Source organism: Bradyrhizobium sp. WSM4874, assembly GCF_055811835.1.
In genome coordinates this window covers 1-57,065 of record NZ_JBVVPR010000003.1, presented here as the reverse complement: position 1 = coordinate 57,065, position 57,065 = coordinate 1, and the positions used below count along the sequence as shown (strand labels likewise).

At 65.6% G+C, this 57,065-nt stretch carries 50 protein-coding genes and 2 riboswitches (1 of these 52 running past the window's edge); of the genes, 36 read left to right on the top strand and 14 right to left on the bottom strand.

Annotated features, from left to right (window positions below; genetic code table 11):
- The 5 genes in view from cobN to cobJ are tightly spaced (at most 2 nt apart) and all read left to right on the top strand, a layout consistent with a single transcriptional unit that may run on beyond the window.
- Positions 1-3,240: the 3' portion of a cobaltochelatase subunit CobN gene (gene cobN / locus AC0L3P_RS04150; RefSeq protein WP_473301062.1), read on the top strand. It extends 9 nt beyond the left edge of the window; the window shows 3,240 of its 3,249 coding nt (coding positions 10-3,249); the start codon falls outside the window, past its left edge; the stop codon is at positions 3,238-3,240.
- Complete coding sequence (gene cobG / locus AC0L3P_RS04145) at positions 3,237-4,400, top strand: precorrin-3B synthase (protein WP_354206558.1); 1,164 nt, start codon at positions 3,237-3,239, stop codon at positions 4,398-4,400. Before cobN ends, cobG begins: the two co-directional genes overlap by 4 nt.
- Entirely contained in the window at positions 4,400-5,029 is a 630-nt protein-coding gene (locus AC0L3P_RS04140) for a precorrin-8X methylmutase (protein WP_354206556.1), read from the top strand. Before cobG ends, AC0L3P_RS04140 begins: the two co-directional genes overlap by 1 nt.
- Positions 5,030-5,031: 2 nt before the next feature.
- A complete protein-coding gene (locus AC0L3P_RS04135) occupies positions 5,032-5,763 on the top strand; it encodes a precorrin-2 C(20)-methyltransferase (protein ID WP_354206554.1) in 732 nt (243 codons plus the stop codon).
- Positions 5,760-6,494, top strand: coding sequence for a precorrin-3B C(17)-methyltransferase (gene cobJ, locus AC0L3P_RS04130; protein ID WP_354206552.1), 735 nt, complete (start codon positions 5,760-5,762; stop codon positions 6,492-6,494). Before AC0L3P_RS04135 ends, cobJ begins: the two co-directional genes overlap by 4 nt.
- Here cobJ and AC0L3P_RS04125 read toward each other — a convergent pair.
- A complete protein-coding gene (locus AC0L3P_RS04125) occupies positions 6,470-7,216 on the bottom strand; it encodes a cobalt-precorrin-6A reductase (protein ID WP_354206550.1) in 747 nt (248 codons plus the stop codon). The two genes, cobJ and AC0L3P_RS04125, sit on opposite strands and share 25 nt — an antisense overlap.
- On the opposite strand from AC0L3P_RS04125, the gene cbiT reads away from it, so the two are divergent.
- From cbiT to cobT, 8 genes are all read left to right on the top strand, one after another.
- Positions 7,215-8,396, top strand: coding sequence for a precorrin-6Y C5,15-methyltransferase (decarboxylating) subunit CbiT (cbiT, locus tag AC0L3P_RS04120; protein ID WP_473301061.1), 1,182 nt, complete (start codon positions 7,215-7,217; stop codon positions 8,394-8,396). The genes AC0L3P_RS04125 and cbiT overlap by 2 nt on opposite strands.
- Positions 8,393-8,761 (top strand): cobalamin biosynthesis protein, encoded by a 369-nt coding sequence (locus tag AC0L3P_RS04115; RefSeq protein WP_354206546.1) that lies wholly within the window; start codon positions 8,393-8,395, stop codon positions 8,759-8,761. The genes cbiT and AC0L3P_RS04115 overlap by 4 nt, the downstream gene beginning before the upstream one ends.
- Positions 8,758-9,540: a precorrin-4 C(11)-methyltransferase gene (gene cobM / locus AC0L3P_RS04110; protein ID WP_354206544.1), complete on the top strand. Its 783-nt coding sequence runs from the start codon at positions 8,758-8,760 to the stop codon at positions 9,538-9,540. The genes AC0L3P_RS04115 and cobM overlap by 4 nt, the downstream gene beginning before the upstream one ends.
- The gene (locus AC0L3P_RS04105; protein WP_473301060.1) at positions 9,540-10,850 is read left to right on the top strand and encodes a cobyrinate a,c-diamide synthase; all 1,311 of its coding nucleotides are present in this window, start codon (positions 9,540-9,542) and stop codon (positions 10,848-10,850) included. Before cobM ends, AC0L3P_RS04105 begins: the two co-directional genes overlap by 1 nt.
- Entirely contained in the window at positions 10,847-11,578 is a 732-nt protein-coding gene (cobA, locus tag AC0L3P_RS04100) for a uroporphyrinogen-III C-methyltransferase (protein ID WP_473301059.1), read from the top strand. Before AC0L3P_RS04105 ends, cobA begins: the two co-directional genes overlap by 4 nt.
- 45 nt (positions 11,579-11,623) lie before the next feature.
- Positions 11,624-11,843: riboswitch (cobalamin riboswitch) on the top strand.
- A 37-nt stretch (positions 11,844-11,880) separates the two neighbouring features.
- A complete protein-coding gene (locus tag AC0L3P_RS04095) occupies positions 11,881-12,558 on the top strand; it encodes an energy-coupling factor ABC transporter permease (protein ID WP_473301058.1) in 678 nt (225 codons plus the stop codon).
- Between the two features lie 45 nt (positions 12,559-12,603).
- Positions 12,604-13,353 (top strand): precorrin-6A synthase (deacetylating), encoded by a 750-nt coding sequence (gene cobF / locus AC0L3P_RS04090; RefSeq protein WP_473301057.1) that lies wholly within the window; start codon positions 12,604-12,606, stop codon positions 13,351-13,353.
- Positions 13,354-13,368: 15 nt separating this feature from the next.
- Positions 13,369-14,421: a nicotinate-nucleotide--dimethylbenzimidazole phosphoribosyltransferase gene (cobT, locus tag AC0L3P_RS04085; protein WP_473301056.1), complete on the top strand. Its 1,053-nt coding sequence runs from the start codon at positions 13,369-13,371 to the stop codon at positions 14,419-14,421.
- Here cobT and AC0L3P_RS04080 read toward each other — a convergent pair whose 3' ends face one another.
- Positions 14,422-14,994 carry a histidine phosphatase family protein gene (locus tag AC0L3P_RS04080; RefSeq protein WP_473301055.1) on the bottom strand — a complete coding sequence of 191 codons (573 nt, stop codon included), beginning with the start codon at positions 14,992-14,994 and terminating at the stop codon, positions 14,422-14,424.
- A 72-nt stretch (positions 14,995-15,066) separates the two neighbouring features.
- A riboswitch (cobalamin riboswitch) is annotated at positions 15,067-15,268 on the top strand.
- 116 nt (positions 15,269-15,384) lie between these two features.
- Between AC0L3P_RS04080 and AC0L3P_RS04075 the strand changes: the two genes are divergently transcribed.
- From AC0L3P_RS04075 to AC0L3P_RS04045, 7 genes are all read left to right on the top strand, one after another.
- On the top strand, positions 15,385-17,742 hold the full coding sequence (locus AC0L3P_RS04075; RefSeq protein ID WP_473301054.1) for a TonB-dependent receptor: 2,358 nt from the start codon (positions 15,385-15,387) through the stop codon (positions 17,740-17,742).
- Between the two features lie 11 nt (positions 17,743-17,753).
- Complete coding sequence (locus tag AC0L3P_RS04070) at positions 17,754-19,187, top strand: PepSY domain-containing protein (RefSeq protein ID WP_473301053.1); 1,434 nt, start codon at positions 17,754-17,756, stop codon at positions 19,185-19,187.
- Between the two features lie 489 nt (positions 19,188-19,676).
- Positions 19,677-21,686 carry a hydantoinase/oxoprolinase family protein gene (locus tag AC0L3P_RS04065; RefSeq protein ID WP_473301052.1) on the top strand — a complete coding sequence of 670 codons (2,010 nt, stop codon included), beginning with the start codon at positions 19,677-19,679 and terminating at the stop codon, positions 21,684-21,686.
- Positions 21,683-23,263, top strand: coding sequence for a hydantoinase B/oxoprolinase family protein (locus tag AC0L3P_RS04060; RefSeq protein WP_473301051.1), 1,581 nt, complete (start codon positions 21,683-21,685; stop codon positions 23,261-23,263). The genes AC0L3P_RS04065 and AC0L3P_RS04060 overlap by 4 nt, the downstream gene beginning before the upstream one ends.
- A gap of 10 nt (positions 23,264-23,273) precedes the next feature.
- Positions 23,274-24,569, top strand: a complete 1,296-nt coding sequence (locus tag AC0L3P_RS04055; protein ID WP_473301050.1) for a class-III pyridoxal-phosphate-dependent aminotransferase — start codon at positions 23,274-23,276, stop codon at positions 24,567-24,569.
- A 124-nt stretch (positions 24,570-24,693) separates the two neighbouring features.
- Positions 24,694-25,626 (top strand): N-carbamoyl-D-amino-acid hydrolase, encoded by a 933-nt coding sequence (locus tag AC0L3P_RS04050; protein ID WP_473301048.1) that lies wholly within the window; start codon positions 24,694-24,696, stop codon positions 25,624-25,626.
- Between the two features lie 5 nt (positions 25,627-25,631).
- Positions 25,632-26,300, top strand: a complete 669-nt coding sequence (locus AC0L3P_RS04045) for a flavin reductase family protein (RefSeq protein ID WP_275167812.1) — start codon at positions 25,632-25,634, stop codon at positions 26,298-26,300.
- On the opposite strand, the gene AC0L3P_RS04040 is transcribed toward AC0L3P_RS04045, so the two are convergent.
- Positions 26,297-26,959, bottom strand: coding sequence for an aspartate/glutamate racemase family protein (locus tag AC0L3P_RS04040; RefSeq protein WP_275167588.1), 663 nt, complete (start codon positions 26,957-26,959; stop codon positions 26,297-26,299). The genes AC0L3P_RS04045 and AC0L3P_RS04040 overlap by 4 nt on opposite strands.
- 56 nt (positions 26,960-27,015) lie before the next feature.
- On the opposite strand from AC0L3P_RS04040, the gene hydA reads away from it, so the two are divergent.
- The 13 genes from hydA (at position 27,016) to AC0L3P_RS03975 (ending at position 42,582) form a co-directional block, all read left to right on the top strand.
- Positions 27,016-28,485: a dihydropyrimidinase gene (gene hydA / locus AC0L3P_RS04035; protein WP_473301046.1), complete on the top strand. Its 1,470-nt coding sequence runs from the start codon at positions 27,016-27,018 to the stop codon at positions 28,483-28,485.
- 16 nt (positions 28,486-28,501) lie between these two features.
- Positions 28,502-29,476, top strand: a complete 975-nt coding sequence (locus tag AC0L3P_RS04030) for an NAD-dependent epimerase/dehydratase family protein (protein ID WP_473301045.1) — start codon at positions 28,502-28,504, stop codon at positions 29,474-29,476.
- A 1-nt stretch (position 29,477) separates the two neighbouring features.
- Complete coding sequence (locus AC0L3P_RS04025; RefSeq protein WP_473301044.1) at positions 29,478-30,227, top strand: SDR family oxidoreductase; 750 nt, start codon at positions 29,478-29,480, stop codon at positions 30,225-30,227.
- Entirely contained in the window at positions 30,224-31,660 is a 1,437-nt protein-coding gene (locus AC0L3P_RS04020) for an NAD(P)-binding domain-containing protein (RefSeq protein ID WP_473301043.1), read from the top strand. The genes AC0L3P_RS04025 and AC0L3P_RS04020 overlap by 4 nt, the downstream gene beginning before the upstream one ends.
- 119 nt (positions 31,661-31,779) lie before the next feature.
- Positions 31,780-33,399, top strand: a complete 1,620-nt coding sequence (locus AC0L3P_RS04015) for an ABC transporter substrate-binding protein (RefSeq protein ID WP_473301042.1) — start codon at positions 31,780-31,782, stop codon at positions 33,397-33,399.
- A 26-nt stretch (positions 33,400-33,425) separates the two neighbouring features.
- Positions 33,426-34,460 carry an ABC transporter permease gene (locus tag AC0L3P_RS04010; RefSeq protein ID WP_473301041.1) on the top strand — a complete coding sequence of 345 codons (1,035 nt, stop codon included), beginning with the start codon at positions 33,426-33,428 and terminating at the stop codon, positions 34,458-34,460.
- Positions 34,457-35,305 carry an ABC transporter permease gene (locus AC0L3P_RS04005; protein WP_007608569.1) on the top strand — a complete coding sequence of 283 codons (849 nt, stop codon included), beginning with the start codon at positions 34,457-34,459 and terminating at the stop codon, positions 35,303-35,305. Before AC0L3P_RS04010 ends, AC0L3P_RS04005 begins: the two co-directional genes overlap by 4 nt.
- The gene (gene nikE / locus AC0L3P_RS04000; RefSeq protein WP_473301040.1) at positions 35,302-36,972 is read left to right on the top strand and encodes a nickel ABC transporter ATP-binding protein NikE; all 1,671 of its coding nucleotides are present in this window, start codon (positions 35,302-35,304) and stop codon (positions 36,970-36,972) included. The genes AC0L3P_RS04005 and nikE overlap by 4 nt, the downstream gene beginning before the upstream one ends.
- 131 nt (positions 36,973-37,103) lie before the next feature.
- Positions 37,104-38,705 (top strand): ABC transporter substrate-binding protein, encoded by a 1,602-nt coding sequence (locus AC0L3P_RS03995; RefSeq protein ID WP_473301039.1) that lies wholly within the window; start codon positions 37,104-37,106, stop codon positions 38,703-38,705.
- 17 nt (positions 38,706-38,722) lie between these two features.
- Positions 38,723-39,664, top strand: a complete 942-nt coding sequence (locus AC0L3P_RS03990) for an ABC transporter permease (protein ID WP_106942294.1) — start codon at positions 38,723-38,725, stop codon at positions 39,662-39,664.
- Positions 39,661-40,584, top strand: coding sequence for an ABC transporter permease (locus AC0L3P_RS03985; protein WP_354055885.1), 924 nt, complete (start codon positions 39,661-39,663; stop codon positions 40,582-40,584). The genes AC0L3P_RS03990 and AC0L3P_RS03985 overlap by 4 nt, the downstream gene beginning before the upstream one ends.
- Positions 40,585-40,603: 19 nt before the next feature.
- Positions 40,604-41,593 carry an ABC transporter ATP-binding protein gene (locus tag AC0L3P_RS03980; protein ID WP_473301038.1) on the top strand — a complete coding sequence of 330 codons (990 nt, stop codon included), beginning with the start codon at positions 40,604-40,606 and terminating at the stop codon, positions 41,591-41,593.
- Positions 41,590-42,582 (top strand): ABC transporter ATP-binding protein, encoded by a 993-nt coding sequence (locus AC0L3P_RS03975; protein ID WP_275167577.1) that lies wholly within the window; start codon positions 41,590-41,592, stop codon positions 42,580-42,582. The genes AC0L3P_RS03980 and AC0L3P_RS03975 overlap by 4 nt, the downstream gene beginning before the upstream one ends.
- A 177-nt stretch (positions 42,583-42,759) precedes the next feature.
- On the opposite strand, the gene AC0L3P_RS03970 is transcribed toward AC0L3P_RS03975, so the two are convergent.
- From AC0L3P_RS03970 to AC0L3P_RS03920, 11 genes are all read right to left on the bottom strand, one after another.
- Complete coding sequence (locus AC0L3P_RS03970; RefSeq protein ID WP_275167576.1) at positions 42,760-43,047, bottom strand: YciI family protein; 288 nt, start codon at positions 43,045-43,047, stop codon at positions 42,760-42,762.
- 80 nt (positions 43,048-43,127) lie between these two features.
- A complete protein-coding gene (locus AC0L3P_RS03965) occupies positions 43,128-44,102 on the bottom strand; it encodes a sugar ABC transporter substrate-binding protein (RefSeq protein WP_199198270.1) in 975 nt (324 codons plus the stop codon).
- A gap of 42 nt (positions 44,103-44,144) precedes the next feature.
- Positions 44,145-45,122 (bottom strand): ABC transporter permease, encoded by a 978-nt coding sequence (locus tag AC0L3P_RS03960; protein ID WP_473301037.1) that lies wholly within the window; start codon positions 45,120-45,122, stop codon positions 44,145-44,147.
- Positions 45,119-46,069 (bottom strand): ABC transporter permease, encoded by a 951-nt coding sequence (locus tag AC0L3P_RS03955; RefSeq protein ID WP_473301036.1) that lies wholly within the window; start codon positions 46,067-46,069, stop codon positions 45,119-45,121. The genes AC0L3P_RS03960 and AC0L3P_RS03955 overlap by 4 nt, the downstream gene beginning before the upstream one ends.
- Entirely contained in the window at positions 46,062-47,588 is a 1,527-nt protein-coding gene (locus AC0L3P_RS03950; RefSeq protein ID WP_473301035.1) for a sugar ABC transporter ATP-binding protein, read from the bottom strand. Before AC0L3P_RS03950 ends, AC0L3P_RS03955 begins: the two co-directional genes overlap by 8 nt.
- Positions 47,585-48,979 (bottom strand): FAD-linked oxidase C-terminal domain-containing protein, encoded by a 1,395-nt coding sequence (locus AC0L3P_RS03945; RefSeq protein ID WP_473301034.1) that lies wholly within the window; start codon positions 48,977-48,979, stop codon positions 47,585-47,587. The genes AC0L3P_RS03950 and AC0L3P_RS03945 overlap by 4 nt, the downstream gene beginning before the upstream one ends.
- 48 nt (positions 48,980-49,027) lie before the next feature.
- Positions 49,028-49,912 carry an intradiol ring-cleavage dioxygenase gene (locus tag AC0L3P_RS03940; protein ID WP_473301033.1) on the bottom strand — a complete coding sequence of 295 codons (885 nt, stop codon included), beginning with the start codon at positions 49,910-49,912 and terminating at the stop codon, positions 49,028-49,030.
- A 15-nt stretch (positions 49,913-49,927) separates the two neighbouring features.
- Positions 49,928-50,830: an NAD(P)-dependent oxidoreductase gene (locus AC0L3P_RS03935; protein ID WP_275167569.1), complete on the bottom strand. Its 903-nt coding sequence runs from the start codon at positions 50,828-50,830 to the stop codon at positions 49,928-49,930.
- Between the two features lie 20 nt (positions 50,831-50,850).
- Positions 50,851-52,221, bottom strand: a complete 1,371-nt coding sequence (locus AC0L3P_RS03930) for an amidohydrolase family protein (RefSeq protein WP_473301032.1) — start codon at positions 52,219-52,221, stop codon at positions 50,851-50,853.
- Positions 52,222-52,225: 4 nt separating this feature from the next.
- A complete protein-coding gene (locus AC0L3P_RS03925) occupies positions 52,226-53,305 on the bottom strand; it encodes a maleylacetate reductase (protein WP_473301031.1) in 1,080 nt (359 codons plus the stop codon).
- The gene (locus AC0L3P_RS03920; protein WP_473301030.1) at positions 53,302-53,625 is read right to left on the bottom strand and encodes a Dabb family protein; all 324 of its coding nucleotides are present in this window, start codon (positions 53,623-53,625) and stop codon (positions 53,302-53,304) included. The genes AC0L3P_RS03925 and AC0L3P_RS03920 overlap by 4 nt, the downstream gene beginning before the upstream one ends.
- 107 nt (positions 53,626-53,732) lie before the next feature.
- Here AC0L3P_RS03920 and AC0L3P_RS03915 point away from each other — a divergent pair, with 107 nt between their 5' ends.
- The 3 genes from AC0L3P_RS03915 to AC0L3P_RS03905 are packed head-to-tail and all read left to right on the top strand — an operon-like array spanning position 53,733 to position 56,920.
- Complete coding sequence (locus tag AC0L3P_RS03915; protein ID WP_354206491.1) at positions 53,733-54,656, top strand: LysR family transcriptional regulator; 924 nt, start codon at positions 53,733-53,735, stop codon at positions 54,654-54,656.
- Between the two features lie 43 nt (positions 54,657-54,699).
- Positions 54,700-55,167 carry a MarR family winged helix-turn-helix transcriptional regulator gene (locus AC0L3P_RS03910; RefSeq protein WP_473301029.1) on the top strand — a complete coding sequence of 156 codons (468 nt, stop codon included), beginning with the start codon at positions 54,700-54,702 and terminating at the stop codon, positions 55,165-55,167.
- Between the two features lie 43 nt (positions 55,168-55,210).
- A complete protein-coding gene (locus tag AC0L3P_RS03905; protein WP_473301028.1) occupies positions 55,211-56,920 on the top strand; it encodes an FAD-dependent oxidoreductase in 1,710 nt (569 codons plus the stop codon).
- The last annotated feature ends 145 nt before the right edge of the window (positions 56,921-57,065 follow it).

The window sequence follows — 57,065 nt, the reverse complement described above, 5'->3', positions numbered from 1 at the left end:
GTCTTCCGCGAGAGCCGCGGTCTCGAGGAGACCGCGATACCAAGGGACATCGGCCAGGATCCGGCCGATCTCGTGGTGCTCTCGTATTCGGATTCCGATCTTGCCGCATTCGCGGCCGGCTGGCGCCGTGGTCGCGACAGCCTGCCGTCACTACGGCTCGTCAATCTCGCAGAACTCCGCCATCCGCTCTCGGTCGACACCTATATCGAGCGCACTCTGGCGCAGGCGCGCGGCATCCTCGTGCGTCTGATCGGCGGCGAATCCTATTGGTCGTACGGGCTCGCGGCCCTGCAGCAACTGGCGAAGGAGCGCGGCATCGTGCTGGCCGTGCTGCCGGCGGACGGCCGCGACGACACGCGGCTGGATGCGTATTCGACCCTGCCGGTCTCGACATTGCGGCGGCTCAAGGTGCTCTGCGACACCGGCGGCCCCGTCGCAGCGCAAGCCGCGATCGCGCAGCTTGCGCTGGCCTCTGGCCTTTATGCCGGCCCGGTCATCGGCGAGATGACCGTCCCCGAGATGGGCTTTTATGATCCGGCGCGCGGCGTCATTGCCGCGCCGGCGTCGGGTGAGGGCAGGCCGCGAGCGCTCGTGACCTTCTATCGCTCCTACCTCACCGCCGCGGATACCGGCCCCGTCGATGCGCTGATCGCGACGCTGCGCGAGCGCGGCTTTGACGCGCATGGTGTGTTCGTCACCTCGCTGAAGGCCCCGGGCGTTGCGGATTGGTTGCGCGGGTATTTCGCGCAAAACCCGCCGGCCGCGATCGTCAATGCGACGGCGTTCTCGGCGATCGGCGACGACGGCACCACGCCGTTCGATGCCGCATCCTGCCCGGTGTTCCAGGTCGCGCTCTCCACGGCCCGGCGCGAGGATTGGGCGAGCTCGCTCCGCGGCCTGTCGCCCGGCGACCTTGCGATGCATGTGGTGCTGCCCGAGGTCGACGGCCGCCTGTTTGCGGGCGTGGTGAGCTTCAAATCGGCGGCGATGCGCGATCCCGATTTGCAATTTTCGCATCTGGCACACAGGCCCGATGAGGAGCGCGTGAAGGCCGTCGCCGCGCGCGTAGCGGCCTGGCGTCGCCTCGCCGAGAAGCCGGCCGCCGACAAGCGCATGGCAGTCGTGCTCTCCAACTATCCGGGCCGCCCGCATCAGATCGCGCATGCGGTGGGTCTCGATGCACTGGCCTCGGTCGAGGCCCTGGTGTCCGACCTCGCGAAAGCTGGCTTCGATGTCGATCCGGTCCATGCGCTTGGCGAGACGCTGCTCAAGCGGACCTTGAGCTGGAGCGTTGCCGATTACCGCGCTGCGCTCTCGCACCTTCCGCAAGTGTTGCAGGATGACCTCGCGCAAGCCTGGGGCACGCCGGAAACCGATCCGGGGTGTCGCGACGGCGCGTTCCATTTCGCAGCGATTCCATGTGGCCGGTCGATCATCGCGGTTCAGCCGGAGCGTGGCGATGCGACCACGCGCGATGCCGACTATCACGATCTCGCCCGCACGCCGCGCCATGCCTATGTCGCGTTCTATCTCTGGCTCCGCGAGCAGGGCTGTGATGCGGTCGTGCACATGGGCGCGCACGGCACGCTGGAATGGCTGCCCGGAAAATCCGTGGCGCTGTCGCAGGCGTGCTGGCCGGAAGCCCTGATCGGCGAATTGCCCGTCATCTATCCCTTCATTGTCAACGATCCCGGCGAGGCCGCGCAGGCCAAGCGGCGCGTGGGTGCCGTCACGATCGGCCATCTGCCGCCGCAGCTCGCAGCATCAGCGGTGCCGGACGGGCTGCGCAGGCTTGAACAGCTCCTCGACGAGTACTCGACGGCTGATGGCCTCGATCCCGCCCGTCGCCAGCGTCTGATCGCCGCGATCCGCGACGAGGCGCGCGCGGTTGGCCTCGAAGACGATCTCGGCCTCGATGCAGCGGCCGCGCCGGCCGAAGCGATCCCGCGGATCGACCGTTTCGTCTGCGATCTCAAGGAAAGCCAGTTCGGTGACGGCCTGCACGTGTTCGGCCGCGGCGCCTGCGGCGACGCTGAACGTGACGCGCTACGTGCCGCGCTTGCGGGACGCCGCGTCGCGCCGGGGCCGTCGGGCTCGCCCTATCGCGGCCGCCAGGACGTGCTGCCCACGGGACGTAATCTGTTCGCCGTCGATCCGCGCGCGGTGCCGACGCCGTCGGCGCATGCGCAAGGCATTAAGCTCGCGGAAGAGCTACTGCGTCGTCATCTGCAGGATCATGGTGACTGGCCAAAGGGCCTTGTCGTCGATCTCTGGGGCTCGGCGACGATGCGGACCGCGGGCGAAGAGTTTGCGATGGCGCTGCATCTGGCCGGCCTCGCGCCGCGCTGGGATCACGCATCCGGCCGTGTGACCGGCTACGACATCATCGCGCCTGCCGAGCTTGGCCGGCCCCGCATCGACGTCACGCTGCGTGTCTCGGGCCTGTTTCGCGACGTCTTCTCAGGCCTCGCGCAATTGTTCGAGGCGGCAGCCGAGGCGCTGTCCGCCCGCGAGGACGAGGGCGGCGAGAATCCTTATCGCCATCGTACATCGCGCGTGTTCGCGCCGCGTCCCGGACAATACGGCGTCGGCCTCTCGGCAATCCCGGACGCCTTCACGCCCGAGACGCGCCACGCCGCCGGCGAAGCGTGGCTCTCGGCATCGTCATGGGCGTTCTCGGCCGATGGCGAGATCACGCTCGATCGTGCCGGTATCGAGAAGCGGCTCGCATCCGCCGATGCTTTTGTTCACGTCCAGGATTTGCCGGAAACCGATCTTCTGCTCGCGGCCGACTATGCCGCGCATGAGGCCGGCATTGCGGCCGCCGCAGCCCATCTCGGCGCGGCAGGACCATCGCTCTATCATCTCGATGCGACGCGGCCCGAGCAGCCGCATGCGCGTACGCTGACCGAGGAAATCTCCCGTGTCGTCCGCGCGCGCGCGGCCAACCCGGCCTGGATCGCCGGCATGATGCGCCACGGTTTTCGCGGGGCGGCCGAGATCACCGCGACGCTCGAGCACATGGCCGCCTTCGCGCATCTGGCCGGCGCCGTGCCGCCGCATCTGTTCGACCTCTACTACGATGCCACGCTCGGCCATGACGACGTCCGCGCCTTCATGGCCCGTGAAAATCCGGCGGCGCTGGCCGCGATGGAGACGTGTTTCACGCGCCTGTATGAAGCTTCGCTCTGGCGAACGCGCCGCAATTCGATCGCGGCTGCGCTGCGGGAGGCGTCATGAGCGCTTCCGTGGTCAAGGGCTGGTGTCCCGGCGCGCTGCGCCCGATGCAATCGGGCGACGGGCTCGTGGTCCGCGTGCGTCCGTTCGGTGGACGGCTCGAAGCGGCACAAATCTCCGGATTGGCCCATCTCGCCGAACGCCATGGCAACGGCCTGATCGACGTGACCAGCCGGGCCAATCTCCAGATCAGGGGCGTCAACGAGACCAGCCACAGGCTGCTGCTCGACGGCCTTGCGCAACTGGCGCTGCTCGACCCCGACGCCGACACCGAATCCCGTCGCAACATCCTTGTGACGCCGTTCTGGCGTGCCGGAGACGCAACACAATCGCTCGCTGCCGAACTCGAGGAGGCGCTCGCCGATAGCACGCTCGAACTTCCAACCAAGTTCGGCTTCGCCATCGATGACGGCACTTCACGCGTGCTTGCGGGCGATTCCGCCGACGTGCGGATCGAACGCGATCGTTCCGGCGGACTGCTGGTGCGGGCTGATGGCGACAAACTCGGCCGCGCCGTCGCGCGTGGCGAGGCCGTGACCACCGCTCTCGCATTCGCCGATTGGTTCGTGATCTCAGGCGGCGCCAGGGGCGGGCGGGGGCGGATGGCGGCGCATCTTTCAGCCGGTGCAATCTTGCCGGCGGCCTTGCGCGGCGAGGCCGAGCCGGCGCCGATCATGGCCGCGGCGCGTCCCGGCCTCTATTCGCAAGGTGCGATGGTCGGGGTCGCCTTCGGACAGATGGCGCATGCGACGCTCGACCAGTTCGCCGGTTGCGGACATGCGCTACGCATGACGCCATGGCGGATGGTTTTGAGCGAAGGCAAGCGCGCGATGCCGAGCGCGCCCGGTCTTATCACCGAGGCCTACGACCCTGCGCTGCGCGTGATCGCGTGTAGCGGTGCGCCACGCTGTCGCGAGGCGCATGCCGATACCCGCGGCCTTGCCGCAGCCCTGGCGCCGAACATCGGCGCGGCCGCACGGCTCCACGTCTCCGGCTGTGCCAAGGGTTGCGCCCATTCCGGTCCCGCGGCCATCACTCTGGTCGCGACCGGCGCAGGCTTCGATCTCGTGCGCGGTGGGTCGACACGCGATGAGCCCATCCTGCGGGGACTGAACCGCGAAGACATCGTCAAGGATCCCTCCATCCTGATGGGAGGGCACTGATGCCGCACACGTACGAGACCGACGGCGCGGCGATCTACCGGCAGTCCTTTGCGACCATCCGGGCCGAAGCCGATCTTGCGCGCTTCACGCGGGATGAGGAGCAGGTGGTGGTGCGGATGATCCATGCCGCCGGCATGGTCGGCCTGGAGGCGCATATCCGCTTCACATCAGGCATGGCGGTGGCTGCGCGCGCGGCCTTGCAGAAGGGCGCGCCGATCCTGTGCGACGCGCGCATGGTCTCCGAAGGAATTACGCGCGCGCGGCTTCCCGTCGCCAACGCCGTCATCTGCACCTTGGGCGACGAGACCGTTCCCGCGCTCGCGCAGTCCATGCGCAACACCCGTTCGGCTGCGGCTTTGGAGCTATGGCGCCCGCATCTCGACGGCGCGATCGTGGCGATCGGCAATGCGCCGACTGCGTTGTTTCATCTCCTCAACATGCTGGAGGACCGAGACTGTCCGCGGCCCGCGGCGATCATCGGCTGTCCCGTCGGCTTTGTCGGCGCGGCCGAATCCAAGGCTGCGCTGATGGCCAATCCCCCGGTGCCGGCGCTGACGGTCGAGGGCCGCCTCGGCGGTTCCCCGATCACGGTCGCCGCCGTGAACGCACTGGCGAGCCGGAGCGAATAGCGATGGGACGCATCATCTGCTGCGGTCTCGGCCCTGGTGATCCCGATATGATGAGCGTGCGCGCCGATCGCATGGTGCGCGGGGCGAAGCATGTCGCCTATTTCCGCAAAAAGGGCCGGCCCGGACAGGCGCGCCGTATCGTCGAGGGCATGTTGGCTGCCGACGTCACCGAATATCCGATGGAATATCCGGTCACCACGGAAATCGCCTTCGACACGCCCGAATACATCCAGCTGCTGGCCGGCTTCCATGACGAATGGGCGGAACGTCTGGCGCGGCTGGCGCGCGCGGTCGATGTCGTCGTGCTCTGCGAGGGCGATCCATACTTCTACGGCTCGTTCATGCATCTGCACACGCGCCTGCAAGGCCGTGTCGAGATCGAGGTGATCGCCGGGATTCCCGGCATGGTCGGCTGCTGGAATGGCGTCGGACAGCCGATCGCGCTCGGTGATGACGTGACGACGGTGCTCATGGGCACGCTCGCCGAAGCAGAGCTCGAACGCCGCATGCGCGATTCCGATGCGCTCGTGGTCATGAAGACCGGGCGCAATCTCGCCAAGGTGCGCCGCGCGCTCGCGTCCGCCGGACGGCTGGACGACGCGTGGCTGGTCGAGCGCGGCACCATGCCCGGCGAGCGCGTGGTGCGGCTCGCGGAGATCGATGCCGCCGACTGCCCCTATTTCGCGATCGTACTCGTGCACGGCAAGGGCCGGCATCCGGACGCCGCCGAATGAGGGGCACGCTGACCATTGCGGGCCTCGGACCGGGCAGCGATGCGCTGGTGACGCCCGAAGTCTCCGCCGCGCTTGCCGCCGCGACCGACATTCTGGGCTACGCGCCCTATGTCGCGCGCGTGCCAGCGCGGGCAGGGCTCACTTTGCATCCGTCCGACAATCGCGAAGAATTACAGCGCGCCAGCGAGGCGCTGCGGCTCGCGGCCGAAGGCGGGCAAGTCGTCATCGTGTCCTCCGGCGACCCCGGCGTGTTCGCGATGGCGTCCGCCGTGTTCGAGGCGCTCGAACGGGCGCCGCGATGGCAGGAGCTGCCGATCCGTGTGCTGCCTGGCGTCACTGCGATGCTGGCGGCTGCCGCGCGCGCCGGCGCGCCGCTCGGCCATGATTTCTGTGCGATCAATCTCTCCGACAATCTCAAGCCGTGGGCGGTGATCGAGAAGCGCCTGCGGCTCGCCGCGGAAGCCGATTTTGCCATTGCGATGTATAATCCGCGTTCGGCGAGCCGGCCGGAAGGATTTGGCCGTGCGCTCGCAGTGCTGAACGAGGCCGGCTGCGGCGAGCGCCTCGTGATCTTCGCGCGCGCGATCAGCGCCGCTGATGAAAAGATCGAAACCGTCAGGCTGAACGAGGCGACGCCCGAGATGGCCGACATGCGCACGCTGGTGATCGTCGGCAACTCGCAGACACGCCGGGTCGGCCGCTGGGTCTATGCGCCGAGGCAGGCCCGATGACCCAGCCACTGCATGATCTCGGCCGCGCTCTCGACCCGCAATCGTTCCGGCAGTTGCGGTCGCGCGATCATGACCACAGGCAGGCCGAGCCTGCGGGCTGCGTCTATCTTGGCGCGGGCGCCGTCGCCGCCCGAATTGCGGGCGACGATCCGGGTGATGCCTCGCGCGCGCATCATCTCCAGTTCGCTCTCAAGCGTGAACGGCCCGCGCGACACGATCACGTCCGCGGCGAAGGGCAGCGTCGCTTCGGGCGGATCGACGAATCTCAGCGTGTAGGCGTGCTGCGGCTTGGTCGCGAACGGTGCGACGTGCTGGCGGCCGATGGCGAGGAACACATTGGCCGCCGCCTCAGGCAGTGCGGCGACCGCGGCGTTGACGTCTGGTATTTCGATCCAGTTATCGCCGGGCGCTTTAGTCCAGGGCGCACGCTCAAGAGCGATCAGTGGCGTGCCGGTTTCCGCGCATGCCGCGACCGCATTGCGGCTCATCTCGGCGGCAAAGGGATGCGTCGCATCGATCACATGGGTGATCTCTTCGCGGCGGATGTAATCGGCAAGGCCGCTGACGCCGCCAAAACCGCCGATCCGCGTCGGCAACGGCTGACCGGCGGGCGCGCGGGTGCGGCCGCCATAGGAATAGATTGCGTCAATGCCGGCACGCGCGATCTCCGCCGCAAGCAGGCTCGCGTCGGCCGTTCCGCCCAGAATGAGGGCGCGCGTCATGGCTGATCCCTGGCTGACCATCATTGGTATCGGCGAAGATGGCCTTGCCGGGCTGTCCGAGGCAAGCCGAAAGGCGCTCGATAATGCTGAAACTGTGTTTGGCGGTGAACGGCATCTTGCACTGGCCGGCGTCACCGGGCGCGGCCGTCCATGGCCGGTGCCGTTCGATGCAGAGGTCGTGCTGAGCCGCCGTGGCCGCCCAACGGCGGTGCTCGCCTCCGGAGATCCGTTCTGGTTTGGCGCCGGCGCGAGCCTCGCCGAGAAGCTGGACGCCGGCGAGTGGATTGCGCATTCCGCGCCGTCGACCTTCTCGCTCGCCGCCGCGCGACTAGGCTGGCGCCTCGAAGCGATTGCCTGTCTCGGCCTCCACGCTGCGCCATTCGAGCGTCTGGTGCCGCATCTGGCGCGAGGTGCACGCATCATTTGCCTTGTGCGCGATGGCAAGGCGGCAGGCGATCTTGCGAAATGGCTGACGCAACGCGGATGGGGTGCCTCGGCATTCTGTACGCTCACCGCGCTTGCCGGGCCGCGCGAAAGTATCGACGAGCATCGCGCCGACAGCTTCGCAGGCGATCTTGCCGGAAGTCTGGTCGCGGTGGCCGTGGAGGCGAGAGGAACGCAGGGTCTTCCCCGCAGCTCGGGACTATCGGACGAACTCTTCGTCCATGACGGCCAGATCACCAAGCGTCCAGTCCGTGCGCTCGCGCTCTCGGCGCTGGCGCCGCGTCCCGGCGAACGGCTGTGGGACATCGGCGCCGGCTCCGGTTCGATCTCGGTTGAGTGGGCGCTGTGCGGCGGGACGGCGATCGCCATCGAAGCGCGCGAGGATCGCGTTGCGAACATCCGCAACAATGCGGCGGCGTTCGGATTGGCGCATCGAATCACAGTCATCACGGGAAAGGCGCCTGAGGCGCTTGCTGCCCTGGACGGGCCTGACGCCGTCTTCATCGGCGGCGGTCTCGACATCGCGACGTTCGACGCAGTCTGGTCGCGGCTCGCATCCGGAACGCGACTCGTCGCGCATGCAGTGACGCTGGAGACGGAAGCGCTGTTGGGTGAGCTGCACCAGCGCGATGGCGGCGAACTGATGCGGGTTGAGATTGCGCATGCCGCTCCGCTCGGCCGCTACCGCTCCTGGCAGGCGGTGCGGCCGGTGGTGCAATGGAGTGCGGTCCGATGAAGGTGGCCGGGCTCGGATTCAAGCGGGACGTCACGCTGGCTTCGCTGCGTGAGGCGCTTCTGGCGGCCGGCGGTCCCGAAGGCCTCGCAGCGGTGGCAACGGTCAGCGACAAGGCGGACGCGGAAGTGCTGAAGCAGCTTGCGCGCGAATGCGGCGTGCCGATCAAGGCGGTCCCCGCCGAAATGTTGGCTGGCATCGACACGCCAACGCGGTCAAAACTCGTCGCCGAAAAATTCGGGACGGGATCGGTCGCCGAAGCGGCGGCCCTCGCGGCAGCTGGTCCGCGCGCGCGATTGATTGCGACGCGGGTGGTCTCGCAGGATCGCACCGCGACCGCGGCAATTGCGGAAGGGGACGGCGCATGACGGTGCACTTCATCGGTGCGGGGCCGGGTGCCCCTGACTTGCTGACGTTGCGCGGCCGCGACCTCATCGCCGCCTGTCCGGTCTGTCTCTATGCCGGCTCACTGGTGCCCGAAGGCGTGCTGGCGCATTGCCCGCCCGGTGCGCGGATCGTCAACACCGCGCCGCTGTCACTCGACGACATCATCGCGGAGATCGCCGCCGCGCATGCGGACGGCAAGGACGTAGCGCGGCTGCATTCGGGCGACCTCTCGATCTGGTCGGCGATGGGCGAGCAGCTCCGCCGCCTGCGCACGCTCGACATTCCCTACACGGTCACGCCCGGCGTTCCCTCCTTCTCGGCCGCCGCGGCTGCGCTGGAGGCCGAGCTGACGCTGCCCGGCCTTGCCCAGACGGTGGTGCTGACGCGCACGCCTGGCCGCGCCAGCGCGATGCCGGAAGGCGAGAAGCTCGCCGCGTTCGCCACCACCGGCGCGGTGCTCGCGATCCATCTGTCGATCCATCTGCTCGACAAGGTTGTCGCCGAGCTGACGCCGCACTATGGCGCGGATTGCCCGGTCGCGATCGTTTGGCGTGCGAGCTGGCCCGACCAGCGCATCGTCCGCGCCACGCTCGCAACACTCGACGCTGCTGTCGGAGCCGAGATGGAGCGTACCGCGCTTATCCTGGTCGGCAAGACTCTGGGCGCGGCGGATTTTTCCGAGAGCCGTCTCTATGCTGCCGACTATGATCGCCGCTATCGGCCGGTCGGCGCCGAGCCGCGCTTTCCGGAGGTGTCCTGATGGCGGCAGGGCTCGTCATCTCCGCGCCGGCCTCCGGCGTCGGCAAGACGACGCTGACGCTGGCGCTTGCCCGCGCCTGGCGCAACAGCGGATTGCGGGTGCAGTGCTTCAAGAGCGGCCCCGATTACATCGATCCCGCGTTTCATGCAGCCGCGACAGGACGCGCTTCGGTCAACCTCGACAGCTGGGCGATGGATCGCGGGACAATCTCGCATCTCGTCAGTCGCGGCATTGACGCCGATGTCGTGCTGGCCGAAGGCTCGATGGGCTTGTTCGACGGCGTGGCCGCGCGAGGCGTCTGCGGCACCGGGGCGACCGCCGACATTGCAGAGATGCTGGACTGGCCGGTGCTGCTGGTGATCGATCCCTCGGGACAGGCGCAAACGGCGGCGGCGATCGCCGCGGGCCTTCGCGACTATCGTCCCGGCGTGCGGCTCGCAGGCGTCGTGCTCAATCGCGTTGCGAGCCCCCGCCACGAAGCTCTCGTGCGGCATGCGCTGCTGGATGCCGGCATCGCCGTGTTCGGCGCGCTGCCGCGCCATGCCGAGATCAGCCTGCCGAAACGGCATCTCGGCCTGGTGCAGGCCGAGGAGCAGGCGGAGATCGGCAAGCTGATCGACGAGGCCGCACGCTTCGTCGCCGAGCATGTCGATCTCGACGCAGTGCTGCGTTCGGCTGCCACCTGGTTGCCACAACCCGTCGCGAGCGGCATCAACGTGACGCCGCCCGGCCAGCGCATTGCGTTGGCCCGTGACGCCGCGTTCTCCTTCGTCTATCCGCATATGCTGGAAGCGTGGCGCGCGGCGGGTGCGGAGATATCGACATTCTCGCCGCTTGCCGATGAAGGCCCTGATCCGAGTGCCGATGTGTGCTGGCTGCCCGGCGGCTATCCCGAGCTGCAGGCCGGCAAGATCGCGGCCAATGCGCGCTTCCGCAACGGATTGCGCGCCTTCGCCAAAACGCGTCCGGTGCACGGCGAATGCGGAGGCTATATGGTGCTGGGCACGGCGTTGACCGACGCCGACGGCATCCGCCACGAGATGACTGGCCTGCTCGGCCTGGAGACGAGCTTTGCCAAGCGCCGCATGCATCTGGGCTATCGTCTGGCCGAACTCGCCACGCCGATGCTGGGTCATCAAGCCGGTGCACGCCTGCGTGGCCACGAATTCCACTATTCGACGATCCTCGCGCAGCCCGACACGCCGCTGGCGGTCGTGCACGACGCGACAGGCGCGGTCATCGCCGAGACCGGCTCGCGGCGGGGACAAGCCACCGGCACGTTCTTCCATCTGATCGCGGAGGACCGGTGAGCGGCTTTGTGTCCTTTGTCTCCGCCGGCCCCGGCGATCCCGAGCTCCTTACGCTCAAGGGTGCCGCGCGCCTGCGCGAGGCCGACGTCGTGCTCTACGACGATCTTGCTTCGGGCGCGATCCTCGATCTGGCCCGGCCCGGCGCCAATCTCGTCGCGGTGGGCAAAAGGGCAGGGCGGGCCTCGACCAAGCAGCACCATGTCAACCGCCTGCTGGTCGACTATGCCGTAACAGGCGCGCGCGTGGTGCGATTGAAGTCGGGCGATGCCGGCATCTTTGGCCGGCTCGAGGAGGAGCTCGAGACGCTGCGTGAAGCGGGCATCGGCTACGAGATCATTCCGGGCGTAACTGCGGCCTGCGTCGCTGCGGCCCAGGCCGGCATTCCCCTGACCCGGCGCCATACCTCGCGCCGGGTGCAGTTCATCACCGGCGCGGACGTCACCGGCGAGCTGCCGCCAGACCTCAATTGGGTGGCGCTGGCCGATCCGGAGGCGACGACCGTAGTCTATATGGGCCGGCGGACCTTTCAGGCGCTGGTCGTCAAATTGATCGAGCACGGCCTCGCCCCGACCACTCCGGCGTTGCTTGCCGAATCGCTCGGACGCCCCGATGAGCGGCTGGTCCGCACCACCATTTCGGAACTTGCGGAGCAGCTTGCGCGGGGCGGGGCGGCCTCGACGGCGGCCGTCATCCTGTTCGGCGCGCTGGCGGGGGATTATCCGTCATGACGGCCACGGCCACCCTTCGCCCCTTGACGCCCGGCTGGCGAAAGGGGCACACAGGAGAGGCATGGTGCTCGACGCGGCGCAAAGCGCCGGAGCATAATCGGGAATGGGGATGGGCGGACCCAGTTGCGGCGCCCAAAACCCCAGCCGCCCCCGCGACTGTAAGCGGTGAGGGACTTCGATCAGCCACTGGGCCGCAAGGTTCGGGAAGGCCGGAGACTCCCAGTGAACCGCGAGCCAGGAGACCGGCCGTGCACGTTTTGAGGCCAAGGCCGTCGGGTGTGACGGCAAGAAGGATCTGAGCCATGCATATCGAACCCGGACTAGTCTCGGACGCCAAGCTCGTGCTGAGTTACGCAACCGGCATCGCCGTCGGCGGCGTTGCGTTGAAGCTCGCGGTCGAGACCGTGCGCGAGCAGGGCATCACGTCGTTCGCGGCGCGCACGCTCGCCACTACGGGACTTGTATTTATCTTCTTCGAGATCCTGCCGCACTTCCCGGTCGGCGTCTCCGAGGTGCACTTCATCCTCGGCTCGACCTTGTTCCTGCTGTTTGGCGCGGCGCCCGCGGCCTTCGGTCTCGCGTTCGGCCTGCTATTCCAAGGCATCTTCTTCGAGCCGCCCGACCTGCCGCAATATGGCATGAACGTCACCACGCTGCTGGTGCCGTTGTTCGGAATCCAGGCGATCGCCACGCGGATCATTTCGCGCAACACGGCCTATGTCGATCTGAAGTATCGCCAGGCGCTGGCGCTTTCGACGACCTATCAGGCGGGTGTCATCGCCTGGGTGGCGTTCTGGGCGCTTTATGGATCGGGCTTCGGTGCGACCAACCTCGCCAACATCGCGACCTTCGCGGCGTCCTATGCGCTGGTCATCGTGATCGAGCCGCTCGCCGATCTCGGCGTGCTGGCGCTGGCGAAGTCATTGCGCGGCGTCACCGCATCCAGCCTCGTCACGCCGCGTTTGCACAACGCGGCCTAGAGACAAGCGAACGGGCGGCCGTCATGGCCGCCCTTCGCGGGCACGATGCTCACGCTCTCCCTGATAGGCATCGGTTGCGGCGATCCCGAGCAGCTCACGCGCGCCGCGATCACTGCCATCAACGCGGCCGACCTCGTCCTGATCCCGCGCAAGGGGACGGCCAAGTCCGACCTCGCCGATCTCAGGCGGACGATCTGCGCAGATGTGCTCACTAGCGACAAGACGCGCGTTGCAGAGTTCGATCTGCCCGTGCGCGACGCCGCTGAAGCGGATTATCGCAAGGGCGTGGACGATTGGCACGATGCCGTCGCCGCGGCCTGGTCGCAGACGATCGCAGATCGTCTCGAAGGCGAGGGCAAGGTCGCGCTGCTGATCTGGGGCGATCCCTCGCTTTATGATTCCTCGCTGCGCATTGCGCGGCGGCTCAATCCCTTGCCGAAAATCGAGGTCGTGCCCGGCATCACCTCGATCCAGGCGCTGTGTGCGGCGCATGCGCTGCCGCTCAACGACATCGGCGAGCCCGTCCTGGTCACGACTGGCCGCCGCTTGCGCGATGGCGGTTGGCCCCAAGGTGTCGATACCGTCGTGGTGATGCTCGACGGGGGCACGGCGTTCCACTCGCTTGATCCGGCGGGCCTGCACATCTGGTGGGGGGCCTATCTCGGCATGCCCGATCAGATCGTCATGTCCGGCGCGCTGGCCGAGATCGGCCCGCGTATCATCGCCGTCCGGCAAGAGGCGCGCGAACGGCACGGCTGGATCATGGACAGTTACATCCTCAAGCGCAGGCTGTGAGGCAAGCGAGGCAGCATGCTCCCCGAATGGGTCACCCAACAATGCCCCGATATCTCCGCAGTCCATCGCGAGGCGGCGGTGGCGCGGCAGGCGCAACTGACGAAACCGACCGGCGCGCTCGGCCGGCTCGAGCAGCTCGCGATCGAGCTTGCCGGCCTGCAAGCAACCGAGCAGCCGCGCGCGGCGCGGGTGCCGATCATCATCTTTGCCGGCGATCACGGCATCGTCGCGCAGGGCGTCTCGGCCTATCCGCAAGAAGTGACCATCGCGATGCTGGCGAATTTCGCCTCCGGCGGCGCCGCGATCTCGGTGCTCGCGCGTGAGCTGGGGTCCAGCCTGGAGGTCGTCGATGCCGGCACACTGGCGCAGGAGGAGATGGCCGGAATCGTGACCGACAAGCCGCGCAGCGGCACGCGCGATTTCAGCATCGAAGCTGCGCTCACCCCCGCAGAGCTGGCATTCGCCTTCGAAGCCGGCAGACGTGCGGTGACGCGCGCACAGGCCGGGCAGCCCGATCTTCTGATCTTCGGCGAGATGGGCATCGGCAACACCACGACATCGGCGGCGATCGCGGCCGGCTTGCTCGGCGTGAGCGCCGCGGAGATCGCGGGCAGCGGCACCGGCATCGACGCGGCCGGCCGTGCGCACAAGGCGCGGGTGATCGATGCTGCAATCGCACGCCATGCCATTGCAGGCGCTTCGCCCGAAAAGATCCTGTGCGCCGTCGGCGGTCTCGAGATCGCGGTCATCTGCGGCGCCATCATTGCGGCCGCGCAAGCCCGCATCCCCGTGCTGATCGACGGCTTCATCGTGTCGGTGGCGGCGCTGGCGGCGGCGCGGCTCAACCCGTCGTGCCAGCCGTTCCTGCTGGCCTCGCACCAGTCCGCCGAGCAGGGGCATCGGCTGGTGCTTCGCGCGCTGAATGTGCAGCCGTTGATCAGCCTCGATCTCAGGCTCGGCGAAGGATCGGGCGCGGCCATCGCGCTGCCGCTGGTGCGGTCGGCGTGTGCGCTCCACAACGGCATGGCGACCTTTGCGCAGGCCAATGTGCCGGATCGTCCGGCCTGATCAAATCATCGGCTGATTGACGGAGCCGACGCGCCAACCGGTCGCGAGCCGGTCGATCCGGGTCAGCGACAGCGGATCGATCACAAAGCGCAGGGCCGCTTGTGGCGTCAGATCCAGCGCGATGCACAGCGCCGCGCGGATCGTGCCGGAATGCACGACGAGCGTTGCGGCCCCGGCGCCGATCTTTGACAGCCCCAGCCGGACGCGCGCGACCTGTTCCTCAAAGCTCTCGCCGCCCGGCGGCCGTCCGCGCGCCGCATCGCTCCAGAACCGTGCATAGGCCTCGCCACCGGTCGCGGCGAGTTCGTCATGCCGACGGCCGGTCCAGTCACCAAAATTTTGCTCGCGGAATTCGTCCAGCTGCAGCGGCTCGAGACCCAGCGCGCGGGCCGTCTCGACCGTGCGCCGCGACGGGCTCGCATAGCTCGCGGCGTCCCGCGGCAGGCGCTGGCGCAGCGCCTCCAGCTGCGCGCGAGCGCCGAGATCCGCTGGCGCGTCGGCTGCATGGATCGTCCCCGTGACGCCATCGACGGGCGCGTGCCGTATCAGCCAGAGGAAGGTCTCGCCTTCCATGCTTATCTCCAAGGAAACTGGTCGTTGTGGCAATAACGCCGCAACTGGCACATTGACTCTGTCTGGATCGTAATCCTAGATGCTTGCGACGGTTTCCCCGAGAGGGGATGAAAAGGGAATGCGGTGCGGGGACCTTGTCCCCAATGCCGTGGCTGCCCCCGCAACTGTAAGCGGCGAATCTTGCGTCACATGCCACTGGGTATCTCGGTCCCGGGAAGGCGACGCAAGGTACTGACCCGCGAGCCAGGAGACCTGCCGTCAGCCGTGGTCACACGCGAAGATGTCGGTCGGGGAGTACAGACATTCGGCTTCATCGGAAGGTTGGGAGCCGGAAGATGGGACCTTGGTTCGCTGTGACGTGCCACTGACGTCATACCGAGGTCCGAGACCGTGTCTCCTGTTCGCATTGTACGACCGCGCGCGTTCCTGCTTGCATCCGCCGCACTCACATCCTTTGCCGTTCTTGATCCCTCCGCCGCGCTGGCGCAGCAGGCTCGCGAACCTCTGCCGCCGGTCGAAGTAACGCCCGCCCAATCCCGCAAGCAGGCCAAGCCCGCCGCGCGGGAGGCGCAGGGCCCACGCCGCGCAGCAGCGCGCCCGCCAGAGGCCGCATCTGTACCGCCCAGGCCTGTCGTGCCGATCGCGGCAGCACAGACGCCGCTCAATACCAATGCCGTCGCCGAAAGCGCCTCGCGCCTCGGCCTGACCGTGCGCGAAACGCCCGCGACCGTGGAGGTGATCTCGGCCGCAACCATGCGCGAGCAGGGCTATCGCACCGTGTCCGACGTCGCGCAGGGCGCGGTGGGCGTCACATCCGGCGACAATCCGGCCGAGCCTTCGGCTTTCTCCATGCGCGGCTTCACCAACAGCCAGATCAACACGCTCTACAACGGCATCAAGATCGGTCCGCAGAACATGACCTCGCGGATCACCGACACGGCCAATCTGGAGGCTGTCGAATTCCTGAAGGGTCCGGCGTCACTGATGTCGGGCGAGGGCGCCGCCGGCGGCGCGATCAACTTCGTCACCAAGCAGCCGCACACCGGAGCGATCCGGAACGAGGCGGATTTCTCCTGGGATTCGCTGAACTCGTTCCGGGCGCATTACGGCTCGGGCGGCAGCACCAATGTGCAGGGGCTGGACTACCGCTTCGACGTCAGCCGTTCCTCGCTCAACGGCTTTGCCGACGACACCAACACCAAGACGCTCGACGTGTCGGGCCAGCTCAACTACCGCATCTCCGACAGCCTCAAGGTCTGGGGTGCGATCGAGTATCGGGAAGATCGCTCGAAAGCTTATTGGGGTGCGCCGCTGGTGCCGATCGCCTTCAGCGGCTCGCATGCGACGACGGGGATCGTGTCCGGCAATTACGTCTCGAACTACAACAAAACCAATCTCGGTGCGGTCACGATCGACGATCGCACCTTCAACACCAACTACAACGTCCTCGATAATCGCAACGTCGCACAGGAGGTCTGGCTGCGCGGCGGTTTCGAGCTGAAGCTGGCGCCCGACCTGACGCTGAAGAGTCAGGCCTATGGTTACGGCGCAGAGCGAACATGGTTCAACAACGAGATCGAGGCGTTCAATTCCGGTACCAACATGGTTGACCGTGAGCGCTTCTATGTCGCGCACAGCCAACGCCTGGTCGGCAACATCACCGACCTGATCTGGGATGCGAATATCGCCGGCTTTGACAATCGCCTGGTCACGACGTTGTCCTCAAGCTACCTTGATTTCGTGAGGCCGGGCGCCGCAAATTTCCCCGGCGATTCCGTTCCGCTGGTCGATCCGCCTCGCGGCTATTACGGCCTGCTCACCATACAGCAGCAGACCGCGCGCATCGACAACGAGGCGCTGTCGTTCGAGGATCGGCTGAAGCTCACGCGCAGCTTCGCGCTGGTTGGCGGCCTGCGTGTCGAGCATATCGGGCTCGACCGCAATTCGACCGACAAGTTCGGTCTGGAGAAGGCGAACTTCCCGTTCTCGCAATCCTGGGTCCCGACCACGGGCCGCATCGGCTACACGTGGGAAGCGGTTCCGGGCCTGACCTTCTTCAGCCAATATGCGACCGGCGCCGACATCGCGGCCAACAACATCTTCCTGCTCAATCCGACTGATCCGCTCAACCTGACCACCGCGCGCACCTATGAGACCGGCGTCAAGCACCTGTTCTGGGACAACCGGGCGGAGTGGTCGTTCTCGGCCTATGACATCCTGCGCAAGAACGTCTATGCCGCGGCCGGCGGCATGCAGCTCAACCTTGCCGGACGGCAGGAGTCGAAGGGCGCCGAGCTTGCCGCGTCCGTGCGTCCGATCGAGCCTCTGCGCCTCTGGGGCAACATCGCCTATGTCGATGCGCGCTACGCCGACTACGATTTTGTCGGCGGCTCGTTTTCCGGCAACACGCCGCCGAACGTGCCGCGCGTCGTCGCCAATGCCGGCGCGTCGTACCGTTTCTTCACGCCCTGGGCGGTCGAGCTCGGTATCACCGGCCGCCATGTCGGCGACCGCTACAACACTGATGCCAACACGGTGACGCTGAAGGCCTACACCGTGGCCGATGTCTACGCCTTCGTCGACATCCCCAAGACCGTGTTCAACGCTGTCGACCAGGCCCGCCTGTCTTTCCGGGTGCGCAACATCGCCGACAAGCGTTACGCGATCTGGGGCGATCCGTTCTACCCAGACCAGATCCTGCTGGGCGCACCGCGCACCTATGAGATCTCGGCCGCGTTCAAATGGTAGGACGCTGATCGATGATGCGCACGATCGTCCTGCTGCATCGATGGCTCGGGATCGCGTTCTGCCTGCTGTTCGCGATGTGGTTCGCGACGGGAATCGTGATGCACTTCGTTCCGTTCCCATCTCTGACGGAAACGGAACGTTTTGCCGGGCTCGTGCCGCTGGCTAGCGCTGAGACGAGGATTGCGGTCGCCGATGCCGTGGCCGCAAGCGGCATCGCGGATGCGACGCGCGTTCGCCTGATCCAGCGCAGCGACGGACCGCTCTATGTCGTCTCGGGGCCATCCCGCGCAAACGCAGTCCGCGCCTCCGATGGGGCCGACGCGTCGGTCAAATCATTCGACGTCGCGATCGCCATCGCGCGAGATCACGCGCGCAGCCGTGGGCTGGATGCCGCGCGGGCCGCGATCGTTGCGCGCTCGGACTATGATCAATGGAGTGTGCCGAACGGCTTCGACCGCCATCGGCCCTTGTTTCGGGCTGCCCTGGGCGACGCCGCCGCAACGGAGCTCTATGTTTCCTCGCTCACCGGCGAGATCGTCCTGGATACGACGCGCAGCGAGCGGACCTGGAATCTGGTCGGCAGCGTGCTGCACTGGATCTATCCAACGGTGCTGCGAAGCAATTGGTCGCTGTGGGATCGCGTGGTCTGGACCTTGTCGCTGCTGGCCCTGATCGCGGCTTTGCTCGGCACTGTGCTCGGGCTTGCGCGGATCAAAGCTCGAGGCGGTCTGATCGACTCGCCCTATCGTGGCTGGCATGCGCTGCATCATCTCATCGGCCTCGCGGCGATGGTCTTCGTGCTGACCTGGATTTTCAGCGGCTGGCTCTCCATGGATCACGGGCGACTATTCTCGCGTGGGCAATTGACCTCGGCCGAATCCAGCGTGATGAACGCCGCACCGAACTGGACGGCTGCCCCATCGATCGATCGGCAGCCTGGAGCGCCGTCGGCCCGTGAGACCGAATGGTTTGCATTCAACGGCACTCTCTATCGGCGGGATCGGACGGGCCTTGCCGCTCAGACCTTGATCAAGGCAGGGGATGCGCCCCGCGATCGACCAACGGGATCTCTGGATGTGCACGAGGTCGAGAGGCTGACAACGCGCCTCGCAGCCGGCTGCGCAGTACCGTCCGTGCTTGCCGACAACGACAACTATCCCGCGCAGTCCACCGTCCCGGGTGCCCCGGTCTACCGCTCCTGCTGCGGCGACCTCTGGTTCGACATCGACGGCGCGGACGGCAACTTGCTGCAAAGGCTGGATTCGTCGCGGCGGGTCTATCGCTGGTTCTACGGCGCACTGCACACGCTGGATTTTCCGGTCCTGGTCGCGCATCCGTTGCTGCGTGACGGCTTGGTCGTCGGGCTCTGCGCCCTCGGCTTTCTGTTCTCCATCACGGGCATTGTCATCGGCTGGCGCCGCCTGCGTCCCTCGTTTGCAGCCTGAGGCCTGGAGTGAGGTCGCGATGCGTTGAGCGGGCAAAACCACCGCTTACTGATCGTACAATAAAGAGAGGCTGAGCCGACTGGCATGCATAGCTCATGAGCACTCGCAGGGCCCTTAGCGCCGGTCTATCGCCTGCAAATTAGACAGTCCGTGCGCGGCGCGTGGATTGCACTGCAGCGGATGTGGCGTTTCGTCCGCGAAAATGCGTGGTGCGCCGCACTTTTCTCGCGTGGAACGATCCACACCGGCGTGCACTCCCTGCGGGCAGCGCTGCACTAAAATGTGCCTCCGCGCGTCCTGCCCGTCGCGGGCTGGTCCAATGCGTTGCGACAACTCTGGCCCTATCCCGAGCCCATCGCTCTGTCGCACGCTCGCAAGCGGTGGCATGACAGGGGATGATGATGAGCGCTCTCGGTTTGCGATTGAACCTGGCGATGGACGGGAAGGACCCGGCGTCCGGTTCGAACGTCGTTCGCAGCTGACCCACACATGAGCACTGACGAAAATCACTGGGAGGTCGGCACCGACATCGGCGGCACCTTCACCGACATCATCGCAATCCGGCACTCCCCCGCGGAGGCGCGGATCGCGAAAGTGCCGTCGCGACCTCAGGCTCCGGTTCAGGCGATGCTGGAGGCCATTGAGGCGGTCGGCCTGCGCAAGAGCGAGGTCAAGCGCTTCGTCCACGGCACCACGCGTGTGACCAACGCCATCGTCGAGGGACGGCTGCCGAAAGTGGCGCTGGTGGCGACCGAAGGCTTTGCCGACGTGCTGGAGATCGCGCGCTATCGCCGCCGCGATCTTTATCGTCTCGATGTCCCGCCGAAATCGCCGCCGCTGGTGCCGCCGGAACGATGTTTTGGCCTTGCCGAGCGCCTCGACCACGAGGGAACGGTGCTGAAGGCGCTGGATGAAGCGGAGATCGAGCGCCTGGTCGCCTGGCTGAAAGCAACCGGCGTTCAGAGCGTCGCGGTCGCACTGCTTCACGCCTATGCCAATCCCGTCCACGAGAAGATGCTCGGCGAGCGCCTCAAGGGCGTCGTTGCCCACGTTTCGCTGTCGCACGAGGTCAATCCCGAGGCGCGTGAATATGAGCGGACTTCGGCGACCGTGTTCAACGCCGCCGCCATGCCGATCGCGGTGGAATATCTGAGCGAGCTGGAGCAGCGGCTGCCGATCGGCCCCGGCCTGCAGGTGTTTCATTCGGCCGGTGCCATGGTCCCGATCTCGGCCGTGAAGCGGCGGCCGCTGGTGATGGCCATGTCGGGCCCCGCGGCCGGCGTCTCCGCATCGGTCAGCATCGCGCGTCAGCTCGGCACGTCGCGTATGCTGACGTTCGACATGGGCGGCACCACCACCGACGTGTGCCTGATCGTCGACGGCCAAGCCGAGATGACCGACGGTCGCATGCTCGGCGACAAGCCGCTGCGCCAGCCGATGCTCGCGGTTCATTCGATCGGGGCGGGCGGCGGATCGATCGTCCGTAATGGTCCCGGTGGCCTGACCGTCGGGCCGGAAAGCGCCGGCTCCGAGCCGGGACCGGCCTGCTACGGCCGCGGTGGTGCCGAGCCGACCATCACCGACGCCAACGCCGTGCTCGGTTATCTCAATCCCGAAACCAGGCTTGGCGACCGGATCGGAATCGATATCAAGGCAGCCAATGACGTCATCGCGCCGATCGCGCGCGCGTTGGGGCTGAGCCTGACCGAAACCGCGCTCGGCATCATCAAGGTCGCGAATGCGACAATGGCGCGTGCGCTCCGCCGCGTCACAGTCGAGCGCGGCATCGACGGACGCGACTGCACGCTTCTCGCTTTCGGCGGTGGTGGCCCGATGCACGCCGCGGGTCTTGCCGATCTCTACGGGATCGCCGAGGTCGTCGTTCCCAGCGCATCGAGTGCGTTTTCGGCGCTGGGCTGCCTCACTGCCGACTTCAGCTTCCTCCAGCAGCAAACCCTGCGCGCTGCGCTTGACGGCATCGACGTCGCCCGTGTGTTCGAGCGGATCGAGGTGCTGATCGACGATGCATCGGCGCCGCTGATTGCCAACGGCGTTGCCGCGACCGAGATTCAGATCGAGCTGGTGGCCTTGATGCGCTACGCGGCGCAGAACGACGCTATTCCGGTGCCGTTCGCGCGACCGCTCGATGTTATCAGGCTGAAGAAGGATTTTCTGGCCCGGCACCATGAGCTGTTCGGCTATGCGACGAGCGAGAGCTGCGTCATCGAATCCGTGCGGGTGCAGGCACGCCGTCCCTCGAGCACCGTCGTGAGCCGGCCGGCCACCGCGGTCAGGACGGTATCCACCGGCGAGCGCAGCTGCTCGTTCGATGGCTTTCACGACGTCGCGACAAGCATCATCGATCGCGCCTCGCTGACCGAAATCGTCAGCGGCCCGGCCATCATTGAAGACGCATGGTCGACCGTGGTAGTCCCGCCCGGCTGGCAGGCGAGGCCGGATGTTTCAGGCAATTTGTTCCTGACGCGAGGGGCCGTATGAAGCTCGATCCGTTCGTCGTCGAGGTCATCAGGCACGGGCTCTCGGCCGCGGCCGAGGAGATGAGTCTGGTGATGACGCGCTCGGCGCGCTCGCCGCTGCTGCGCGAGGCCGGCGACCTGTCGTCGGCGATCACGGACGGCCGCGGCGACCTGGTCGGGCAGGGGCGCGACATCCCGATTCATCTCGGCGCAATGGCCTATACGGTCCTCGAATTGCTGAAGGTGGTCCCGCGCGACAGCCTGAATGACGGCGACGCATTGATCTACAATGTCGGCCCACTCGGCGGCAATCATCTCAACGACGTCAAGGTCGTGCGCCCCGTCTTCGTCGACGGCGAGATCGTGGCGTTCGCAGTCAGCCTCGCGCACTGGCCCGATATCGGGGGAACATGGCCCGGCAGCTATTTTGCGAAAGCCATCGACACCTTCCAGGAGGCGATGCGCATTCCGCCGGTTCTGATCGCCACGGCAGCCGGCGTCAATACGCCGATCGTGCAGCTGCTCAAGGCCAATGTTCGCGATCCCGAATCCTGCGAGGGCGATCTTCTCGCCCAGATCGCCGCAACGAAAGCCGGCGAGAAGCGCATCGTCGAGCTCTGCCGCGAGCACGGCAAGGCGGTCTTCACGGCGGCGCAGGCGCGCCTGCACGATCTCTCCGAAATCGAGATGCGCGAGGCATTGCGCGATCTGCCTGACGGCGTCTACGAGGGCGAGGATTATCTGGACGACGGCGGCGTCAACAACGCGCCCGCGCGCATTCATGTCAAGATCACCATTGCGGGCGACGAAGCGACCTTCGACCTTTCGGGAAGCTGCGACCGCGTCTCGAATTTCTGCAACACGACACCGTTCATGGCGCGCTCTGCGGTGGCCTATGCCGCGCGCATCATGAGCGGGCGCGACATGAACCAGAACGCGGGCGCGCTGCGGCCGCTGACCATCATCACGCGCCCAGGCTCCATCCTGGAGCCGGGGTGGAGTGCCTCGGTTGCGGCCGGCAATCACGAGACCTCGATGCGCATCGTCGATGCGATTTTCCGCGCCATGCAGGATACCATCCCCGAACGTCTGTCGGCCGGCGGGGCGACCACCGCGGGCGTCCTCTTCTTCGCCGAGCCGCGACAGAACGGTTCATGGAAGATGCTCTACGAGGTCCACGGCGGTGGCGAGGGCGCACGGCACGATCGGGCCGGCATCTCGGCGACGCGGGTGCATCTGTCGAATACCTCGAACACGCCGGTCGAGGTGATCGAGGCGAATTACGCGATCCAAGTCGAGCAACAGGCCATTCGCTGGCAGTCCGGCGGCGCCGGCGCGCATCGCGGTGGGGACGGAGTCGTGCGCACCTATCGCATCCTGGCGCCGTCGATGCATCTGACCACCTGCATCGAGCGCATGGTGATGGCGCCGTTCGGCATGCAGGGCGGCGAGCCCGGCAAGGCCTGCCGCATCTCGCTGATCCGGCAGGGCGCGAGCGTCGCGATCGACGGCAAATCGAACCTGGTGCTGCAGCAAGGCGATCTCGTCACGATCGGGACGTGCGGCGGCGGTGGCTACGGCGCCGAGGCCGCGGAATGAAGGGATTGCAATGAGCAGATTGTTGCGAACCGGGCTCAACGCGGGCGACAGTGCGCCCATGGCCGTGGTCGGCGGCGAGGGCGTCTATTTTCATCTGTCGGATGGTCGCAAGCTCATCGACGGCAGCAACACCGGAGGCGGCCTCGGACATCGTCATCCCGCGATGGTGGAGGCGATCCGCCGCGCCGCGGATACGCCCGTCGTGAACGAGGGGTGGACCTGGGTCGGCCGCGAGCAGGCCGCTGACGATTTGATGGCCATCGCCTTCAAGGGCGAAGAGGATTGGGTCGGCGCGGTGCGGTTCTGCATCAGCGGCAGCGAGGCCAATGACATGGCGCTGTCGCTCTGTCAGGCCCTGACGCAGCGGTCCGCGCTGGCAACGCGCGAACGCGCCTATCACGGCATCACGGGGCTGTCGCGCAGCATGACGGTGCAGCCGCAATGGCATGGCGGCCTCGCGGTGCACTCAGGCGGCTCGAAGCTACCGGCGCCAATGGCCTCGGTGCGGATATTGCCGGCGCCGGATGGCGCGATCTACGGCGCGCCAGCCAACAACACCCCGCCCAGCGAATATCTGGCGGATGCCACGCGCCTGCTTTCGGACACGGCGGCAACCATCATCGACTACACGCAGGGCGGCATCTATTACGACGGCGCCTATCAGGACGAGGTGGCGCGGTGCGCGCGGCAGGCTGGCTCCTACTGGATCGCCGACGAAGTGGTGACTGGCGCAGGCCGCGCCGGGCGCTGGTTCGCGTTCCAGGGCGCCGAAAGCCGTCCTGACATCGTGACGCTGGGAAAATCGCTCGGTGGCGGCGCGGCGGCGGTTGCCGCGGTCGTGGTGTCGAAAGACATCGTCGAACGGCTCAAGGGCACGAGCTGGCAGAATTACGGCACGCTGCGCGGCCATCCGATCAGCATGGCCGCCGTCAGCGCTTACCTGAAGGTCGTCAGCGAAGAGGAAATTCTCGAGCACGTGAAGAGCCTTGAAAAGCTGTTCGCCCGCCGCCTGCTCGCCGTCGCGCAGAAACATCCAAGCGTGCAGCGCGTGGCGGGGCAGGGGCTGCACTGGACCGTGGAGCTGCACGGCCCGGACTGGCGCTCCTGGCATGCCGACACCACCGAGGTGCCGATCGCCTCGCGCGTCGCGGAGCGGGCGCTGGAGGCCGGTGCCGTGATCGGGACCAGCGGTGAGCAGACCTCGCTGTTCCTCGCACCGCCGCTCGTGATCTCCGAGCATGAGGCCGAACAGCTTTTGGATGCCCTCGACCATGGTCTCGATGTTGCGGATGAGGAGCAGAAATGAGCGTGCAGCGCACACCATCGGCAGGCGCCGGCTGGAAAGTCCGGACGATGCTGCGTTATGCTGCCGCGCGCCGGCACATTATTGAAATCGTAGCTTAGCCCAAGACATCACCAGGAAATCGCTAATGCGTATCGTCAATGTTGCCGCCGCCCAGATGGGCCCGATCCAGAAAGCGGACAGCCGCGAAGCCGTGGTCAAGCGCATGATCGCGCTGATGGACGAGGCCAAAAGCAAGGGCGCCGACCTGATCGTCTATCCGGAACTGGCGCTCACGACCTTCTTTCCGCGCTGGTATGTGGAGGACCGGGCCGAGTTCGATAATTGGTTCGAGCGCGAGATGCCGAACGCGGCGACCCGGCCGCTGTTCGAGCGCGCGGCGCAGCACCAGATGGCGATGAATTTCGGTTATGCTGAGCTGACGCCTGATGGTCATCATTTCAACACTGCAATCCTCAGCGACAAGGCGGGCAAGATCGTTGGCAAGTATCGCAAGATCCATTTGCCGGGCCATGTGGAATACGACACCAAGCGTTCGCACCAGCATCTGGAGAAGCGCTATTTCGAGCCGGGCGATCTCGGCTTCAACGTCTGGCGCGAGCTGGGCGGCATCATCGGCATGGCCATCTGCAATGACCGGCGCTGGCCCGAGACCTATCGCGTGATGGGCTTGCAGGGCGTCGAGATGGTGCTGATCGGCTACAACACGCCGTCCGTGAATGCGGAGAGGAGCGATGAGGGGGTCGAGAAACGCCTGTTCCACAACCGTCTCTCCGCGCAGGCCGGCGCCTATCAGAACGCGACCTGGGTGGTTGCAGTGGCGAAGGCCGGTAACGAGGACGGACACCCGCTGTTTGGCGGCAGCCTGATCGTCGATCCCAATGGCGAAATCGTCGCCGAAGCGAAGACGGACGAGGACGAGCTGCTGGTCCACCCCTGCGATCTCGATGCCACCACATTCGGCAAGACCACGATCTTTGATTTCGCGCAGCATCGCCGCATCGAGCATTACGGTCTGATCACGAGCCAGACCGGCGCGGTGCCGCCGCCGGAGAAGTGATGTCGATGGCGGACAAGGGCACATCAGGTATTCCCCTGCGCGAGCTCGATCCACGCGATCGCTACAAGCTGCTCTGCGGCGTGGTGGTGCCACGGCCGATTGCGCTGGTGACGACGCTGGATGCGAACGGGGCAGTCAACGCCGCGCCCTTCAGTTTCTTCAACGTGTTTTCGGAGAGCCCCGCGCTGATCGTGCTCGGCCTCCAGCACAAGCCGGATCACAGCCCGAAGGACACCACCCGCAACATCCATCGCGACGGCGAATTCGTCGTTCACATGGTGGACGAGGCGCTGTCGGTGGCGATGAACGACTGCGCGGTCGATTTTCCGTCCGGCGACAGCGAGGTCGCTGCGGCAGGACTCGCGACCCTTCCCTCAATCGACGTGAAGGTGCCGCGCCTCGCCGCAGCACCCTTCGCGCTCGAATGCCGGCGCCATGTCGCGCTGACCTTCTCGCCCGATCGGGAACTGCTGGTCGGCGAGGTGCTCCGGATTCACGCCCGCGAGGGACTCGTCGACGAGGCCAACATGTATGTCGACCTCGACGCCTACCGGCCGATCGGTCGCATGTTCGGCAATCTCTACACGACGCAGCGGGACACGTTCGCGCTTGTCCGCGAGAGCCACGCGCAATGGCTCGCGCGGCAGGACGCCAAAGAGCTGAAGGACGCCTAGTGATTCGAGAACTGCACCGTACCCAGCGCCATCGTGACAGCCGCCTGTGTCGGGTCGATCACGGGGATGCCGAGCGCGTCTTCCAGGGGACGGCGATGGCGCGCCATGCCGGCGCAGCCCATCACGATGGCGCGGGCGCCGTCCTCGTCGCGCAGCGCGCGGCCGACGTCGATCATCCTGGCCAGCGTGCCTTCGCCCGAGGCGGTTTCCGCGACGCTCATGTTGAGCGGCCGCTCGCCGGCAAGGCGGTCGGTCAGTCCCATCTGTCTGAGATAGCGCATGTGACGCGGGATCGAGCGCTGGGCGATCGCGATGACGCCAAAGGTCTCGGCGCGGGCCAGCGCGGTCAGCACGCCGCATTCGGCGATGCCGAACACGGGGCGGTCGGTGCCTTCGCGGCAGACCTGAAGCCCGGGATCGCTGTAACAGGCAATGACAAAGGCAGCCGAGCTGTTGTCGCCCTCGACCAGCCGGCGCAGCGGCATGGCGACGCCATCGACATCGGCCTGGCTTTCAATGCCGAACGGCCCCTCGGCCAGCGTCTGGCAGACCAGTTCGGGGCCGCCCTCGAAGCCGAGCGGCTTCAGCGCGTCCTCCAGCCCCTGCGTCACCGCAGGGTTGGAATTTGGATTGATGACGAGAATGCGCGGTCGGGACATGCTGGTCTTCCTGCAAAATTTCGATCACTTGGCTTGAGCCTATCATGGAGTGCCTCATGACTGAACCCGCTTACGACCTGATCATTCGCGGTGGGCGCGTCGCGACGACAACGGACGTCTTTGAAGCCGATGTCGCCATCTCCGGCGAGACCATCGCCGCTATCGGGCGCGGGCTTCCGTCCGCGAAGCGCGAAATCGACGCGCGCGGCAAGCTCGTTCTGCCCGGCGGCGTCGACAGCCACGCCCACATCGAGCAATTGTCCGCTGCCGGCATCATGAACGCCGACACGTTCGAGAGCGCGACCGTCTCGGCCGCTTTTGGCGGTACGACCACGGTGATCCCGTTTGCCGCCCAGCATGTCGGCATGAAGCTGCCGCAGGTGGTGGAGGATTATCACGCCCTCGCCAAGAAGGGCGCCGTGATCGACTACGCCTTTCACATGATCATCGCCGATGCGACCAAGGAAACGGTCGAGGAGCATATTCCGGCGCTGGTGAAGCAGGGCCACGCCTCCATCAAGATTTTCATGACCTATGACCGGCTCAAGGTCGACGACGAGCCGCTGCTGGACATCCTCCTCGCCGCGCGGCAGTCCGGCGCGATGTTGTGCGCCCATGCCGAAAACCACGGCATCATCGCCTGGATGGTGAAGCGCCTGCTCGCGCGCGGCTACACCATGCCGAAATATCACGCCGTCAGCCACGCCCGCGTGTCGGAGGCGGAAGCCTTCACCCGGCTGATCGGCATGGCGGCACTGATCGACCAGCCCATCATGATCTTCCATGTCTCGACCGCCGAGGGCGCCAAGGTCATCCGCGATTCCCGGGGGCAGGGGCTGAAGGTCTTTGCCGAGACCTGTCCGCAATACCTGTTCCTGACCGCTGCCGATCTCGACAAGCCCGGGGCGGAAGGCGCCAAGTGGATGTGCAGCCCGCCGCCCCGCACGCATTCGGATCAGGAGGCGTTGTGGCAGGCACTGTCGCTCGGCGATCTCCAGACCATCTCGTCGGATCACGCGCCGTATCGTTACGACGAGACTGGCAAGCTGCGCGCCGGGCCCAATCCCAATTTCAAGCAGGTCGCGAACGGCCTTCCGGGGCTGGAGTTGCGGCTGCCGCTACTGTTCGACGCAATGGTGTCGAAGGGGCGGTTGGGCCTGGAAAAGTTCGTCGAGCTGACTTCCACGGCGCCGGCCAAGATCTACAATCTGCATCCGCGCAAGGGCTCGATCGCAATCGGCGCCGATGCCGATATCGCGATCTGGGATCCCAATCGCGAGACCGTGATCGCCGACGAGATGATGCACGACCTCGCCGGCTATACGCCGTTTGCGGGACGCAAACTGAAGGGCTGGCCGGTGTCGGTGCTGTCGCGTGGCCGGGTGATCATCGACGGCAACAAGTGCCTCGCGAGCGCCGGCAGCGGACAGTTCCTGGCACGCAGCGGCGGCGAGGCGGCCAAGCCGACGGGGCGGCTCGTCGCCGACATGGACCCTGAACGTAATTTCGGAGCGAAGCTACTGTGATAGTGGATCGCGCGCGATGAGGATCGTCATCTTCGGCGGCACCGGCTTTGTCGGCCTCAACATTGCGGAGGTGCTGCTCGCGCGCGGGCATGACGTGACGCTGTATGACCGTGCAGAATTGCCGCCATCAGCGCGGCAGTCTCTTGCCAATTATGGCGCACGGCTCAAAGCCGTGCAGGGCGATATCACCGATACAGATGCCATCGATGCCCTCATCGCCGAAGGCGTTGACGCGATCGTGCTTGGAGCTGCGATCACCGCCGGTGACGAATTGGAGAGAGCATCGACCGCGCGCGTTCTCGAGATCAACGTGATGGCCCAGATCCCGATTCTGCTCGCCGCGATCCGTCATGGCGTGCGCCGGGTCGTCAATCTCTCGTCGGCATCGGCCTACGGCGCCGCGGGCGCGCGGGTCGAGAGTCTTGACGAGGAAACGCCCTGCGATCCAGTCTCGTTCTACGCCATCAGCAAGTTCACATCGGAGCGATCGGTTGCGCGTCATGCCGAGCTCTTCGGCGGCGATTTCCTGAGCGTACGGCTGAGCGCCCTGTTCGGACCGTGGGAGCGACCGAGTTCGGTGCGCGACACGCCAAGCCTCCAGTTCCAGATCTTGGCTGCGTTCGCCCGCGGGGAGGCGGCGATCATGCCCGAAGCGGGCATGAGGGACTGGATCTACGCGCCGGATGCGGCCGAGGCAGTGGCACTGCTGATTGAAGCCGATCGGCCCCGCCATCGGCTCTACAACATCTCCAGCAGTGGGCTATGGCCTGCGCTGCAATGGGGCGAGGCCTTTGCGGCGTTGCATCCCGGCCTGCAATGCCGGCTCGCGGCGCCTGGGGAGAAAACCGTCGTCAAGCTGCACGGACCGTATCGCGCGCCGCTGTCGGTGACGCGGATGGCGGATGAATTCGGCTGGCGGGCGCGGTTCGGCTGCGCCGAGTCGGCGGCCGCGATGAGCGCCTGGCTGACGCAGCACAAGGAGTGGATCTGACATGCGGCTGCAGGGGCGCACGGCCATCGTTACGGGAGCCGGCTCCGGCATCGGCCGTGCCAGCGCGAAGCTGTTCGCGGAGGAGGGCGCGCATCTCGCTCTGGTCGATCGCGATGCCGCAGGGCTTGAGGAGACGCTGATCCTGGTTGGCGAGGCCATGACGCATGTTGGCGACGTCGGCGATGCCGATTTCGCCGAGACCGTTGCAAACGATGTGGTGGCACGGCACGGCCGGCTCGATATCCTCATGACCGCCGCCGGCTTTTCCTGCGGCGGCACGGTGCTGACCACCGGTCCCGCCGATTGGGATGCTGTGTTCCGCACCAATGTCGGTGGCACCTGGCTGTGGGCGCGAGCGGCGGTACCGCAGATGCAGCGGCAGAACAGCGGCTCGATCATTACGCTGGCATCGCAGCTTGCGATTGCCGGCGGCAAGGGCAACAGCGCCTATATCGCCGCCAAGGGCGCGATCGTCAGCCTGACCCGAACGATGGCGGTGGACTTTGCGACCGACGGCATTCGCGTCAACGCGATTGCGCCCGGTGCGATCGACACGCCGATGCTTCGCCGCAGCTTTGCCCGTCATGCCAATGCGGACGAGGTGTGCGAAGGCTCCCGCAATCGCCACGCCATGAAGCGGTTCGGCCAGGCCGAGGAGATCGCGCAGACCGCACTTCACCTCGCAAGCGATGCGTCCTCGTTCACGACCGGCACCGTGATGGTGGTCGACGGAGGCTGGCTCGCGGCATGAGTGATGCGCTGACAGAGCTCGAAACGAAGGTTCGCGCCGATCTCGCGCGGATCGCGCATCCCGGTGCCGCCTGGCTCGAACCGAAGACAGGACCGGACGGCAAGCCTGCGCTGGATGTGCTCGTGGTCGGCGCCGGCCAATCCGGCATCGCCATCGGCTTCGGCCTGATGCGCTCCCGCGTCAGCAACACCCTGGTGCTGGACAAGGCAGAGGAGGGGATGGAAGGCCCGTGGCTCACCTATGCCCGCATGCCGACGCTGCGCAGCCCGAAAGACTATACAGGACCTGACCTCGACATCCCGAGCCTGACCTACCAGTCATGGCACGAGGCCCGCTTCGGCAGGGACGCCTGGCAGACACTGAACCTAATCCTGAGGGAGCATTGGGCTGAGTATCTGCTCTGGTTGCGGCGCACGATCGGCTTGCCCGTGCGCAACGGGAGCGAGCTTCTGGAAATCCGGCCGGCGGCAGATGGTTTACTGGCTGCACGCGTGAAACATGGCGATGGCGTCGAGACGCTCCATGCGCGCAAGGTCGTGCTGTCGACCGGGCAGGAGGGGATGGGGAACTGGATGATCCCCGAACCGCTGAGCCATCTGCCGGTGAGCTCGGTCGCAACCGTCGCCGACGACATTGATTTCGAAAATCTTCGCGGCAAGCGCGTCGCCGTGATCGGCGCCGGCGCATCTGCCTTCGATAATGCGGCAACTGCGCTGGAAGCGGGCGCGGCGGAAGTGCATCTGCTGTGTCGGAGGGCACAGATCCAGCTGATCCAGCCCTATCGCTGGCTGACCTTCCGCGGCTTTCTGCGCCATCTCAGCGATCTCGACGATGCCTGGCGCTGGCGCTTCATGCGCACCATTCTCGAGATGCGCGAAGGCTTTCCGCAGCCAACTTACGATCGTTGCGCAAATCACGCCAATTTCACATTGCACGAGGGCGCGCCGATCGAGGCCGCGCGCGAGACCGGCAAGGGCATCGAATTGCAGACGCCGCGCGGCGTCATCGCAACGGATTTCGTCATCTGCGGCACCGGCATCGACATGGATTTTGCCGGCCGTGGCGAGCTGCGCGCATTTGCCGGCAATATCGCAACCTGGGCGGACCGCTACCTGCCCCCGGAGAGCGAACGCAACGCGCGGCTCGGCCGCTTCCCCTATCTTGCCGACGATTACGCCTTCACCGAACGTGTCGCGGGCGAGACGCCGTGGATTTCAGACATCCATCTCTTCGCCATCGCCTCCACCATGAGTTTTGGTCCGTCGGGATCGTCGATCAACGCGATGACGACCGCGGTGCCGAAGCTGATCAATGGCCTGACTCGCGGCCTGTTTCGTGCCGATGTCGAACGGCACTGGGCCTCGCTCCGCGCCTATGACGTGCCACAGGCCGTGGTCACGCGGCCAGCGCGAAACATGGAGGAATCGCGATGATCGTGCATGCGCCGCCGCGACAAAGCGTCCACAAGAGCGCATCATAAGACTGGCGCGCAACTTGCTTGTTTCTTAACCTGCCTTGCTGGCGTTCTTGTCGAGATTTTTGGGGAAAACAAATGCGTTTTGTGTCTTTCAGGTCGGCATCCTCCGTGCTCGCCACCACCGCGTTGTTGCTCATCGCTACCGCGCCTTCGCAAGCGCAAACCAGGGCCGAGACGCTGCGCTATGTCACCGGCGCGTCTGTCAACACGCTCGATCCCAACATTCCGGGCTCGACGCGCGAATCCTTCGCGCTGAGCATGAGCACCTACGACCGCCTTGTGGCGTTCGGCCGCAAGCAGCTCAACGGCAAATGGGTGTTCGATCTCGACAAGATCACCGGCGAGCTCGCCGAATCCTACGACGTCAGCCCGGACGGACTGAAGCTGACGTTCCGTCTGCGCAAGGACGCCAAGTTCCAGGACGGCTCGCCCGTGACCGCCGAGGACGTGAAATGGTCGCTCGATCGCTGCGTCACCGCTCCGATCCTCGGCAAGGCGCAATTGCTGACGGGATCGCTGACGTCGGCCGACCAGTTCAAGGTAATCGATCCCCTCACGATCGAGGTGACGCTGCCGAAACCCGATAAGCTCGCGCTGCCGAATCTCGCTACGGTCTACCCGCTGATCATCAACTCCAAGGTTGCCAAGGAGCATGCGACCCCGGAAGATCCCTGGGCCACCGCCTGGCTGAAGGAGCACACTGCCGGCAGCGGTGCTTACGTGATCGAGAGCTTCAAGCCCGGCGAGCAGGTGATCATCAAGCGCAACGAGGCCTGGAACCGCGGCTCGCCCGACAAGCCGGCGTTTTTCAAGCGCGTCATCGTGCAGTCCGTGCCGGAGCCCGCGACCCGCGCCAATCTTGTCGAGCGCGGCGACGCCGATCTCGTCGTCGATCTCCAGGCCAGCGACGTGCAGTCGCTCGAGGCCAAGGGCAAGCTCAAGGTGGTCTCGACGCCGCAATACAATTCGATCACCTTCGTCTCGATGAACAACCAGATCCCGCCTTTCGACAACGTCAATGTCCGTCGAGCCATCGCCTTCGCGCTGCCCTATGAGGACATGTTCAAGGCGGCCCTGTTCGGCCGCGGAGCCCCGCTGTTCGGTGCGACTTGGCCGGATGGCAAGCCGCTGAACGGCATCTATCCGTTCCAGGCGCCGGTGAAGACCGATCTCGACAAGGCGAGGGAATATCTGAAAGCCGCAGGACTCCCGGAGGGGTTTTCGACCACCTTCAGCTTCAACGTCGGTCAGGCCTCGACCGCGGAGCCGATGGCGGCTCTCGTGAAGGAATCGCTTGCCAAGATTGGGATCAAGGTCGACATCCAGAAGCTGCCGGATGCGCAGATGTCGACGCAGATCAACGAGAAGAAGCTGCCTTTGTTCACTGAAGGCATCGTCGCCTGGCTGCCCTCGACCGATTACTTCTACCGCAACTTCTACACCGGCAATCAGCGCTGGAATTACAGCTCGATCAACAATCCCGAGCTGGCCGCCATCGCGCAGGAAGCGCGCTTCGAGCCCGACAAGGCCAAGTACGAGGAGGATGGCCGCAAGCTCAACGCGATCCATTTCAGCGAGATGCCGCAGATCCCGCTCTGGCAGCCGAACCAGGACGCCGTGATGGCCTCGTCGATCGAGGGCTATACCTACGAGTTCCATCGTCAGGTCGATTATCGCGACGTCAGCCGCAAGTGATGTCCGTAAGCCAGAGGCTCTGAAAGGTGATGACCGGTCTTGGTGCGACGGTGGTGCGGGCGGGGAGGCGGCTTATGTCGTCGCTGCCGGCGTTGTTCGGCGTGCTGGTCTTCACCTTTCTGCTGATGCGGGTCCTCCCCGGAGATCCCGCAGTGTTCTTCGCCTCGGGGCCCAATGCCGGCAAGGAGGAGATCGAGCAGATCCGCAAACAGATGGGGCTCGACAAGTCGGTGCCGGAGCAGCTCGTGTTCTATCTGTCCGACATCGGCCGCGGCAATCTGGGCCGCTCCATGATGACGGGGCAGCCGGTGCTCAAAGATTTGCGCGAGCGTTTGCCGGCGTCGCTCGAACTCACTTTCACGGCGCTCCTGATCGCGCTGATCGCGGCGGTGCCGCTCGGCGTGATCGCAGCCTTGAAGCCGGGATCGCTGGTCGATCACGGCGTGCGACTGTTCTGTGCGCTCGGCGTCTGCGTGCCGACCTTCGTCTCGGGCCTGCTGCTGATCTATGTGTTCTACTATCTGCTCGGTCTTGCGCCTGATCCGACCGGACGGATTGACGTCTTCACCTCGCTGCCGCCGCAGCGCACCGGGTTCCTGTCGATCGATTTCCTGCTCGCGGGCGACATCGAGGGCTGGTGGGCGGCCTGCAAGCAGTTGATCCTGCCGGCGGTGAGCATGGCCCTGTTCGTGATCGCGCCGTTGGCGCGAATCACGCGTGCTTCGATGCTGGTCTCGCTCGGCAGCGATTTCGTGCGCACCGCGCGCTCGGTCGGATTGTCCTGGCAGAAGGTCGTCGTCACCTATGCGCTGCGCAATGCGATCCTTCCCGTCATCACCATTGCGGGCATCGTGTTCTCGACCATGCTTGGCGCGAACGTCCTGGTGGAGAAGGTGTTCTCCTGGCCGGGCGTCGCCTCCTACGCGCTCGATGCGCTGCTGTCGTCCGACTATGCGCCGGTCCAGGGTTTCGTGTTGCTGATGGCTGGCATCTTCGTGCTGGTCAATCTCGTGGTCGACATCTGCTACGGCATCGCCGATCCCAGGGTGTCGATCGGATGACGAGCGCAACCCTCCGCCATTCGGTCTGGATTTTGCGCGGCAACCCGCTGACCGGTGTCGCCGCGGCGGGTGTCCTGCTGTTTGTCCTGGTCGCGATCTTCGGACCGTGGCTGGTGCCCTATGATCCCGTCGTCTCCAATGTCTCGGAGGCCCTGCAGCCGCCGAGCGCGGCGCATCTGGCCGGCACCGACCAGCTCGGGCGCGACGTGTTCAGCCGCCTCGTCGTTGCGGCCCGCCTCGACCTTGCCATCGCGGTCTCGGCGGTCGGAATCTCTTTCGTGATCGGCGCCGTCGTAGGCTCTTTCTGCGGCTATGCCGGCGGCAGGCTCGACCGCTCGGTCGGCCGCTTCGTCGACGTCATGATGGCCTTTCCGCTGTTCGTGCTGGCGATGGCGATGGTTGCGGCGCTCGGCAACCGGATCGAGAACATCGTGATCGCGACCGCGATCATCAATCTTCCCTTCTACATCCGCTTCGCGCGCGCCGAGGTCAACGTCCGGCGCAATGTCGGCTGGGTGGAGGCGGCGCGATCCTGCGGCGAGAGCCATTTCTCAGTGGTGCTGCGCTTCCTGCTGCCGAACATCCTGCCGGCAATGGCGGTACAGATCTCGCTCAATCTCGGCTGGGCGATCCTGAACGCCGCCGGCCTGTCCTTCATCGGCCTTGGCGTCAAGCCGCCGACGCCGGAATGGGGCATCATGGTCGCGGAGGGCGCCCGCTTCATCTCGACGGGGCGGTGGTGGCTGGTGGCCTTTCCGGGCCTCGCGCTGATGATGGCCGTGCTGTGCTTCAATCTCCTCGGTGACGGGATGCGGGACATTCTCGATCCGCGCATGCGCACATGAGCGAGACGCTCCTCGAGATTGACGATCTCCACGTCTCGTTCTCGACACGGCGTGGACTGGTCGAGGCCGTGCGCGGCGTCACGCTCGCGGTCGAGGCCGGCGAGATGCTGGGCCTCGTCGGCGAGAGCGGATCGGGCAAGTCGGTCACCGGGTTTGCCACAACGCGACTCCTGGATTCAGCCGGGCGCGTCACTCGCGGAAAAATCCTGTTTCGCGGCCAGGACGTCACAAAGCTCAGGGGCGACGATCTCCGTCAGCTCCAGGGCGCCGCGATGTCGATGATCTTCCAGAACCCGCGGGCGGCGCTCAATCCGATCCGCGCGATCGGTCTGCAGATCGCGGACGCGATCCTCACTCACAAGCGGATATCGAAGGACGCCGCCCGCGCCGAGGCGCTGGAGCTGTTGCGCGCCGTTCAGATCCGCGACCCCGAGACGCGGATGAACGCCTATCCGCACGAGCTCTCCGGCGGCATGTGCCAGCGCGTCATGATCGCGATCGCGATTTCCTGCAATCCCGCTCTGTTGATCGCCGATGAGCCGACGACCGGACTCGACGTCACCACGCAGAAAGTGGTGATGGACCTCTTGGCGGAGATTGCCGCCGCGCGCGGCATGGCGACGATCCTGATCACGCACGATCTCGGCCTCGCGGCGCGATATTGCCGCCGCATCGCCGTGATGGAGCGCGGCCGCATCGTCGAAGAGGCAAGCCCGAGGACGCTGTTCGGCGCGCCGCAGCACGCCTATACCAGGCGCCTGGTGGCGGCGTCGCCGACCGCGACCTCCGGGATCGCGGACCTCGTGACGGAAGAGGAGCGGGAGCGCCATGCGGCTGTCGTCAGCGGGCCCAGGCAGGAGCCCGTTCACGGAACTCCGCCGCTGCTGGAAGTGCGCAAGCTCGCGAAACGCTTCGACGAGGGCGCTGCGGCGGTGGCGGACTTCTCGATGACGATGGCCGGCGGCGAGAGCGTCGGCCTCGTCGGCGAATCCGGCTCCGGCAAGAGCACGACGTCGCGGATGATCTGCCGCCTGATCGACCCGAGCGAAGGCGAGATCGTGTTCGACGGGCAGTCGATCGGCCACGTGGCGTCGCGCGACTTTCACCGCTCGCGCTTGCGCAAAGACATCCAGATGGTGTTCCAGGATCCGAACGAGAGCCTCAATCCGCGCTTCACCGCCTTCGATTGCATCGCTCATCCCTTGATGCGGCTCGACGGCATGCGTGGGGGCGATGCGCTGCGCAAGCGGGTGGAAGACTGCGCCGAGCGTGTGGGGCTGCCGCTGGATCTGTTGCCGCGCTTTCCGCATCAGCTCTCCGGCGGCCAGAAGGCGCGCGTCGGAATCGCTCGCGCCATCGCCTGCCGGCCGCGGCTCCTGGTGCTGGACGAGCCGACCGCCGCGCTCGACGTCTCCGTGCAGGCGGTGGTGCTGCAACTGCTCGACCGCCTGCGGCGCGAGAACGACATCGCGCTGCTGTTCGTCAGCCACGACCTCAACGTGGTGCGCATGCTCTGCGACCGCACTATCGTGCTGCGCAATGGCGGCATCGTGGAGCAAGGCGAGAGCCGGGCGCTGTTCGACAATCCCAAGACCGATTACACGCGCAAGCTGGTCGAGGCGATCCCGCATATCGAGACCGGCCCGGTACTGGCGGCCGCGCTTTGAGGTCTAAATGGTGCGGATCTCCCGCTGGCGAAGGCCCGGTTAGTGGCATACCATTTGCACGCCAATGAGCTCTGGTTTCACCTGTTCTTGGCCAACGATGGCCGGCATCGCGGCACTATTGGGAGGATTTCATGGATCGCAGGACCGTATTGAAGGGACTGGCCGGCGCGGGCGGTCTGGCATTGAGCGGCCTTTCGGCCCCGGCGATCGCACAAGGCGCCTCCGCGCGCACCCTGCGCTTCGTGCCGCAAGCAAATCTCGCCAATTTCGACCCGATCTGGGGCACGCAATATGTCGTGCGCAATGCCGCCGCGCTGGTCTGGGATACGCTCTACGGCGTCGATTCCGCGCTCCAGCCGCAGCGGCAGATGGTCGAATCCGAGGAAGTGACCGACGATGGCACCACCTGGACGTTCAAATTGCGGCCGGGACTCAAATTCCATGATGGCGAGCCGGTGCGGAGCAAGGACGTCGTTGCGAGTCTCACCCGCTGGGCGGCGCGCGATCCGATGGGGCTGATGCTCAAGGCGCTGCAGCAGGAACTCACCGCTGTCGACGATCGCACCTTCAAATGGGTGCTGAAGCAGCCGTTCCCGAAAATGCTCTATGCGCTTGGCAAGAACAACTCGCCTTGCGCCTTCATCATGCCGGAGCGCATTGCGCAGACCGACCCGTTCAAGCAGATCGGCGATTATGTCGGCTCGGGGCCGATGAAGTTCGCCAAGGGCGAATGGGTCCCCGGCGCGAAAGCCGTTTTCGAAAAATTCGCCGACTATGTGCCGCGGCAGGAAAAGTCGTCATGGCTCGCCGGCGGCAAGCAGATGCTGATCGACCGCGTCGAATGGATCGTGATGCCGGATCCGGCGACCGCTGCGGCCGCGTTGCAGAACGGCGAGATCGACTGGTGGGAGAACCCGATCGCGGACCTCGTCCCGGTCCTGAAGAAGAACAAGAACATCAGCGTCGACATCGGCGACCCCCTCGGCAATGTCGGCTCGTTCCGCATGAACTTCCTGTATCCGCCCTTCAACGACGTGCGGGCGCGGCGCGCGGTGCTGATGGCGATGAGCCAGGAAGACTATATGCGTGCGCTCGTCGGCGACGATAATTCGCTGTGGAAGCCGCTCCCCGGCTTCTTCACGCCCGATACGCCGCTCTACACCGAGGCGGGCGGCGAGGTCCTCAAGGGCAAGCGCGATCTCGACGCTGCCAAGAAGCTGCTCGCCGAGAGCGGTTATTCCGGCCAGCCGGTGACGTGTCTGGTGGCGCAGGATCAGCCGATCACCAAGGCGTTCGGCGATGTGACCGCCGATCTCCTAAAGAAGCTCGGTATGAATGTCGACTTCGTCGCGACCGATTGGGGCACGGTCGGCTCCCGCCGCGCGCAGAAGACGCCGCCCGGACAGGGCGGCTGGAACATGTTCCACACTTGGCATGCGGGTTCGGACTGCATCAATCCGGCGCCCTATACCGCCATTCGCGCCAACGGCGACAAGGCCTGGTTCGGCTGGCCGAACAGCCCCGGCACCGAGAAGGAGGTCACGTCCTGGTTCGAGGCCAAGAACCTCGACGAGGAGAAGGCCGCGGTCGCCCGCCTCAACAAGGTCGCGCTCGAGGACGTCGTCTACGCGCCGACCGGCTTCTTCCTCAGCTACACGGCCTGGCGCAAGAACGTCTCCGGCATCACGAAAGGGCCGCTGCCGTTCTTCTGGGGCGTGTCGAAATCCGCATGACCCTGCGCTGAAGTCAGATGCTCTCCTACATCCTCCGGCGTATCGCCTCGACCTTGCCAGTGATGGCGATCGTCGCGCTGTTCGTGTTCAGCCTGCTCTACATCGCGCCGGGGGATCCCGCCGTGGTGATCGCGGGCGATCAGGCAAGTCCGGAGGATGTGGAGCGCATCCGTCAGAGCCTCGGCCTCGATCGACCCTTCCTGATCCAGTTCGGCAGCTGGGTCTGGCGCATTCTGCACGGCGATCTCGGCACCTCGATCTTCACCAATCTGCCGGTCTCGACCATGATCGGGCAGCGTCTCGGGCCGACGCTGTCGCTGATGATGGTCACGCTCCTGCTCACGATCGTGGTCGCGGTGCCGCTCGGCGTGCTGGCGGCGTGGAAGGCGGGAAGCCTGATCGACCGGGCCATCATGGCCTTTGCCGTGTTCGGCTTCTCGCTCCCGGTCTTCGTCGTCGGCTATGTCCTCGCTTACGTCTTCGCGCTGGAGCTCGAATGGCTTCCGGTGCAAGGCTATACGCCGCTCGCCCAGGGCTTCTGGCCCTGGCTTCAAAACCTGATCCTGCCGGCGATCGCGCTCGGCTGTGTCTACATCGCGCTGATCGCGCGTATCACGCGCGCCACCATGCTCGAAGTGCTGCAACAGGATTATATCCGCACCGCGCGCGCCAAGGGCCTCGGGCAGGGTGGCATCCTGTTCGTCCACGCGCTAAAGAACGCGGCGGTGCCGATCGTCACGGTGATCGGGATCGGCATCGCGCTCCTGATCGGTGGCGCGGTCGTCACCGAAAGCGTGTTCGCGATTCCCGGCCTCGGCCGGCTCACGATCGACGCGATCCTGCGCCGCGATTATCCCGTTATCCAGGGCATCGTGCTGCTGTTCAGCTTCGTCTACGTCCTCGTCAATCTGATGATCGACGTCACCTATACGCTCGTTGACCCGAGGATCCGCTATTGACCGACACGACCGTCAATCCGCAAGCGCTGCCGGCGGGCTTCGTCCTCGCGCCGCAACTGCCTGAGATCCTCCGGCCGGTCACGATTCGGCGCGGCTTCATCGGGCTGCTGCGCGGCCATCCCACCGTTGCCATCGGCGGCACGTTGCTGCTGATCCTCGTCCTGATCGCGATCTTTGCGCCTTATCTTGGAACGGTGGATCCGACCGCACTTGCGCCGGCCAAGCGCACCCGCGCACCGTCGGCGCTTTACTGGTTTGGCACCGACGTCCTCGGCCGCGACATCTATTCACGCGTGCTGTTCGGCGCGCGCGTCTCGCTCACGGTCGGGCTCTCGGTTGCGATATTCGCCTCCGCGGTCGGTCTCGCCATCGGCATCGTCTCCGGCTTCATCCGTTGGGCCGACGGCATCTTGATGCGCTTCATGGACGGGCTGATGTCGATCCCGCCGATCCTGCTGGCGATCGCGCTGATGGCGCTGACACGCGGCAGCGTCGGCAACGTCATCCTGGCGATCACCGTCGCCGAGATTCCGCGGGTTTCCCGTCTTGTCCGTAGTGTCGTGCTGTCGCTGCGCGAGCAGCCTTACGTGGATGCGGCGGTGGCCTGCGGCACGCGCACACCGATGATCATCCTGCGTCACATTCTGCCCAACACGGTGGCGCCGATGCTGGTCCAGGCGACCTACATTTGCGCCAGCGCGATGATCACGGAAGCGATCCTGTCCTTCATCGGCGCGGGAACGCCGCCGACCATTCCGTCCTGGGGCAACATCATGGCCGAGGGGCGGGCGCTGTGGCAGGTCAAGCCCTACATCGTGTTCTTTCCGGCGGCCTTCCTGTCCGTCACCGTGCTCGCCGTCAACCTGCTCGGCGACGGCCTTCGCGATGCGCTCGATCCGCGCATGGCCAAGAGCCTCTGATGGCGAGGGGCTGATCGCGATGGCACTGCTCGAAGTCGAGAATCTGCAAACCCACTTCCGCACACCCAGCGGCATCAACCGCGCGGTGGACGGTGTGTCGTTCCATGTCAACGAGGGCGAGACGCTCGCCATCGTCGGCGAGTCCGGCTGCGGCAAGTCGGTGACCTCAATGTCGCTGATGCGGCTGATCCCGGAACCACCGGGCAGAATCGCCGGCAGCATCCGCTTCGCGGGCAAGGACCTGCTGCAAATGTCGGATCGCGAGATGCGCGCCATCCGCGGCAACGACATCTCGATGATTTTTCAGGAGCCGATGACCAGCCTCAATCCTGTGCTGACCGTCGGGCGTCAAATCCGCGAGACGCTGATGATCCACCAGGGCCTGGACAAGGAAGCCGCAGAGGCGCACGCCATCGAGATGTTGGTGCTGGTCGGCATTCCCGAGCCGAAGCGCCGCGTGCGCGAATATCCGCATCAGCTTTCCGGCGGCATGCGCCAGCGCGTCATGATTGCCATTGCACTCGCCTGCAATCCAAAGCTTCTGATTGCCGACGAGCCGACCACCGCGCTCGACGTGACGATCCAGGCGCAGATTCTGAAATTGATGCTGGATCTCAAGCACCGGGTTGGCGCGGCCATCATCCTGATCACCCACGATCTCGGCGTGGTCGCCGAGATCGCCGAACGCGTCATGGTCATGTATGCCGGCCGCAAGGTCGAGGAGGCGCCGGTGGCGGACCTGTTCCGTTCGCCGCGTCATCCCTATACCCAAGGCCTGCTCGGCGCAGTGCCGCGGCTCGGCTCGTCACTGACCGGTACCGCGAGACGGCTTGCGGAGATCCCGGGGCAGGTGCCTGATCTGCGCAAGCCCATCGTCGGCTGCGTCTTCGCCGGACGTTGCGCGCTCGCGACCGATCTTTGCCGGCAGTACGCGCCGGGGCTCGAAGAGAAGGGGCCTCGTCACGTCGCGGCCTGCCACTATGCGGCCAAGGGAGCGGTCGCGGCATGAGTCCCCCGCTGCTCCAGGTCAACGACCTCAAGAAACACTTTCCGGTCAAAAAGGGCATGTTCAGCCGCAAGTCCGAATGGGTCTATGCGGTGGACGGCGTGTCGTTCGAAATCGCGCGCGGCGAGACGCTGTCGCTGGTCGGCGAGTCCGGCTGCGGTAAATCGACGGTCGGCCGTGCGATCCTGCGACTGTTCGACATCACGTCAGGGCAGGTCATCCTCGACGGCCAGCGCATCGACGACGCCCATCCGAGCACGATGCGCCAGATGCGCCGCCGCGTGCAGGTGGTGTTCCAGGACCCGTTCTCGAGCCTCAATCCGCGCATGCGCGTGCGCGACATCCTGGCGGAGCCGATCCGCAATTTCGGCCTCGCCAAATCCGCGATCGACCTCGAAACCCGCGTGACGGCGCTGATGGACACCGTGCGCCTGCCGCGCGAGGCGCTGAATCGCAGGCCGCACGAATTCTCCGGCGGCCAGCGCCAGCGCATCGGCATCGCACGCGCACTCGCGGCCGAGCCCGAGCTGATCGTCTGCGACGAGGCGGTCTCGGCGCTCGACGTCTCGGTCAAGGCACAGATCGTCAATCTGCTGCAGGATCTCCAGCGCGAGTTCGGCCTGGCGCTGCTGTTCATCAGCCACGACCTCGCGATCGTCGAGCACATGACCCATCGCGTCGCCGTGATGTATCTCGGCAAGATCGTCGAGGTGGCGCCGCGCTACGAGATCTTCGCCGCGCCAAAGCATCCCTACACCAAGGCGTTGCTTTCGGCGGTGCCACTGCCGGAGCCGGGTGCCCAGCGCAATCCGATCATCCTCAAGGGCGACGTGCCGAGCCCGATTAACCCGCCGAGCGGATGCCGCTTCCACACCCGTTGCCCGCTCGTGTTCGATCGCTGCCGGACCGAGGAGCCGACATTGCGCGCGGCTGGACCCGAGCAGTGGGTGGCCTGTCATCTCGAAGAAGCTGCGGCGGTGGCGAGCGGCTAGCCGTTGGGCGGGCGGCAAAGCTCTGGATTGAGGTGCAGGGGCGACACTCGGGCGAGGATGCCACTCTGCTCCTGTTTTGCCCGACGAGTCAAAAGCGTTTGCGACGAAAATTCATGTGTAAAAACAACCTCATTCTACTGTGCATGGGGTTGTTTTCGCGTTTTTTGTTAGCCGCCTTCAACCTTGGCGGCGCAGGAAGCCGGTGATCGTGACCTTGTCCCAGATGTCGGCCGCCGCAAACGGATCGGCTCGGTTGAAGGCTTCCACTTCAGCGCGGCTTTGGGCTTCGATCAGGAACAGGCTGCCGATCATCCTCTCGCCGTCGTCGGAGACCAACGGCCCCGACATCACGATCTTGACGCCGAAGCGCGAGGTGTCGCTCAGGAAAGCCTTGTGGGCGTCGTAATTGGCGAGCCGGGTCGGTAGCGCGCCGGCGCGGTCGAGGGCGTGAATGGCGAACAGCATGATGGTCTCCGTTTATGTCTCGTTTTCTTGGGACGGCCGCGGCTGCGGCCGTCCGGGCTTGTCGTGATGGATGCGCTTGGTTACTTGCCGCCAAGCTTGCTGGCTTCCTCGAAAGTCGGGCAGCTGCGTTGCTCCAGCGGCACGTCGAACGGCTGGTAATTGTCCTTGGTGATGACGGTTGGCTTCAGCACGATCTCGGCGATGACGGGCTGGTTGCGCAGGGAGCGGATCGCCATCATGGTGCCGAGGCATCCCTGAAAAAATCCGTTGTAGTCGCCGCTTGCGAGCAGCTTGCCGGACTTGATTGCGTCGATCGCTTCCTTGGTGCCGTTGATGCCGATCACCTGCGCCTTGCGGTTGGCACCGTCGAGTGCCTCGATCGCGCCGACCGCCATGGCGTCATTGGCCGCGAGCACGCCGTCGATCTGCGCGTTCGACTGCATCAGATTCTCCATTACCTGGAGCGCCTGGAGCCGCTGGTAATTGCCGGGCTGCGAGGCCAGCAGTTTTGCACCGGCATTTTCCTTCAGCGCGTCGTTGAAGCCGCGGACGCGGTCGACATTGGTCAGCGAGCCCTTGACGCCTTCGATGATGACGATGTTGCCCTTGCCGCCCAGCGTCTTGAGCAGGAAGCGCGCGGTCTCGAGCCCGAGGCTGTAATCGTCGGCGCCGACGAAGGACAGGAACTTGCCGCCGGCGGAGCGATCAGTGATGTTGACGACAGGGATCTTGGCGTCGTTGATCTTCTCGACACCCGGTACCATCGCCTTGTAGTCGACCGGCGTGAAGACGATGGCGCTCGGCTTCTTCACCACGACGTCCTCGATCTGGCTGAGCTGCTCGGGAATGCTGTCGGGCTTGGTCGGGATATACTGCAGCGTCTTTGCGTTCAGCGTCTTCGCCATGTTGTCGGCGCCGACCCGCACCGTCTGGAAGAACGGATTGGTCTGGTTCTTGGTAAAGACGGCGATAGTCTCGCCGTCGGCTCGCGCTTGCGTGGTGAGCGCGGCCGCCATCAGCAGCGGCAGCGCCAAATAACCCAGTTTCTGTTTCATGTTGCCTCCATCCCTCGTTTTGCTTGTTGGTCGTTCAAGAACTCATTGCGCGCGGCGCCGGGTCTTCATGTCGAGCCAGACCGCGAGAATGACGATGATGCCGGTGACCAGCGGCTGCCAGTTGGCGCTGACCGACAAGAGGTTCATGCCGTTCAGCACCAGTGTCAGGATCAGCGCGCCGATGAAGGTGCCGAAGACAGTACCGACGCCGCCGAACAGCGAGGTGCCGCCGATCAGCACGGCGGCGATCGCGGGCAGCGTCAGGCTTTCGCCGATGTCGGCCTCCGCCGAATTGAGCCGCGACAGGAAGATGATCGAGGCGAGCCCCGCCATGGTGCCGGAGACGGCGTAGACCAGCAGAAGGCGGCGCGCGACCGGAATGCCGGAGAGCCGTGCCGCGACCGGATTGGCGCCGATCGCATAGATTTCCTGGCCCCAGATCGTTCGCTGCGCAAACAACGTTCCAATCCCGAGGAACACCAGCAGCAGATAGACCGGGATCGGCAGGCCGAACAGATAGCCGCTGCCGATCTGGCGGAAGCCGGCCGGGAAGCCGTGAAGGGTTTCGCCCGCCATGTACCAATAGGTGAGGCCGTTCAGCACCCAGAGCATGCCATAGGTGGCGATGAAGGAGGGGATGCGGAGCGCGGTGACCATGATGCCATTGAGCAACCCGACGATGCCGCCGCAGGCAAGCCCGGTGAGGATGCCGAGCGCCGGCGAGCCGGTCTTGTGGATCACGGTCCCGGCGATGCAGGCCGACAGCGCGACATTGGCGCCGACGGAGAGATCGAGGCCCGCGGTCAACACCACCAGGGTCAGGCCGGAGGCGATGAAGAAGGTCAGGCTCGCCTGCCTGAGCACATTGAGGATGTTGCCGAGGCTCAGGAAGGAATCGCTGAGCACGGCGAGCACCGCACAGATCAGCAGCGCCGCAAGCAGCCGATAGAACACCTGGATCGCGTCCTGCGACAGGAACGAGCGGGGCGGCGCGACGGCCTCTTTGCTGATGTCGGTCATGCGCGGCTCCTGAGACCATCGAGGAACAGCGCGACGATGACGAGGACACCGACGCTTGCGACCTGCACCGAGGACGGCAGCGAGATCAGGTTCAGCCCGTTGCGCAGCACGCCCACGGATAGCACGCCGAGCACCGTGCCGAGCAACCAGCCATTGCCGCGCTCGAACGACGTGCCGCCGACGGCAACGGCGGCGATCGCATCGAACTCCAGACCAAGGCCCGCGGTTGGATGACCGGAATTCATCCGCGCCGTCATCAGCAGGCCGGCGATGCCGGCCATGGCGCCGCCGATCGCATAGACCGCGATCAGCAGCCGGTTCGGCGACAGGCCGGCATAGCGCAGCGCCTCCCTGTTGCCGCCGAGCGCGAAGATGTAGATGCCGAAGCGGGTGTGATAGAGCAGGCCATGGAAGGCCGCATAGGTGACGAGCGCCATCACGATCGGCACCGGCACGCCGAGCAGCGTCGCCGAATAGATGTCGCGCACGCTGTGGGGGATGCCGACCACGCTCTGGCCGTCGCTGACGATCAGCGAAAGGCCCTGCGCCATGCCGAGCGTGCCGAGCGTGGCGACAAAGGGCGGGATGCCCACGATGGCAACCAGCCAGCCGTTGGCGAAGCCGAAGGCCGTGCCGACGAGGAGCCCGGCACCGAGGCCGAGCAACATCGAGTGGGTGGCGAGCGAGACAATCGCGACGCAGAGCGAGGTCAGCGTCAGCACCGCGCCCATCGACAGGTCGAGCCCCTCGGTCATGATGATCAAGGTCATCGGCAGCGCGAGCATGGTCAGGATCGTCGACTGCACCAGCACGTTGGAGAGGTTGGCGACCGACAGGAAGCCGGGCGCGATCGTGCTGAACAGCGCGATCAGCAGCACCAGCACGATGGCAACGCCGGGAATGCGTTGCAGCGGATTCGGTTGTGAAACGACCGTGGCCTCACGCATGATGCATCCCCAGTCGCACGATGTTCTCCTCTGTCAGCTCGTTGCGCGCGAGGTGCCCGGCGATGCGCCCCTCGCGCATCACATAGGCGCGGTCGCAGACATGGCAGATCTCGACCTGTTCGGACGAGATCATCAGCGCCGCCGCGCCCTCCGCGACAAGGCGATCGATGAGGGCAAAGATTTCTGCCTTGGCGCCGATGTCGATGCCCCGGGTCGGTTCATCGAAGATGAAGAGTTTTGAGCCGGCGGCGAGCCACTTGCCGATCACGACCTTCTGCTGATTGCCGCCCGAAAGCAGGCCGACGGTCTGTCGCGCGCCCGGCGTCGCAATGCGCAACTGGCGGATCAGGCCGTCGGCAGTGCGCTGTGCCCGACGCTGGTCGAACAGACCACTCGGGAACAGCTTTCGCAGCGCCGACACCACCAGATTGTCACCCACCGACCGCAACAGCGCGAGACCCTCGCTCTTGCGGCTCTCCGGGATCAGCGCGATGCCACGGCGGGCGGCAAGATCAGGCTCGCCGAAGATAGTCTTGCCGTCGAAGACAATCTCGCCTGAGGTCACGGGATCGGCGCCGAAGATCGCACGCGCGACCTCGCTACGACCCGAGCCGACCAGGCCACACAGGCCGACGATCTCGCCGCGGCGCACCTCGATGTTGATGTCCGAGATTCCGGTGGTGGCGCTCAGGCCCTTGACCTCCAGCAGAACCTCGCCGGGCTTGTCGGCAAAATTGCGCGGATAGGTCATGTCGACGTTGCGGCCGACCATCATGCGGACGAGCTGGTCCGGCGTGACGTCAGCCGGGCGAACGCCGTCGATGCGGCGGCCGTCGCGCAGCACGGTGATGCGGTCGCCGAGCGCGAACACTTCCGCCATGCGGTGCGAGATGTAGACGATGGAGACGCCGTCGGCCTTCAGCCGCGCGATCAGCGCGAACAGCAGTTCAGTCTCGCGATCGGACAGCGCCGCGGTTGGCTCGTCCATCACCAGGATGCGGGCGTTCTGGCTGATCGCTTTGGCGATCTCGACCATCTGCTGCTGCGCCACTCCCAGCTTGTCGACGACGGTGGAGGGATCGATCTCGAACCCGATCATGCCAAGCACACGCCTGGCGTCGGCGAGAATCTTGCTGCGGTCGATCGTGCCAGGGATGCGGCCCTTCGGCTCGCGGCCGAGGAAAATGTTCTGGGCGATATCGAGATGGGGCACCAGCGAGAATTCCTGGAAGATCACGGCAATGCCGAGCTTCTGCGCGTCCGCGGCCGAGTTGATCGCGACCGGCTCGCCCTTGTAGTAGAATTCGCCTGCATCGGCGCGATAGGCGCCGCACAGCACCTTCATCAGGCTCGACTTGCCGGCGCCGTTCTCGCCCAGCAACATGTGGACTTCGCCGGGGAAGACGGCAAAGGACACATCGTCCAGCGCCTTTACACCGGGAAACTCCTTGCTGATGCCGCGCAGCTCCAGCAGCGGCGTGGAGACGGCGGGCTCGACGGCCAATGCGGCGGTGCTCATGCGCGCGCTCCGCTTGCAAAGATCTTCCCGGGATTCATCAGTCCGTCAGGGTCGAGCGCGGTCTTGATCGACCGCATCACATCGACGGCCTCGCCGAGCTCGTCGGTGAGATAGTCGATCTTGCCGAGCCCGATGCCGTGCTCGCCAGTGCAGGTGCCGTCCATGGCAATGGCGCGGGCGACCATCCGGGCCTGAAGCGCCTTGGCGCCTTCGACTTCCTCCGGCCTGGCGGGATCGATCAGGATCAGCATGTGGAAATTGCCGTCGCCGACATGGCCGACGATAGGCGCCGTAAAACCGTGCTCGTCGGCGTCACGCCGGGTCTCCGTGAGGCATTCCGCCAGCCGCGAGATCGGCACGCAGACATCGGTGATCACGGCACGCGCGCCGGGGCGGAGGCCCAGGCCCGCATAGAGCGTATTGTCGCGGGCGTGCCAGAGCCGGCTGCGATCCTCCGGTGCCTTGGCCCAGGCAAAGCCATGGCCGCCATGGTCGGCGGCGATTGCCTCTGCGGCCTCGGCCTGCTCGGCGACGGAGCTCTCGGAGCCGTGGAATTCGAAGAACAGGGTCGGGGCTTCGCGATAGCCGAGCTTCGCATAGGCGTTGATGCCGCGCATCATGACGTCGTCGAGCAGCTCGATGCGTGCGACGGGAATCGCCGACTGAATCACGGAGATCGCGGTGTCCACGGCGTCGTGCAAGGTGTCGAAGCTGCAAACCGCGGCCGAGATCGCCTGCGGCACGGGATGCACCTTCAGCGTGATCTCGGTGATGACACCGAGCGTGCCCTCGGCGCCGACGAACATGCGGGTCAGATCGTAACCGGCGGCTGACTTGCGCGCGCGCCGGGCGGTCCGAATCACGCGGCCGTCGGCCAGCACCACCTCCAGCGCCATGACGTTGTCCTTCATGGTGCCGTAGCGCACCGCCATGGTGCCGGAGGCGCGCGTGGATGTCATGCCGCCGATCGAGGCGTCGGCGCCGGGATCGATCGGAAAGAAAAGTCCGGTGCCTCGCAGCTCCGCATTGAGCTGCTTTCGCGTGATCCCGGGCTGCACGACGACATCCATATCGCTGTCGTGCACCGTCAGCACCTTGTTCATACGTGCGAAGTCGAAGCAGACGCCGCCCGCGACCGCGGCCGCATTGCCTTCGAGCGAGGTCCCGGCGCCGAACGGCACGATGGGCATATTCGCGCCCGCGCACAGCCTGACGATCTCCGCGACCTCCTGCGTGGTTTCAGGGAAGACGACGATGTCGGGCGGCAGGTTGCGATAATGCGACTCGCTCTGCCCATGCTGATCGAGCACGCTACGCGCGACGCTCGCGCGCGGGCCGATCATGCCTGTGAGGCGATCGGCCAATATGCTCGTGCTGACCCGCGGTCCCATCCTTGCTCCCTGTCTGCCTTGTCGTCGGACTCTCGTTTGTCGTTCAGCTTATGCGGCTCTTGCGTTGCTCGCGACCTGCTTCAGGCCGAAATCATAGTTGAGATGATAATATTCGCTGTCCACCATGCGACCATCGGGCGCACGGCCTGGCGGGCACCGCACAAATTCTCGAATCAAGCTGTCCTTGACGCCGAACACCACATCGCTGTCGAGATACTGGTCGCCGGCCACGAACACATGGGTCACGAGTTGCTCGAAGCCAGGCGCTGAAATCATGAAATGCACGTGCGCCGGGCGCCATGGATGGCGGCCCTGGACCGCCAGCATGTCGCCGACCGTGCCGTCATGCGGGATCGGATAGGCAGCCGGCTTGATCGACCAGAAATTGAAGCGGCCGTTCTGGTCGGTGTGGAAACGCGCGCGCATCGCAAGATCGCCGATCTTGTCGAGTTGCTGCACGTCGTAATAGCCATCATCGTCGGAATGCCAGACATCCACGACGGCGCCGGCGAGCGGCCGTCCGTCGACGGTCGACACCGATCCGGTGACGAGCATCGGATCGCCTTCCTTGGGACCGGAGATGTCAGCGCCGTTGTCTTTCTCGGGCGACGCCTGCACGAAGAACGGACCGAGCACTGTGGTCTCGGTCGCGCCTTCCGGCACCGGATGGTTGATCGCGTCGACCAGCATGGAGACGCCGAGCGCGTCCGACAGCAGGATAAACTCCTGGCGCTTGTCGTCGCACATGTGGCCGGTGCGGGTCAGGAAGTCGATGCCGTATTCCCATTCCTTCTGGGTCGGTCGCACCTCGCGGACGAAGGCATGAAGGTGGCGCACCAGCGCTTCGCTGACCTGCTTGATCCGCTGATCGGTTGCGCCCGCGATCCGCTGCAGCACGGCGTCGGTGATGGTGTTCTCGTTGAAGTTACGCATAGATGCCTCCGTGAATCAGAGTTTGGGCTCGCCGAGGCCGGACAGCCGCTCGATGTGCTTAACAGTCGCGATGAAATCGGCGTCGCCGTCGCCCTGCGCGACCAGCGAGCCATAGGTCTCCCGCACTTGGGCTGCGAGCTGAAGCGGCACGCCGACGGTGTGGCCGGCGCCGAGGATCAGATCGAGATCCTTGGCCATCTGCCTGCAGGAGAAGGTCGATTCGAAATCGCGGTTGCGCAGCGGCGCGGTCTTGTATTTCACCATCGGTGAGGCGACCGCGCTATCGTCGAGAACTTTCAGAATATCCTGCCAGCCGATGCCGCCCTTGCGCGCCAGCGCCAGGCTCTCCGCCATCATGGCGGCCGATACCGCGATCATCAGATTGACCGCAAGCTTCGCATATCGCGCTTCCTCGCCAGGTCCGAGGTAGGTCTGGGCGCGGGTGAAGGCGGCGAACAGCGGCTTTGCGTTTTCGTAGGCGTCCTTCGGGCCCGAGACGAAGCAGCTCAGGGCGCCGGTGTGGACGATGCTGGCATTGCCCGAGACCGGCGCACGCAGGTAGAGGACACCGCGCGCCTGGGCGGCGGCGTCGACCTCTGCGGAAGCCTCGATGCTCACGGTGCTGGTCTCGATCAGGACAGATCCAGCAGCCATCGCGGCTATGAGGCCGGTGGGGCCGAGCAATGCGCCGCGCAAGGCCGCGTCATCGGGCAAGGACGTGACGATCGTGGCCTTGCCGTCGACGGCCTGGGCCGGTGAAGCGGCAATCGAAATGCCCTGCGCGCGCGCCTCGTCGAGCCGTGCGGCGCTCCGGTCGAACGCGGTCACAGCATAACCGGCCTTGGCGACGAGCACCGACATCGGCAGGCCCATCTTGCCGATCCCGATGAAAGCGATGTTCTTCGAAAAAGCTGTCATTGTTGTTGTCCTTGACGCCCTCAGGCGGCGTGTCCCTGTCGTTCGATGTCCTGCACCAGCCGCCGGCCGGATTGCACGAGCAGTTGCTTTTTTGCCTCCAGACCGTCGGCCAGCAGCCAACCATTCCGCTTCTTCCAGACGCCGCCGATCATCACAGCCTCGATATTGGCAAGGCTCGTCTGCATCACCACGGTGGAAACGGGATCGTGCACCGGGACGAGGTTGAGATCGGAGCAATCGATGATGACGAGGTCGGCGAGCTTGCCCGGCGTCAGCGAGCCGATCTGGCCCTCGCGACCGAGCATGCGGGCGCCTTCCGCCGTGATCCAGCGCAGCGCCTCGCGGACGGGGATCGTGGTCGTCGGCGGAATGGCGCCGCTGGCCTTGCGCGACTCCGTGTTGTCGAGTGCCCGCTGCATCGAGAGCGCAACGCGCGCGGCGGAGAAGAGGTCGCCGCCCAGCACGGATTCCAGATCGACGCCGATGGTCGGCCGCACGCCCCGCTTGAGCAGCCGTCCGGTGATGGGAAAGCCGTGGCCCTGGATCATTTCGTTCTCCGGCGTCACCGAGAAGGAGACGCCGAGATCGACCATCCGATCGAGGAGATCATCAGGCAGGTCATTGCCGTGGACGATGTTGACGCCGGAGCCGACGAGGCCGGCCCCGATCAGCTTCTCCCAGCCGTCAGGCGTCTTGGCGGGACCACCGCCCTGATGCATCGAGGCGATCAGCTTGAACTCGCGCGCCATGCGGAAATCGTGCATGGCGACGTCGAGCGTCGAATAGTGCGGGCCAAGGATCGCGAGCCCAAGCGTGACGAGGCCGTCGCGGTCGGCGAGGGGCCCCGCCAGCAGTCGCTCGACCTCACGGCGTGGATGTGGGATCTCCGAGAAGTGCGGTTCGCCCGGTTTCGGCTCGGGCTTGGGCGAGCCGTGGAAGAAGGCCGCGCGGATACCGCTCTCGATCAGGCCGCGCACGGCGGCGTCGGTATGATCGGGCGTCGGATTGTTGTGGCACCAGTCGACCAGCGTGGTGGTGCCGTGGTTGATCTGATTCAGCGCGCCCACCAAGGTCGCGATATAGATGTCCTCGGGCCTGAAGACCGTCGCGAGCCCGGCATGCATGTGGCGGAAATATTCCAGCAACGTCCAGTTGGCAGCATAGCCGCGCAAGCCCGTTTGCCAGGTGTGCATATGGGCGTTGATCAGGCCGGGGATGACGATGCGGCCGGTGCCGTCGACGATCTCCGTTTCGGCCGCGCTGCCGACGTCGATCGATGGGCGCACGTCAACGATGCGGCTCCCCTCGATCAGCACGTCGCCGTCAGGCAGATCGCCGATCGCATCATCCATGCTGATGACGGCCGCGGATTTGATCAGCGTGCGCCGCATCGAATCAAACCGCCGCTTTGCTGGGGACAGGCGGCTCACCGGCCCAGGCGCGCGCGATCAGATCGCGGATGGCGTTGCGTTCGAGCGGGCGCGGGTTCCAGTAGGCGTTGGTGACCGCGAGATCCGCGGCCTTGTCGATACCGCTTTCGGGCATGCCGATGTCGCGCAATGCGACCTTCGCACCCAGCCGCTTCGCGAGCTCAAAAAGTCCCTGCGATGCGTCGGCGACGCCGATCGCGCGTGATATCCGCGCCATCGCGTCAGGCACAGCGGGCGCGTTGTAGGCCAGCGCATGCGGCAGCACGATGGTGTGGGTCTCGGCATGCGGCAGGTCGAAGGTGCCGCCGAGCGTGTGGCAGAGCTTGTGATGCAGCGCCATGCCGACGGAGCCGAGGCAGACGCCGCACAGCCAGGCGCCATAGAGCGCTTCGGTGCGAGCCTCGCCGACGTCGCCCGAGGCGGCGATCGCGGGCAGGGCACGTGCCAACGCGCGAATGCCTTCTTCCGCCATCAGTGACGTGACAGGATTGGTGTCGCGCGCGTAGAGCGCTTCGGCCGCATGCGCGATCGCGTTGATGCCCGATGTCGCGGCCAGGCTCGCCGGCAGACTCAAAGTGAGATCGACATCGTAGATCACGGTCTCCGGCAGGATGGCGGCGTCGCGTACCGTGGTCTTCAGGCCGTTCTCGGTCTGGCCGACGATCGGCGTCATCTCCGAGCCGGCATAAGTGGTGGGAATGCAGAGCTGGTTGATTCCGGTGCGCAGGGCCAGCGCCTTGCCAAGTCCGGTCGTGGATCCGCCACCGAGGGAAATGACGCAGTCGGCCTCGCAGGCCTTCATCGCCGCGAGCGCCCGCTCCGTGACCTCGACCGGCGTGTGCATGGTCGCGCCCGGAAAGATGCCGGCGTAAAGCGGACCGAGCGCCGCGCCCAAGCTTTTGCCCTGCGCCTCCTGATGCGGCGTCGTCAGCACCAGCGCGCGCTTGCCGCCGAGACGCTCGACCTCGGCCTTGGCCGAGGCAAGCGTTCCGCTGCCGAACACGACGCGGCAGGGCAGGTTTTCAAAGGTGAACGTACCGATCATGCGCCGGTCTCTTTGATGGGATAATCGACCTGGAAGCGTCCGATCCGCAAGTCGCCCAGCGCCTCGCGCACGCGCAAATGTTCCGGGTGGGTGGCATAGGCCGCGAGCGCAGCGTGGTCGGTGAATTCGGAGAACAGAACGACGTCGCAGGCGTAGTCGACATCGCTGACATCGAGACCGACTTCGATATGGGTGAGGCCATCGATCCGGCCGCGCAGCCCCTCGAACAGGGTCTTGACCTTGACCCGGGCTGCGGAACGCTCCGTTGGCGTCTCCCCGCGCAGCCGCCACATCACGATGTGCCTGATCGGGCCCGACATTTCCTGTTTCCTCGCCTGCTATCTTGGTTGTGTTTGGGCTATTTTGACTTGCGGGATGCGGAAATAAAGATCAATAATCGTAAGTCTCTTTTCCTATTTGCGAAAAAATGGACCGCCTGCTCCAGTTGGAAGTGTTCGCCAAGACGGCCGAGCTCGGCAGCCTGTCCAAAGCTGCCGAAGCTCTGCGCATGTCGAATGCTGCCGCCAGCCGCCATCTCAGCGCGCTCGAGGAGCGCCTTGCTGTCCGGCTGATCGAGCGCAACACCCGTCGGCTGTGGTTGACGGAGGCGGGGCAGGAGCTGCTGGAGCGCTCGAGCCGGGTTTTGAGCGAACTGGCGGAAGCAGAGGACATCGTCAGCGATCGCGCGCTGTCGCCGCAGGGCACGCTGCGGGTCACGAGTTCACTGTCCTTTGCGGTGATCTATCTGGCGCCGATGCTGCCGGCCTTCCGCGCGCGCTATCCGAAGCTCAACATGCAGATCACCACCGCTAACCGGTACTCCGATTTCATCGAGGCCGGCATCGACGTGGCGATCAGGACGCGCGAGCAGGAGCCGGATTCGAACATCATCGTCCGCCGCATTGGCCAGATGCGGCGTGTGCTCGCTGCTGCGCCGTCATATCTCGCAAGCTGCGGCGAGCCGGAACAGCCCGTCGATCTCGCGCGCCATAACATGCTGGTCTACAATCTCGCCAACGATCCCTATTCGCTGCGCCTGCGCAAGGGCAATGGCGCGCAGACTGTTCGCATCACGCCGACGCTCGATAGCAATGACGGCCAGGTCATCCGCGGTGCCGCACTGGCGGGGCTCGGCATTCTCATCCAGCCTCTGTACATCGTGCAAAGCGATATCGCGGCGGGCCGTCTCGTCCCGGTCCTGTTGGAGTGGGAGCTGCCGCTGCTCACGATGAACATCGCCTACCAGAACCGTGCCGGATTGCCCGCCAAGATCAGGGTGTTTTCCGACTTCCTTGTCAGCCACATCCGCGAGCATTCGCAGCCGGGGATCTGGATCGACGCGGCGAAGTGAGCGACATTTTCGAATTCAGGCGGCTTTGTAGAAGGCACATCCATTGAAAGCCAGGACATCCGGCACCGCATGGCGGCATGCCAACATCGGTCGGCTGCTCAACAACGCGGTGCGGCGCTTCGAAAGTCGTGTGCTCGAACTGATGAGCGAGAAGGGGCACGGCGAAACGCGGATCGCGCATGTCGGTCTCACACGCAATCTCGACGTGGAGGGGACCAGACTGACGGAGCTCGCCCGCCGTGCTTCCATGAGCAAGCAGGCGATGGGCGAGCTGGTCGATCAATGCGCCGAACTCGGCCTGGTCGATCGCATCGCCGATCCGACCGATCGGCGTGCGCGCATCGTCATGTTTACGCCAGCCGGGCGCAAATGGCTCGATGCGTTCCGCGATGCGGTCGACGTCGCAGAACAGGAGATGCGCGCCGAGCTCGGCAAGGCCACGATGGATGCGATCCTGAAGGGACTGGCGATCTATGGCGCGACGTTCGACACGCTCGACGACGTGGGTTAGTCAGGCTGCTTGACGATATCGTCAGGCTACCTTACCATGCAGAATGCTGGTAGGGAGAAGCGTCTTGGAAACATGTCTGACGGCCTCGGTGCTCATCGTGGGCGGGGGGCCCTGCGGCCTGATGCTCGCCAACGAGCTCGGCCGGCGCGGCGTGTCCGCGATCCTGGTCGATGAAAAGCCGGGCACGGCATTCAATCCGCAAGCCAATGCGACGCAGGCGCGCTCGATGGAGCACTATCGGCGGCTGGGTTTTGCCGACGAAATCCGACGCGAAGGTCTGCCAGCGGATTATCCGACCGACGTTGCGTACTTCACGCGCTACACCGGTTACGAGCTGGCCCGATTTCAGTTGCCGTCATCGTCACGCGCGGGCGAGCTCGTCAAGGGCATGTCGGGCTCCTGGAGCGCGGCCGAACTGCCGCATCGGGTCTCGCAAAAATATGTCGAAGCGGTGCTGCGCCGCCATGCCGAGAGAATCCCCGGAGTGAAGCTCAACTACAGCCACAGGCTGATCGGCTACGTAGAGAGCGGCGACGGCATCGTTGCCGACGTCGAATGTCTCGATGATGGCAGCCGATTTCAGATCCGGGCCGACTTCCTGGTCGGAGCGGACGGGCCCCGCTCGATGGTCCGGCAATCGCTCGGGATTGCCTACGGCGGCGAAACCGGAATGCAGCGTGATTTCATGGGCGGCCGCATGTTGGCGGTCTATCTCCGTTCGCCCGGCTTCTACGCGAGCATCCCGCACGCTAGGGCGTGGATGTATAATTGCTTCAACGGCGACCGCCGCGCCTTCATGGCATCCGTGAACGGTCGCGACGAGTTTGCGTTTCATACGCAGCTTCGGTCCGATGAGGACGAAACTGCGATCACCATCGACGAAGCCAAAGCCGCGTTCCAGCGCGCCTGCGGCGCACCGATCGATTGCGAGGTGCTCTCGTTCCTGACCTGGACCGCCGGTCACGCGCTGGTCGCGAATGGAATGCAGCGGGGCAGGGTGTTCCTTGGCGGCGACGCGGCCCATCTGTTCACGCCGACCGGCGGGCTTGGCTACAACACCGCGATCGAGGATGCGGTCAATCTCGGCTGGAAGCTCGCAAGCGTCGTCAAGGGCGTGAGCCCGGCGGGGCTGCTCGACAGCTATGAGGTCGAGCGGCGTCCGGTGGCGCTGCGCAACACCGATTATGCGCGTCGCTTTGCCGACTCGCTCGGTCTGTTCGCTCCCGCGCCTGACATCGAGGATGCCACCGACGCCGGAGACGAGGCGCGGCGGACGGCGGGCGTCTATCTCGAGCAGCACGCCCGCGCCGAATTCAACATCCCCGGCGTCACCTTCGGGGGGCGTTACGACGGCTCGCCGATCATCGTTTCCGATGGCAGCCAGCCGCCGCCGGACGCCGCGAACGTCTACGTTCCGAGCGCCTGTCCCGGCGGCCGCGCCCCGCATGCGTGGTTGGACGACGGCGTCTCCCTGTACGACCTGTTCGGGTTCGAGTGGACGCTGCTCCAGTTCGGCGAGGTCATGTCCGCGCACGCGTCAGTTGCCGAGACCATCCGCGCGATCGGGGTCGATGTGAAACTCGTCACGCTGCCGAAATCCCTGCGCGATCTCTACGACGCCGATCTCGCTTTGATACGCCCCGACCAGATCGTGGCCTGGCGCGGCAGCGCGTCACAGGCCGGGATGATCGGAGGCGTCCTCGCCCGCGCACTTGGACACAGCGCGAGCGACGTCGCGCGCCTGGCCAGCTGATCGATCCTGCCGCCGCATCCGATCAGCGGCTGCGCGGCCAACAACAACAAGACAACAAATCGAAAAATCACACCGTAGAATGCAAACATCGAGATGGCTGCGAGCACCACGCCGGCCAGGAACAGACGCTTTCGTCCGATGCGGT

Excerpts from the sequence above, each read along its gene's own strand:
- AC0L3P_RS03955 (WP_473301036.1), bottom strand. The coding sequence starts at position 46,069 with ATGCGTGAGGCCACGGTCGTTTCACAACCGAATCCGCTGCAACGCATT.
- AC0L3P_RS04060 (WP_473301051.1), top strand. The coding sequence starts at position 21,683 with ATGAAGCTCGATCCGTTCGTCGTCGAGGTCATCAGGCACGGGCTCTCG.
- AC0L3P_RS04030 (WP_473301045.1), top strand. The coding sequence starts at position 28,502 with ATGAGGATCGTCATCTTCGGCGGCACCGGCTTTGTCGGCCTCAACATT.
- AC0L3P_RS03965 (WP_199198270.1), bottom strand. The coding sequence starts at position 44,102 with ATGAAACAGAAACTGGGTTATTTGGCGCTGCCGCTGCTGATGGCGGCC.
- nikE (WP_473301040.1), top strand. The coding sequence starts at position 35,302 with ATGAGCGAGACGCTCCTCGAGATTGACGATCTCCACGTCTCGTTCTCG.
- AC0L3P_RS04135 (WP_354206554.1), top strand. The coding sequence starts at position 5,032 with ATGGGACGCATCATCTGCTGCGGTCTCGGCCCTGGTGATCCCGATATG.
- AC0L3P_RS04045 (WP_275167812.1), top strand. The coding sequence starts at position 25,632 with ATGGCGGACAAGGGCACATCAGGTATTCCCCTGCGCGAGCTCGATCCA.
- AC0L3P_RS04025 (WP_473301044.1), top strand. The coding sequence starts at position 29,478 with ATGCGGCTGCAGGGGCGCACGGCCATCGTTACGGGAGCCGGCTCCGGC.
- AC0L3P_RS04140 (WP_354206556.1), top strand. The coding sequence starts at position 4,400 with ATGCCGCACACGTACGAGACCGACGGCGCGGCGATCTACCGGCAGTCC.
- AC0L3P_RS04080 (WP_473301055.1), bottom strand. The coding sequence starts at position 14,994 with ATGGAAGGCGAGACCTTCCTCTGGCTGATACGGCACGCGCCCGTCGAT.
- AC0L3P_RS03905 (WP_473301028.1), top strand. The coding sequence starts at position 55,211 with ATGCTGGTAGGGAGAAGCGTCTTGGAAACATGTCTGACGGCCTCGGTG.
- AC0L3P_RS04020 (WP_473301043.1), top strand. The coding sequence starts at position 30,224 with ATGAGTGATGCGCTGACAGAGCTCGAAACGAAGGTTCGCGCCGATCTC.
- AC0L3P_RS04040 (WP_275167588.1), bottom strand. The coding sequence starts at position 26,959 with ATGTCCCGACCGCGCATTCTCGTCATCAATCCAAATTCCAACCCTGCG.
- cobT (WP_473301056.1), top strand. The coding sequence starts at position 13,369 with ATGCTCCCCGAATGGGTCACCCAACAATGCCCCGATATCTCCGCAGTC.
- AC0L3P_RS03935 (WP_275167569.1), bottom strand. The coding sequence starts at position 50,830 with ATGACAGCTTTTTCGAAGAACATCGCTTTCATCGGGATCGGCAAGATG.
- AC0L3P_RS04070 (WP_473301053.1), top strand. The coding sequence starts at position 17,754 with ATGATGCGCACGATCGTCCTGCTGCATCGATGGCTCGGGATCGCGTTC.
- AC0L3P_RS03925 (WP_473301031.1), bottom strand. The coding sequence starts at position 53,305 with ATGATCGGTACGTTCACCTTTGAAAACCTGCCCTGCCGCGTCGTGTTC.
- AC0L3P_RS03980 (WP_473301038.1), top strand. The coding sequence starts at position 40,604 with ATGGCACTGCTCGAAGTCGAGAATCTGCAAACCCACTTCCGCACACCC.
- AC0L3P_RS03950 (WP_473301035.1), bottom strand. The coding sequence starts at position 47,588 with ATGAGCACCGCCGCATTGGCCGTCGAGCCCGCCGTCTCCACGCCGCTG.
- cobF (WP_473301057.1), top strand. The coding sequence starts at position 12,604 with ATGCTCACGCTCTCCCTGATAGGCATCGGTTGCGGCGATCCCGAGCAG.
- cobJ (WP_354206552.1), top strand. The coding sequence starts at position 5,760 with ATGAGGGGCACGCTGACCATTGCGGGCCTCGGACCGGGCAGCGATGCG.
- cobG (WP_354206558.1), top strand. The coding sequence starts at position 3,237 with ATGAGCGCTTCCGTGGTCAAGGGCTGGTGTCCCGGCGCGCTGCGCCCG.
- AC0L3P_RS03960 (WP_473301037.1), bottom strand. The coding sequence starts at position 45,122 with ATGACCGACATCAGCAAAGAGGCCGTCGCGCCGCCCCGCTCGTTCCTG.
- AC0L3P_RS04125 (WP_354206550.1), bottom strand. The coding sequence starts at position 7,216 with ATGACGCGCGCCCTCATTCTGGGCGGAACGGCCGACGCGAGCCTGCTT.
- AC0L3P_RS03920 (WP_473301030.1), bottom strand. The coding sequence starts at position 53,625 with ATGTCGGGCCCGATCAGGCACATCGTGATGTGGCGGCTGCGCGGGGAG.
- AC0L3P_RS04050 (WP_473301048.1), top strand. The coding sequence starts at position 24,694 with ATGCGTATCGTCAATGTTGCCGCCGCCCAGATGGGCCCGATCCAGAAA.
- AC0L3P_RS04105 (WP_473301060.1), top strand. The coding sequence starts at position 9,540 with ATGGCGGCAGGGCTCGTCATCTCCGCGCCGGCCTCCGGCGTCGGCAAG.
- AC0L3P_RS03945 (WP_473301034.1), bottom strand. The coding sequence starts at position 48,979 with ATGGGACCGCGGGTCAGCACGAGCATATTGGCCGATCGCCTCACAGGC.
- AC0L3P_RS03990 (WP_106942294.1), top strand. The coding sequence starts at position 38,723 with ATGCTCTCCTACATCCTCCGGCGTATCGCCTCGACCTTGCCAGTGATG.
- cbiT (WP_473301061.1), top strand. The coding sequence starts at position 7,215 with ATGGCTGATCCCTGGCTGACCATCATTGGTATCGGCGAAGATGGCCTT.
- AC0L3P_RS04055 (WP_473301050.1), top strand. The coding sequence starts at position 23,274 with ATGAGCAGATTGTTGCGAACCGGGCTCAACGCGGGCGACAGTGCGCCC.
- AC0L3P_RS04005 (WP_007608569.1), top strand. The coding sequence starts at position 34,457 with ATGACGAGCGCAACCCTCCGCCATTCGGTCTGGATTTTGCGCGGCAAC.
- cobM (WP_354206544.1), top strand. The coding sequence starts at position 8,758 with ATGACGGTGCACTTCATCGGTGCGGGGCCGGGTGCCCCTGACTTGCTG.
- AC0L3P_RS03940 (WP_473301033.1), bottom strand. The coding sequence starts at position 49,912 with ATGCGTAACTTCAACGAGAACACCATCACCGACGCCGTGCTGCAGCGG.
- AC0L3P_RS03970 (WP_275167576.1), bottom strand. The coding sequence starts at position 43,047 with ATGCTGTTCGCCATTCACGCCCTCGACCGCGCCGGCGCGCTACCGACC.
- AC0L3P_RS03975 (WP_275167577.1), top strand. The coding sequence starts at position 41,590 with ATGAGTCCCCCGCTGCTCCAGGTCAACGACCTCAAGAAACACTTTCCG.
- AC0L3P_RS04095 (WP_473301058.1), top strand. The coding sequence starts at position 11,881 with ATGCATATCGAACCCGGACTAGTCTCGGACGCCAAGCTCGTGCTGAGT.
- AC0L3P_RS03930 (WP_473301032.1), bottom strand. The coding sequence starts at position 52,221 with ATGCGGCGCACGCTGATCAAATCCGCGGCCGTCATCAGCATGGATGAT.
- AC0L3P_RS03915 (WP_354206491.1), top strand. The coding sequence starts at position 53,733 with ATGGACCGCCTGCTCCAGTTGGAAGTGTTCGCCAAGACGGCCGAGCTC.
- AC0L3P_RS04065 (WP_473301052.1), top strand. The coding sequence starts at position 19,677 with ATGAGCACTGACGAAAATCACTGGGAGGTCGGCACCGACATCGGCGGC.
- AC0L3P_RS04115 (WP_354206546.1), top strand. The coding sequence starts at position 8,393 with ATGAAGGTGGCCGGGCTCGGATTCAAGCGGGACGTCACGCTGGCTTCG.
- hydA (WP_473301046.1), top strand. The coding sequence starts at position 27,016 with ATGACTGAACCCGCTTACGACCTGATCATTCGCGGTGGGCGCGTCGCG.
- AC0L3P_RS03995 (WP_473301039.1), top strand. The coding sequence starts at position 37,104 with ATGGATCGCAGGACCGTATTGAAGGGACTGGCCGGCGCGGGCGGTCTG.
- AC0L3P_RS04015 (WP_473301042.1), top strand. The coding sequence starts at position 31,780 with ATGCGTTTTGTGTCTTTCAGGTCGGCATCCTCCGTGCTCGCCACCACC.